The organism is Kitasatospora sp. NPDC114501 (genome assembly GCF_055633695.1).
In genome coordinates this window covers 1-54681 of sequence record NZ_JBVKDS010000027.1, presented here as the reverse complement: position 1 = coordinate 54681, position 54681 = coordinate 1, and the positions used below count along the sequence as shown (strand labels likewise).

54 protein-coding genes, 1 tRNA gene and 1 rRNA gene (1 of these 56 only partly in view) are annotated in these 54681 nt (G+C 73.1%); 32 read left to right on the top strand and 24 right to left on the bottom strand.

Annotation, left to right across the window (positions count from 1 at the left end):
• The 6 genes from ACZ7RU_RS35475 to ACZ7RU_RS35450 form a co-directional block, all read right to left on the bottom strand.
• Window positions 1–216: the start of a GNAT family N-acetyltransferase gene (locus ACZ7RU_RS35475; RefSeq protein ID WP_470345142.1), read on the bottom strand. The gene continues 411 nt to the left of window position 1, outside the view; 216 of the gene's 627 nt are visible here — the first part of the coding sequence; it begins with the start codon at window positions 214–216; the stop codon falls past the left edge of the window.
• A complete protein-coding gene (locus ACZ7RU_RS35470; protein ID WP_470345123.1) occupies window positions 213–746 on the bottom strand; it encodes a MogA/MoaB family molybdenum cofactor biosynthesis protein in 534 nt (177 codons plus the stop codon). Before ACZ7RU_RS35470 ends, ACZ7RU_RS35475 begins: the two co-directional genes overlap by 4 nt.
• Window positions 743–1183 (bottom strand): cyclic pyranopterin monophosphate synthase MoaC, encoded by a 441-nt coding sequence (moaC, locus tag ACZ7RU_RS35465; RefSeq protein WP_387750568.1) that lies wholly within the window; start codon window positions 1181–1183, stop codon window positions 743–745. Before moaC ends, ACZ7RU_RS35470 begins: the two co-directional genes overlap by 4 nt.
• A gap of 127 nt (window positions 1184–1310) precedes the next feature.
• Window positions 1311–2657 carry a molybdotransferase-like divisome protein Glp gene (glp, locus tag ACZ7RU_RS35460; RefSeq protein WP_470345122.1) on the bottom strand — a complete coding sequence of 449 codons (1347 nt, stop codon included), beginning with the start codon at window positions 2655–2657 and terminating at the stop codon, window positions 1311–1313.
• A gap of 35 nt (window positions 2658–2692) precedes the next feature.
• Window positions 2693–3613 (bottom strand): UTP--glucose-1-phosphate uridylyltransferase GalU, encoded by a 921-nt coding sequence (galU, locus tag ACZ7RU_RS35455; protein WP_470345121.1) that lies wholly within the window; start codon window positions 3611–3613, stop codon window positions 2693–2695.
• 51 nt (window positions 3614–3664) lie between these two features.
• Window positions 3665–4585 (bottom strand): GGDEF domain-containing protein, encoded by a 921-nt coding sequence (locus ACZ7RU_RS35450; protein ID WP_470345120.1) that lies wholly within the window; start codon window positions 4583–4585, stop codon window positions 3665–3667.
• Window positions 4586–4648: 63 nt separating this feature from the next.
• Between ACZ7RU_RS35450 and ACZ7RU_RS35445 the strand changes: the two genes are divergently transcribed.
• The gene (locus ACZ7RU_RS35445) at window positions 4649–5239 is read left to right on the top strand and encodes a 5-formyltetrahydrofolate cyclo-ligase (RefSeq protein WP_470345119.1); all 591 of its coding nucleotides are present in this window, start codon (window positions 4649–4651) and stop codon (window positions 5237–5239) included.
• 77 nt (window positions 5240–5316) lie between these two features.
• Here ACZ7RU_RS35445 and ACZ7RU_RS35440 read toward each other — a convergent pair whose 3' ends face one another.
• A complete protein-coding gene (locus ACZ7RU_RS35440) occupies window positions 5317–8034 on the bottom strand; it encodes a penicillin acylase family protein (protein WP_470345118.1) in 2718 nt (905 codons plus the stop codon).
• Window positions 8035–8273: 239 nt separating this feature from the next.
• On the opposite strand from ACZ7RU_RS35440, the gene ACZ7RU_RS35435 reads away from it, so the two are divergent.
• The 5 genes from ACZ7RU_RS35435 (at window position 8274) to mscL (ending at window position 12925) form a co-directional block, all read left to right on the top strand.
• Window positions 8274–9758, top strand: a complete 1485-nt coding sequence (locus tag ACZ7RU_RS35435; protein WP_470345117.1) for a potassium/proton antiporter — start codon at window positions 8274–8276, stop codon at window positions 9756–9758.
• A gap of 339 nt (window positions 9759–10097) precedes the next feature.
• The gene (locus ACZ7RU_RS35430; protein ID WP_470345116.1) at window positions 10098–11444 is read left to right on the top strand and encodes an MFS transporter; all 1347 of its coding nucleotides are present in this window, start codon (window positions 10098–10100) and stop codon (window positions 11442–11444) included.
• 126 nt (window positions 11445–11570) lie between these two features.
• Window positions 11571–11885: an FmdB family zinc ribbon protein gene (locus tag ACZ7RU_RS35425; protein WP_470345115.1), complete on the top strand. Its 315-nt coding sequence runs from the start codon at window positions 11571–11573 to the stop codon at window positions 11883–11885.
• A gap of 299 nt (window positions 11886–12184) precedes the next feature.
• Entirely contained in the window at window positions 12185–12475 is a 291-nt protein-coding gene (locus tag ACZ7RU_RS35420; RefSeq protein WP_470345114.1) for a hypothetical protein, read from the top strand.
• A gap of 30 nt (window positions 12476–12505) precedes the next feature.
• Complete coding sequence (mscL, locus tag ACZ7RU_RS35415; protein ID WP_470345113.1) at window positions 12506–12925, top strand: large conductance mechanosensitive channel protein MscL; 420 nt, start codon at window positions 12506–12508, stop codon at window positions 12923–12925.
• Between the two features lie 39 nt (window positions 12926–12964).
• On the opposite strand, the gene ACZ7RU_RS35410 is transcribed toward mscL, so the two are convergent.
• Entirely contained in the window at window positions 12965–13207 is a 243-nt protein-coding gene (locus ACZ7RU_RS35410; RefSeq protein ID WP_470345112.1) for a hypothetical protein, read from the bottom strand.
• Window positions 13208–13332: 125 nt separating this feature from the next.
• Window positions 13333–14304, bottom strand: a complete 972-nt coding sequence (locus ACZ7RU_RS35405; protein WP_392874095.1) for a sigma-70 family RNA polymerase sigma factor — start codon at window positions 14302–14304, stop codon at window positions 13333–13335.
• Between the two features lie 421 nt (window positions 14305–14725).
• Between ACZ7RU_RS35405 and ACZ7RU_RS35400 the strand changes: the two genes are divergently transcribed.
• Entirely contained in the window at window positions 14726–15589 is an 864-nt protein-coding gene (locus ACZ7RU_RS35400; RefSeq protein WP_470345111.1) for a phosphatase PAP2 family protein, read from the top strand.
• 432 nt (window positions 15590–16021) lie between these two features.
• Here the strand turns inward: ACZ7RU_RS35400 and ACZ7RU_RS35395 are convergent, their stop codons facing one another.
• Window positions 16022–16831, bottom strand: a complete 810-nt coding sequence (locus ACZ7RU_RS35395) for a protein phosphatase 2C domain-containing protein (protein WP_470345110.1) — start codon at window positions 16829–16831, stop codon at window positions 16022–16024.
• A 3-nt stretch (window positions 16832–16834) separates the two neighbouring features.
• On the bottom strand, window positions 16835–17680 hold the full coding sequence (locus ACZ7RU_RS35390) for an RNA polymerase sigma factor sigma-70 region 4 domain-containing protein (protein WP_470345109.1): 846 nt from the start codon (window positions 17678–17680) through the stop codon (window positions 16835–16837).
• A gap of 460 nt (window positions 17681–18140) precedes the next feature.
• Between ACZ7RU_RS35390 and ACZ7RU_RS35385 the strand changes: the two genes are divergently transcribed.
• The 14 genes from ACZ7RU_RS35385 to ACZ7RU_RS35320 all read left to right on the top strand — a co-directional run bounded on the left by ACZ7RU_RS35385 (window position 18141) and on the right by ACZ7RU_RS35320 (window position 28663).
• Complete coding sequence (locus tag ACZ7RU_RS35385; protein WP_470345108.1) at window positions 18141–18419, top strand: hypothetical protein; 279 nt, start codon at window positions 18141–18143, stop codon at window positions 18417–18419.
• Window positions 18416–19459, top strand: coding sequence for a hypothetical protein (locus ACZ7RU_RS35380; protein ID WP_470345107.1), 1044 nt, complete (start codon window positions 18416–18418; stop codon window positions 19457–19459). The genes ACZ7RU_RS35385 and ACZ7RU_RS35380 overlap by 4 nt, the downstream gene beginning before the upstream one ends.
• Before the next feature lie 49 nt (window positions 19460–19508).
• Window positions 19509–19895 (top strand): RapZ C-terminal domain-containing protein, encoded by a 387-nt coding sequence (locus ACZ7RU_RS35375; protein ID WP_470345106.1) that lies wholly within the window; start codon window positions 19509–19511, stop codon window positions 19893–19895.
• Window positions 19896–19907: 12 nt separating this feature from the next.
• Window positions 19908–20336, top strand: coding sequence for a hypothetical protein (locus ACZ7RU_RS35370; RefSeq protein WP_470345105.1), 429 nt, complete (start codon window positions 19908–19910; stop codon window positions 20334–20336).
• Window positions 20337–20429: 93 nt separating this feature from the next.
• The gene (gene traA, locus ACZ7RU_RS35365; RefSeq protein WP_470345104.1) at window positions 20430–20975 is read left to right on the top strand and encodes a plasmid transfer protein TraA; all 546 of its coding nucleotides are present in this window, start codon (window positions 20430–20432) and stop codon (window positions 20973–20975) included.
• A gap of 13 nt (window positions 20976–20988) precedes the next feature.
• Window positions 20989–23043, top strand: coding sequence for a plasmid transfer protein TraB (gene traB / locus ACZ7RU_RS35360; protein ID WP_470345103.1), 2055 nt, complete (start codon window positions 20989–20991; stop codon window positions 23041–23043).
• 149 nt (window positions 23044–23192) lie between these two features.
• Entirely contained in the window at window positions 23193–23399 is a 207-nt protein-coding gene (locus ACZ7RU_RS35355; RefSeq protein WP_470345102.1) for a hypothetical protein, read from the top strand.
• Window positions 23396–23683 (top strand): hypothetical protein, encoded by a 288-nt coding sequence (locus ACZ7RU_RS35350; protein ID WP_470345101.1) that lies wholly within the window; start codon window positions 23396–23398, stop codon window positions 23681–23683. Before ACZ7RU_RS35355 ends, ACZ7RU_RS35350 begins: the two co-directional genes overlap by 4 nt.
• Before the next feature lie 16 nt (window positions 23684–23699).
• Complete coding sequence (locus ACZ7RU_RS35345; RefSeq protein WP_470345100.1) at window positions 23700–23882, top strand: hypothetical protein; 183 nt, start codon at window positions 23700–23702, stop codon at window positions 23880–23882.
• Window positions 23883–23906: 24 nt separating this feature from the next.
• Window positions 23907–24347 (top strand): NUDIX domain-containing protein, encoded by a 441-nt coding sequence (locus tag ACZ7RU_RS35340; RefSeq protein ID WP_470345099.1) that lies wholly within the window; start codon window positions 23907–23909, stop codon window positions 24345–24347.
• A gap of 85 nt (window positions 24348–24432) precedes the next feature.
• Complete coding sequence (locus tag ACZ7RU_RS35335) at window positions 24433–25290, top strand: bifunctional DNA primase/polymerase (RefSeq protein WP_470345098.1); 858 nt, start codon at window positions 24433–24435, stop codon at window positions 25288–25290.
• Between the two features lie 2 nt (window positions 25291–25292).
• Window positions 25293–26768: an ATP-binding protein gene (locus ACZ7RU_RS35330; protein WP_470345097.1), complete on the top strand. Its 1476-nt coding sequence runs from the start codon at window positions 25293–25295 to the stop codon at window positions 26766–26768.
• 501 nt (window positions 26769–27269) lie between these two features.
• The gene (locus tag ACZ7RU_RS35325) at window positions 27270–27497 is read left to right on the top strand and encodes an excisionase family DNA-binding protein (RefSeq protein WP_470345141.1); all 228 of its coding nucleotides are present in this window, start codon (window positions 27270–27272) and stop codon (window positions 27495–27497) included.
• A complete protein-coding gene (locus tag ACZ7RU_RS35320; RefSeq protein ID WP_470345096.1) occupies window positions 27497–28663 on the top strand; it encodes a tyrosine-type recombinase/integrase in 1167 nt (388 codons plus the stop codon). The genes ACZ7RU_RS35325 and ACZ7RU_RS35320 overlap by 1 nt, the downstream gene beginning before the upstream one ends.
• Window positions 28664–28736: 73 nt before the next feature.
• On the opposite strand, the gene ACZ7RU_RS35315 is transcribed toward ACZ7RU_RS35320, so the two are convergent.
• A tRNA-Arg gene (locus ACZ7RU_RS35315) sits at window positions 28737–28809 on the bottom strand.
• Between the two features lie 165 nt (window positions 28810–28974).
• Here ACZ7RU_RS35315 and ACZ7RU_RS35310 point away from each other — a divergent pair.
• The gene (locus ACZ7RU_RS35310; RefSeq protein WP_470345095.1) at window positions 28975–30513 is read left to right on the top strand and encodes a glycosyltransferase family 39 protein; all 1539 of its coding nucleotides are present in this window, start codon (window positions 28975–28977) and stop codon (window positions 30511–30513) included.
• Window positions 30514–30637: 124 nt separating this feature from the next.
• On the opposite strand, the gene ACZ7RU_RS35305 is transcribed toward ACZ7RU_RS35310, so the two are convergent.
• Window positions 30638–33112, bottom strand: coding sequence for a D-alanyl-D-alanine carboxypeptidase family protein (locus tag ACZ7RU_RS35305; RefSeq protein ID WP_470345094.1), 2475 nt, complete (start codon window positions 33110–33112; stop codon window positions 30638–30640).
• A 297-nt stretch (window positions 33113–33409) separates the two neighbouring features.
• On the opposite strand from ACZ7RU_RS35305, the gene ACZ7RU_RS35300 reads away from it, so the two are divergent.
• From ACZ7RU_RS35300 to ACZ7RU_RS35290, 3 genes are all read left to right on the top strand, one after another.
• A complete protein-coding gene (locus ACZ7RU_RS35300; protein WP_470345093.1) occupies window positions 33410–34150 on the top strand; it encodes a GOLPH3/VPS74 family protein in 741 nt (246 codons plus the stop codon).
• A gap of 636 nt (window positions 34151–34786) precedes the next feature.
• On the top strand, window positions 34787–35650 hold the full coding sequence (locus tag ACZ7RU_RS35295) for a helix-turn-helix domain-containing protein (protein WP_387749374.1): 864 nt from the start codon (window positions 34787–34789) through the stop codon (window positions 35648–35650).
• Window positions 35647–35862: a DUF397 domain-containing protein gene (locus tag ACZ7RU_RS35290; protein WP_470345092.1), complete on the top strand. Its 216-nt coding sequence runs from the start codon at window positions 35647–35649 to the stop codon at window positions 35860–35862. The genes ACZ7RU_RS35295 and ACZ7RU_RS35290 overlap by 4 nt, the downstream gene beginning before the upstream one ends.
• A gap of 206 nt (window positions 35863–36068) precedes the next feature.
• Here ACZ7RU_RS35290 and ACZ7RU_RS35285 read toward each other — a convergent pair whose 3' ends face one another.
• Complete coding sequence (locus ACZ7RU_RS35285) at window positions 36069–37184, bottom strand: ADP-ribosylglycohydrolase family protein (protein ID WP_470345091.1); 1116 nt, start codon at window positions 37182–37184, stop codon at window positions 36069–36071.
• 163 nt (window positions 37185–37347) lie between these two features.
• Window positions 37348–39936: a bifunctional FO biosynthesis protein CofGH gene (locus ACZ7RU_RS35280; protein WP_470345090.1), complete on the bottom strand. Its 2589-nt coding sequence runs from the start codon at window positions 39934–39936 to the stop codon at window positions 37348–37350.
• A 181-nt stretch (window positions 39937–40117) separates the two neighbouring features.
• Between ACZ7RU_RS35280 and ACZ7RU_RS35275 the strand changes: the two genes are divergently transcribed.
• Genes ACZ7RU_RS35275 through ACZ7RU_RS35265 form a run of 3 tightly spaced genes read left to right on the top strand, consistent with a single transcriptional unit; the run spans window position 40118 to window position 43385 of the window.
• Window positions 40118–41353 (top strand): LolA family protein, encoded by a 1236-nt coding sequence (locus ACZ7RU_RS35275; RefSeq protein WP_470345089.1) that lies wholly within the window; start codon window positions 40118–40120, stop codon window positions 41351–41353.
• Between the two features lie 3 nt (window positions 41354–41356).
• On the top strand, window positions 41357–42475 hold the full coding sequence (locus ACZ7RU_RS35270) for an ABC transporter ATP-binding protein (RefSeq protein WP_470345088.1): 1119 nt from the start codon (window positions 41357–41359) through the stop codon (window positions 42473–42475).
• A complete protein-coding gene (locus ACZ7RU_RS35265; protein WP_470345087.1) occupies window positions 42462–43385 on the top strand; it encodes an ABC transporter permease in 924 nt (307 codons plus the stop codon). The genes ACZ7RU_RS35270 and ACZ7RU_RS35265 overlap by 14 nt, the downstream gene beginning before the upstream one ends.
• Here ACZ7RU_RS35265 and rarD read toward each other — a convergent pair.
• Both rarD and ACZ7RU_RS35255 read right to left on the bottom strand, forming a co-directional pair.
• Complete coding sequence (gene rarD / locus ACZ7RU_RS35260) at window positions 43375–44343, bottom strand: EamA family transporter RarD (protein WP_470345086.1); 969 nt, start codon at window positions 44341–44343, stop codon at window positions 43375–43377. The genes ACZ7RU_RS35265 and rarD overlap by 11 nt on opposite strands.
• Before the next feature lie 170 nt (window positions 44344–44513).
• Entirely contained in the window at window positions 44514–45362 is an 849-nt protein-coding gene (locus ACZ7RU_RS35255; RefSeq protein ID WP_470345085.1) for an SDR family oxidoreductase, read from the bottom strand.
• 101 nt (window positions 45363–45463) lie between these two features.
• On the opposite strand from ACZ7RU_RS35255, the gene ACZ7RU_RS35250 reads away from it, so the two are divergent.
• On the top strand, window positions 45464–45865 hold the full coding sequence (locus tag ACZ7RU_RS35250) for a winged helix-turn-helix transcriptional regulator (RefSeq protein WP_470345084.1): 402 nt from the start codon (window positions 45464–45466) through the stop codon (window positions 45863–45865).
• Here the strand turns inward: ACZ7RU_RS35250 and ACZ7RU_RS35245 are convergent.
• Complete coding sequence (locus ACZ7RU_RS35245) at window positions 45849–46616, bottom strand: TetR/AcrR family transcriptional regulator (RefSeq protein ID WP_470345083.1); 768 nt, start codon at window positions 46614–46616, stop codon at window positions 45849–45851. The genes ACZ7RU_RS35250 and ACZ7RU_RS35245 overlap by 17 nt on opposite strands.
• Window positions 46617–46676: 60 nt before the next feature.
• Here ACZ7RU_RS35245 and ACZ7RU_RS35240 point away from each other — a divergent pair, with 60 nt between their 5' ends.
• Window positions 46677–46916, top strand: a complete 240-nt coding sequence (locus ACZ7RU_RS35240; RefSeq protein ID WP_470345082.1) for a DUF6011 domain-containing protein — start codon at window positions 46677–46679, stop codon at window positions 46914–46916.
• A 12-nt stretch (window positions 46917–46928) separates the two neighbouring features.
• Here the strand turns inward: ACZ7RU_RS35240 and ACZ7RU_RS35235 are convergent, their stop codons facing one another.
• Complete coding sequence (locus tag ACZ7RU_RS35235; protein WP_470345081.1) at window positions 46929–48875, bottom strand: hypothetical protein; 1947 nt, start codon at window positions 48873–48875, stop codon at window positions 46929–46931.
• A 250-nt stretch (window positions 48876–49125) separates the two neighbouring features.
• Between ACZ7RU_RS35235 and ACZ7RU_RS35230 the strand changes: the two genes are divergently transcribed.
• On the top strand, window positions 49126–49842 hold the full coding sequence (locus ACZ7RU_RS35230; protein ID WP_470345080.1) for a chitinase: 717 nt from the start codon (window positions 49126–49128) through the stop codon (window positions 49840–49842).
• Between the two features lie 106 nt (window positions 49843–49948).
• Here the strand turns inward: ACZ7RU_RS35230 and ACZ7RU_RS35225 are convergent, their stop codons facing one another.
• Window positions 49949–51319 (bottom strand): hypothetical protein, encoded by a 1371-nt coding sequence (locus tag ACZ7RU_RS35225; RefSeq protein WP_470345079.1) that lies wholly within the window; start codon window positions 51317–51319, stop codon window positions 49949–49951.
• A gap of 268 nt (window positions 51320–51587) precedes the next feature.
• On the opposite strand from ACZ7RU_RS35225, the gene ACZ7RU_RS35220 reads away from it, so the two are divergent.
• The gene (locus ACZ7RU_RS35220) at window positions 51588–52259 is read left to right on the top strand and encodes a DsbA family oxidoreductase (RefSeq protein ID WP_470345078.1); all 672 of its coding nucleotides are present in this window, start codon (window positions 51588–51590) and stop codon (window positions 52257–52259) included.
• Window positions 52260–52337: 78 nt separating this feature from the next.
• On the opposite strand, the gene ACZ7RU_RS35215 is transcribed toward ACZ7RU_RS35220, so the two are convergent.
• The 4 genes from ACZ7RU_RS35215 to rrf all read right to left on the bottom strand — a co-directional run.
• Window positions 52338–52724, bottom strand: coding sequence for a VOC family protein (locus ACZ7RU_RS35215; protein ID WP_470345077.1), 387 nt, complete (start codon window positions 52722–52724; stop codon window positions 52338–52340).
• Window positions 52725–52971: 247 nt separating this feature from the next.
• Window positions 52972–53325 carry an antibiotic biosynthesis monooxygenase family protein gene (locus ACZ7RU_RS35210; RefSeq protein ID WP_470345076.1) on the bottom strand — a complete coding sequence of 118 codons (354 nt, stop codon included), beginning with the start codon at window positions 53323–53325 and terminating at the stop codon, window positions 52972–52974.
• Window positions 53326–53520: 195 nt separating this feature from the next.
• Window positions 53521–54450 carry a GNAT family N-acetyltransferase gene (locus ACZ7RU_RS35205; protein WP_470345075.1) on the bottom strand — a complete coding sequence of 310 codons (930 nt, stop codon included), beginning with the start codon at window positions 54448–54450 and terminating at the stop codon, window positions 53521–53523.
• A 155-nt stretch (window positions 54451–54605) separates the two neighbouring features.
• Window positions 54606–54681 (bottom strand): 5S ribosomal RNA (gene rrf / locus ACZ7RU_RS35200); the annotation flags it as partial.

Sequence of the window (54681 nt, the reverse complement as noted above, 5' to 3'; positions counted from 1 at the left end):
CGAGGCCTCGCCGCGCAGGAAGCGGACCATCTGCCGGTACGTCGGCCGGGGCCCGGCCGCCTGGCCCGCCGCGCCGGGCGGCACGGTGGCCTCCCAGCGGCGCAGCCAGTCCCGGTTGCGGCGGCTCACCTCCTGCCACTCGCGCTGGTCGCGCGCCCGGATCGGGCGCAGCACGACGTCCCCCTCGTGGAGCTCTACCGGCCAGCCGGCGTTCAGTGCCCTCTCCTGGATTCTGGAGCCCCGGGTGCCGGGGCGTCGGTCCGGGGGTGGTCCCCGCCGCGAAGCTGGTCGACGGCGTGGGCGAGCAGCGGCTCCAGGACGGCCAGGCCGTCCTTGACGCCGCCGGTCGAGCCCGGCAGGTTGACGATCAGGGTACGTCCGGCGAGCCCGGCGAGCCCGCGGGAGAGCGCCGAGGTGGGCACCTTCTCCCGGCCGTACGCGCGGACGGCCTCGGCGATGCCGGGGATCTGGCGGTCGATCACCCGGGCGGTCATCTCGGGGGTGAGGTCCATCGGCGAGATGCCGGTGCCGCCGGTGGTCAGCACCACGTCGTAGCCGGCCGCGACGGCCTCGCGCAGCACGGCCTCCACCGGCTCGCCGTCCGGGACGACCCGGGGGCCGTCGGCGGTGAAGCCCATCGCGGTCAGGCCGGCCACCAGCAGCGGGCCGCCCCGGTCCTCGTAGACCCCGGCCGAGGCCCGGTTGGACACGGTGACGGCCAGTGCCCTCCCCGCCGCGCCCGTCACGCGTCCACCTCCGGGGCGAACCAGTCGCCGCTCTTGCCGCCGGTCTTGCTCAGCACCCGGACCGACTCGATCGTGGCACCCTTGTCCACCGCCTTGACCATGTCGACGACGGTCAGCCCGGCCACCGCGACGGCGGTCAGCGCCTCCATCTCGACGCCGGTGCGGTCGGCGGTCTTCACGGTGGCGGTGATCTCCACCGCGTCGTCCGCGACGGCGAGGTCGACCTTGACGCCGGAGACCGCGATCGGGTGGCAGAGCGGGATCAGGTCCGGGGTCTTCTTGGCGCCCATGATCCCGGCGATCCGGGCCACCGCGAGGGCGTCGCCCTTGGGCACGCCCTCGCCGCGCAGCAGCTCGACCACCTGCGGGGAGACCCGCACCCGGCCGGCCGCGACGGCGGTGCGCGCGGTGGTGGCCTTCTCGGAGACGTCGACCATCCGGGCCGCGCCCTGGTCGTCGACGTGGGTGAGGCGGTCGCCGGGGGGAGGTGTCGTCACGGGTAACTCCAGGGGCGCGCAGGTGGAATACCGCGCTACCGTACCGTTCCCGGGCCGCCGGGGCCGATCAGGAGTCCAGCAACACCACGTCCACCTCGCTGCCGGCGGGCAGTTCGGTGGTGTCCTCGGGGACGGTGATCAGACAGTTCGCCCGGGCCAGCGCGCCGACCAGGTGCGACCCGGCGCCGCCCACCGGCTCGACCGTGCCGTCCGCCGCCGAGTAGCGGCCGCGCAGGAACTGCCGGCGGCCGGCCGGGGAGCGCAGCGCCGCCGGGCAGAGCGCGCGGACGACCGGGCGGTGCACGTCGGAGGCCCCGAGCATGGTGCGGATGACCGGGCGGACGAAGAGCTCGAAGGAGATGTAGGCGCTCACCGGGTTGCCGGGCAGGGCGAGCAGCGGCACCCCGGGCGCACCGCCGATCCGGCCGAAGCCCTGCGGCTTGCCGGGCTGCATCCGCAGCCTGCGGAAGTCGACGTCGGCGGCTCCGCCGTAGGTCTCGAAGACCTCCTTGACCACGTCGTACGCGCCGACGCTGACCCCGCCGCTGGTGACGATCAGGTCGGCACGGCCGAGCTGCTCGTCCAGGACGGCGCGCAGCCGGTCCGCGTCGTCCGGGACGGCGCCGACCCGGTAGGCGATGGCGCCGGCCTCCTGGGCGGCCGCGGTGAGGGTGAAGCTGTTGGAGTCGGCGATCTGCCCGGGGCCGACCGGCTCGCCGGGCTGGACCAGCTCGCTGCCGGTGGACAGCACCACGACCCGGGGGCGCGGGCGGACCTTCACGGTCGGGCGGCCGATCGCGGCGAGCAGGCCGAGCTGGGCGGGGCCGAGCCGGGTGCCGGCCTCCAGCACCCGGGTGCCGGCCGCGACGTCGCTGCCGCGGCGGCGGACGTGCGCACCCTCGGCGACCGGGCGCAGGACCCGGACCTCCTCGTCCGGGACCGGCGCGGTCATCGCGGCGGCGGCCACCCCGGTGCCGGTGCCGCCGTCGGTCCACTCGACCGGGGCGACGGCCCGGGCGCCGGGCGGCAGCGGGGCGCCGGTCATGATCCGGGCGGCCTGGCCGGGGCCGACCCTGGGCAGCTCGTCGGCGCCGGCGGCGATGTCGCCGACCACCGAGAGCACCGACGGGTAGGTGTCGGTGGCCCCCTCGGTGTCGGCGGTGCGGACCGCGTAGCCGTCCATCGAGCTGTTGTCGAAGGGCGGCAGGTCGCCGTCGGCGATCACGTCCTCGTCGAGCCGGCACCCCTGGGCTTCGAGCAGTCGGAGCTCGATCGCGGGCAGCGGGCCGACCGCGGCCAGCACGTCGGCGAGGTGCTCGTCCACGGTCCAGAGGCGGGGGGCCGCCGGGGCCGGGTCCGCTCCGGCGTCGCAGCAGGCGCTGGGCGTGGTGCTGTGCTCGGTGGACCCGGTCATCGGCGACTCGCTCTCTGTCGGTGGTCGGCCCTGCGTCAGGCCTGCATCTCGGAGCCGACGAACTCCCGCAGCCAGGAGCGGAACTCCGGGCCCAGGTCCTCGCGTTCGGCGGCCAGACGGACGATAGCGCGCAGGTAGTCGGCGCGGTCGCCGGTGTCGTAGCGGCGGCCCTTGAAGAGCACGCCGTGCACCTGGCCGCCGTCCGCGGCCTCACGGTCGGTCAGCGCGCGCAGGGCGTCGGTGAGCTGGATCTCGCCGCCGCGGCCGGGCGGGGTCTCCCGCAGCACGTCGAAGACCAGCGGGTCGAGGACGTAACGGCCGATCACCGCGTAGTTGGACGGGGCCTCTCCGGGCTCGGGCTTCTCGACCAGGTCGGTCACCTGGAAGACGTCCTCGCCGAAGCCGTTGGCCTTGACGGCGGCGCAGCCGTAGAGGTGGATCTGGGAGGGCTCGACCTCCATCAGGGCGACGACCGAGCCGCCGAGCTGCTGCTGCACCTCGATCATCCGGGAGAGCAGCGGGTCGCGCGGGTCGATCAGGTCGTCGCCGAGCAGGACGGCGAAGGGCTGGCCGGCGACGTGCTGCTCGGCGACCGAGACGGCGTGGCCGAGGCCCTTCGGGTCGCCCTGGCGGACGTAGTGCATGTTGGCCAGCTCGACGGACTCGCGGACCCGGGCGAGGCGCTGCTCGTCGCCCTTGCGGACCAGCAGCTCCTCCAGCTCGTAGGCGCGGTCGAAGTGGTCCTCCAGGGCCCGCTTGTTGCGGCCGGTGACCATCAGTATGTCGGACAGGCCCGCGGCGGAGGCCTCCTCGACGACGTACTGGATCGCCGGCTTGTCGACGACCGGGAGCATCTCCTTCGGGGTGGCCTTGGTCGCCGGGAGGAAGCGGGTGCCCAGTCCGGCCGCGGGTACCACGGCCTTGGTTACCGGAACTCGGGAGTTGGTCGTCGTCATGCGTTTACCTTACTCAGGCACGTTTTCGCCCGACCGAGCGCAGGCGGACGGCTAGGACAGCACGTCGCGGTGCCCGGCCGCGGTGGCTGGCGTATGGGTCGCGACCGGCTGGGCGAGGGGGTCCCTGCCGACACAGGCCGACAGACTACCGGTCTTTCCCGAAGGGTCACGATCGGCATCCGCTCCGTGATCGGCCGGGCGGGCGCCCCGTCCGGGGCGGTCGGGGCGGGGCCGATCGGCCTCCCCGGCGGGCTGGGCGGAGAGCCGCCAGCAGTCGCCGCCGGCCGCCCGGGCCTCGGCGAGCGCCGCGTCGGCGGCGCGCAGCAGGACGGCCGCGTGGGTGCCGTCCTCGGGCAGCACGGCGATGCCGGCAGCGGCGGTCAGGCCGTTGCCGGCGGCGGGGCGGGACTCGCGCTGACCGGAGGACCAGTCCAGCAGCAGGTGCCGGCGGACCGACCAGACCAGCCGCTCGGCGACCTGCGCGGCACCCTCGGCGCCGGTGTCCGGCAGCACCACCAGGAACTCCTCGCCGCCGTAGCGGCCGAGGGTGTCGGCCCGGCGGATCTCCATTGCGAGCCGCTGGGCGAGGTCGCGCAGCACCGCTCCGGCCCGGCCCCGGCCGTGCTCGGCGACGACCGCGTCGAAGCCGGTGATGGCCAGCATCAGCACGGCGAGCGGGCGCGGTCCGTCGGCCTGCTCGGTGTGCTCGGCCCGGCGGGCCCGTTCGATCTCCCGGTCCAGGGTGAGCTGGAGGTGGCGGTAGTTCCACACGCCGGTGAGCGGGTCGCAGGAGGCGGTGCGCTCCAGTTCGGCGCAGCGCTCCTCCAGTTCGGCGATCCGCCCGCGCAGCCGCTGCGCCCCGGCGGCGGCCCCGGCCCGCGCCCGCCGTCCGCGCAGTCCGAGGACGGTGGCGCCGGCCAGCGCGGGGAGGCTCAGTGCGGCCAGGGCCTGGACCAGCAGCGGGGTGGTCAATGGGGGGTGCCCCTTCGCGTGTCAGGCTCTGCGCGTCGACGGTGCGCAGGCCAGGAGGATCGGATGAACGAGGATCGGTTGCCCAACGAGAAGAGCGGCCTGAGGACACGGCTGCTGGCGCGACGGCGCGACCTGGCCGCCGAGGAGCGCGCGGCGGCGGCCGACGCGTTGGCCGGCCACGCCGGGGAGCTGGCCGCCGCGGGCGCCACGGTGGCCGCGTACGTCTCGATGGGCGCCGAGCCCGGGACGCGGCCGCTGCTGGACGCGCTGCTGGCACGCGGGGTGCGGGTGCTGCTGCCGGTGCTGCTGCCGGACAACGACCTGGACTGGACCGAGTACGCGGGGCCCGACGCGCTGACCCCGGCCGGGCGCGGGCTGCTGGAGCCGGTCGGCCCGCGGCTCGGGCCGCGGGCGGTGACGGAGGCCTCCGTGGTGCTGCTGCCGGGCCTGGCGGTGGACCGCTCCGGGCTGCGGCTGGGCCGGGGCGGCGGCAGCTACGACCGGGTGCTGGCCCGGCTGGCGCGGGCGGGCGTGCGGCCGGTGCTGGCGGTGCTGCTGTACGAGCACGAGCTGCTGGAACGGGTGCCCGCCGAGCCGCACGACCGGCCGGTGGACCTGGCGGTGCTGCCCTCCGGGGTGCGCAGGCTCGGCTGAGGTGAGGATGGGGGCCAGGACGGCGGCGGCCCCGCTCCCTCGGGGGGAACGGGGCCGCCGGTCGGACCGTACGGGCGTCAGCCGGTGGTGAGCACCAGCCGGTGCTTGGTGGCCTTCTCGACCGCGTCCGGCGAGTAGGCCCAGGTCAGCAGCTTGCCCTTGAGCCAGAGGTCGGTCTGGTCGTTGTAGTTGTCGTGGAAGGCGTGGCCGGAGGCGCCGCCGACGTTGACCCAGCGCGAGGAGTCGAGGTCGTTCAGGTCGACCACCATGCGCATCGACGGGATCCAGTCCACCTGGTAGCCGGCCGCCGCGTTCCAGCCGGCCGCGTCGACCGCCGCCGAGCCGCCGGAGAGCCGGTACGGGCCGCGGTTGAGCAGCCGGTGCACCACGCCGGAGGCGATCGAGGAGTTGTCGGTGCCGAGGGTCTGCTCGCGCAGCTCCAGCTTGTGCAGGCGGCCCCAGCTCCAGGTGGAGACGTCCTTGCTGAGCAGCGAGGTCAGCTCCTGGCGGGCGTTCTTCATCGCCTCCTGGAGCAGGTTGTCCAGGCCCTTCTGCTCCTTGTGCTGGTCGTCGATGTACGTCCACCACGAGCTGTCGGGCTTCTCCAGCTGCTGGCGCACCACCTCGGTCCAGCGGTCGCCGCCGTCCGGCTGGGCCTTGCCCGGCTCGCGGGTGCCGCACTCGGTGACGATCTTGGTGGCGCTGTCCGGCTTGGTGGGGTCGTCCTGCTGGCGGACCAGCAGGCAGTTGTCCTTGGCCCGCAGGTCGGCCGGGAACTTCTGGCCGAACGCCAGGATCAGCAGCTGGCGCCAGACGCCGTTGTAGTAGGCGGCGGCGGCCGAGTCGGCGTCCTGGTGGAAGTTCCAGTCCTTCAGCAGGTCCTGGGCCTCGCGCACGTACGGGTCGCTGATCGGCTGCTTGAGCAGCAGCGGGACCAGCGTCTTGGCCATCACGCTGGTGTTGTCCAGCTGGAGGGTCTGCATGTCGTCCGGCGAGATCTTGCCGTTGTTCCTGAGCAGGCCCTCGATCTGGTCGGTGATCTCCTTGGCGCGGGTGCCGTACTCCCAGTCCTTGGTCAGGCTGTACTTGTAGCCCGGGTCCACCACGGCCTGGTTGGCGGTGACGATGTAGCCGGCCGAGGGGTTGAGGCTCCAGGGCAGCGCGGTGAAGGGGATCGGGTCCTTCCACTGGTACGCGGAGTCCCAGCCCGGCGCGGGGAGGGTGCCGTCGCCCTTGCCGCGGACCGGGATGGTGCCCGGGGCCTGGTAGCCGATGTTCTTGGCGTCGGCGTAGATCAGGTTCTGCGCGGGGACGGTGAAGTCCTTGGCGGCGGCGCGGAACTCGTCCCAGTTCTTCGCCCTGTCCAGCTCGAAGACGGCGTCCATGGTCTTGCCGGGGCTGAGCGCCGTCCACTGCAGGGCGACGCCGTAACCGCTGGTGCCCCGGTCGGGGGCGGACTGGCCGTTGGGGGCGTACTTGCCGACGTTCTGCTGCTCGCTGCTCTGGTCGGAGATCAGCGGGGCGCCGGTCTGGGTGGTGCGGACGGTGATGGTGCGGTCCTCCCCGCCGGCGACCTTGATGGTCTCCTTGCGGAGGTCGAACTTCACGTCCTTGCCGTCGACCTGGTACGTCTCCGGGCCGGTGACCTTCTCCAGGAAGAGGTCGGTGACGTCGGCGCCGAGGTTGGTGAAGCCCCAGGCGATGTCCTTGTTGTGGCCGATCACCACGCCGGGCATGCCCGCGAAGGTGAACCCGGAGACGTCGAACTGGCAGGCCGGGGAGCTGGTCCGGCAGTGCAGGCCCATCTGGTACCAGACCGAGGGCAGGCCGGGGCCGAGGTGCGGGTCGTTGGCCAGCAGCGGCTTGCCGGTGGTGGTGTGCGAGCCCGCGACCACCCAGGAGTTGGAACCGATGCCCTGGCCGGGGCGGCCCAGCAGCTGCGGCATCGAGTCGACCCGGTCGGTCAGGCCCTGAAGCATCGCCTTGGTGGTGGCCGCGCCCTGGGCGGTGGCGGTGCCGGCGGGCGCGCCGGACTGCGGGGAGCCGTCGGCGGGGCGGTAGTTGTCGCCGGTCACGGTGCCGGTCTTCACGATGGTGCCGTTGCGGGCGAACGGGTAGTCCGGGTACAGCTCGGCGATCTTGTCCGGGCCGAAGTCCTGGGCCAGCAGCGAGCGGTCGATCTCCTCCTGGAGGTTCCCGGAGAGGTTCCAGGCCATCGCCTTGAGCCAGGCCACCGAGTCGACCGGGGACCACTGCTCGGGCTGGTAGCCGCTGTTGACGACGCCGAGCAGGCTGTACTCCAGCGAGGCCTTCGCGCCGCCGGGGTGCTCGGCGAGCCAGGCGTTCACGCCGTCCGAGTAGGCCTGGAGGTACTTCTTGGTCTCCGGCGACAGCTTGGTGTCGAACTCCTTCTGCGCCACCTGCCGCCAGCCCATGGTGCGGATGAAGGCGTCGGTGTCGACCTGGCCGTCGCCGAACATCTCGGAGAGCCGGCCCGCGGTGATGTGCCGGCGGACGTCCATCTCCCAGAAACGGTCCTGCGCCTGGACGTAGCCCTGGGCTCGGTACAGGTCCTCGCTGGTGTCGGCGTACAGCTGCGGGATGCCGTTGGCGTCCCGCTTGACGTCGACGGGGGCGCTCAGGCCCGCCACCTTGACACTGCCGTCGACCTCCGGGAAGGAGGCGCGGACCGCGGAGACCCCGCGGTAGCCGCCGTAGCCGGCACCGGCCACCAGCAGCACGACCAGCACGATCACGATCAGACGGGCGCGCCGGAACTTCTTCGAGCGGGGCATCTGGGTCCTTGCGGTCCTGACTTCGGGGCGGGCGGGCGTGTCCAGGGCCTGCGGCCGTGACAGGGCACCACATTAGGCCGAGTCGGCCGGGCACCGTGAACGGGGGACCAAGCTAAAGATATGGCAAAATGTTAGACTGCGTAACGATCCGCAAGGGGAGCATTGACGACTTCTTAACGGGTCACCCCACAGCACCACCAGACACCCCGTCCGCCCCTGCCTGCCCGAGGTGCCCCTGCGTGAACGTCTCCCATCTGAACCAGCTCCTGCTTGAGTCCTCCGTGATCCTGCTGTTCGCGGTGGGCGCCGTCCGCCTCTCCACCCGATCAGGGCTGCCCAGCCTGCTGATCTACCTGGGGATCGGCGTGGCGTTGGGCCAGAACGGGATCGGCATCACCTTCAACAACGCCGAGCTCACCCAGGTGCTCGGCTACGCGGCACTCGTGGTGATCCTCGCCGAGGGCGGCCTCAAGACCAGCTGGCGGGAGATCAAGCCGGTGATGCCGGCCGCGACGGTGCTCGCCACCGTCGGCGTCGGCGTCAGCGTGTTCGCCACCGCGGCCGGCGCCCACTGGCTGGTCGGCCTGGACTGGCGGACCTCACTGCTGCTCGGCGCCATCGTCTCCTCGACCGACGCGGCCGCCGTCTTCTCGGTGCTGCGGATGGTCCCGCTGCCGCACCGGCTCACCGGCCTGCTGGAGGCCGAGTCCGGCTTCAACGACGCGCCCGTGGTCATCCTGGTCGTCGCCTTCGCCACCACCGGGGAACTGGACTCCTGGTACGTCCTGATCGCCACGATCATCGCCGAGCTGGCGATCGGCGCCGCGGTCGGCCTGGCCGTCGGCCGGATCGGCGCGTACGGGCTCAAGCACGTCGCGCTGCCCTCCTCGGGCCTCTACCCGATCGCCGTGATGGCGCTCACCGTGCTCGCGTACGCCGGCGGCGCGCTGCTGCACGGCTCCGGCTTCCTCGCCGTCTACATCAGCGCGGTGATCCTCGGGAACTCCAAGCTGCCGCACGGCCCGGCCGTCCGGGGCTTCGCCGACGGGCTGGCCTGGATCGGGCAGATCGGCATGTTCGTCCTGCTCGGGCTGCTCGTCACGCCCGAGACCATGGGCGACGCGGTGGTGCCCGCGCTGGTGGTGGGCGGGGTGCTGGTGTTCGTGGCCCGACCGCTCTCGGTGATGGCCTCGCTGACCCCGTTCAAGGTGGCGGCCCGCGAGCAGGCGCTGCTGAGCTGGGCCGGGCTGCGCGGGGCGGTGCCCATCGTGCTGGCCACCATCCCGGTGGTGTCGAACACGCACCGGGCCGAGGACGTCTTCAACATCGTCTTCATCCTGGTCGTGGTCTTCACCCTGCTCCAGGGGCCGACCCTGCCGTGGGTGGCCAAGCGGCTGCGGATCGACGAGGGCGACATGGGCCAGGACCTGGGCATCGAGTCCGCCCCGCTGGAGAAGCTGCACGGGCACCTGCTGTCCGTCGCCCTCTCCCCCACCTCGAAGATGTCGGGCGTGGAGATCAGCGAGCTGCGGCTGCCCAAGGGGGCGGCGGTCACCCTGGTCGTGCGCGAGGGGAACTCCTTCGTGCCGGACAAGGCGACGGTGCTGCGCGGCGGGGACGAGCTGCTGGTGGTCACCACCGACGAGGTCGGCGAGGCGGCGGAGCGGCGGCTGCGGGCCGTGGACAGGGGCGGCAAGCTCGCGGGGTGGCTGAACGGGCGGTGACGGGAGCGGTGACGGCGGGCCCTCCGCGGGCGGTGTGCCGGGGAGGGCCGGCGGGCCGGGACGGCCGGCCGGGAGGGCCGGCGGGTCGGGAGGGCTGGCGCCGTCTACGCGCGTAACTGTATGCTGGTTCGACCACGTCGTATAGACACCGCTAGACCACCCCCAGCATCTGCCTGACGCAGAGTTGGCGCGACCGCTCGGCGGCCGCGGTCCGGCCCCCGGCCAGCACGCCGGACCGACCCGGTATCTACCCCGGTCGACGCGCGAGAGGACGACTCTCGGCGCCGTCGGGGCTCCACCATGCCCTGCCGCGCTACCAGGCAGCAGGAAGGACCGACCGTGACGGCGCGCCGAACGGTCGACACCGCCGCGGACCACGCGGCCACCCCCGCAGCTCCGGCCCCCGCCCGCGTCGGGTACGGCGAGCTGCTGCGCACGCCCGGGGCCTGGACGTTCCTGTCCCCCGCCCTCGTCGCGCGACTGCCGTACGCGATGCTCAGCATGGGCATCCTGCTGCTCGTCACGCAGACCCACGGCTCGTACGGCACCGCCGGTACGGTCACCGCGGTCGCCGCCGTCGCCCAGGCCCTGATCGGGCCGCAGACCGGGCGGCTCGCCGACCGTTACGGCCAGGCCGCGGTGCTCGTCCCGACCGTCCTGGTGCACGCGGCCTCGGTCGGCGCGCTGATCGCGCTCGCGCTCGGCCACGCGCCCGCCTGGAGCCTGTTCCTGGCCGCCGTCCCGGCCGGGGCGAGCGTGCCGCAGGTCGGCGCGATGGTCCGGGCCCGCTGGGTGGCCAGGTTCACCGCGGACGGTGCCTCCGAGTCCTCCGCGGCCCGGGTGAGCACCGCCTTCGCCTTCGAGTCCGTGACGGACGAGTTCACCTTCGTGATCGGCCCGATCCTGGCCTCCGGCATCGCCGCCCTCGCCAACCCGGCGACCGCCCTGGTCGCCGAGGCCGCGCTGACCCTCGTCGGCGGCCTGGCCTTCGCCGCCCAGCGGGGCACCGCCCCCGCCCGGATCGTGCCGCAGCCCGGCACCAAGCGGGCCTCGGCGCTCGCCTCCCCGGGCGTCCGACTGCTCGCCGGGACCTTCCTCGGGGTCGGCGCGGTCTTCGGCGGCATGCAGGTCTCGGTGAACGCCTTCGCCGACTCGGTCGGACAGCACGACGCCGGCGGCACCGTGTACGGGATCTTCGCCGGCGGCTCGATGCTGGCCGGCGTGCTGTACGGCGTGATCGCCTGGCGTCGGCCGGTGCAGCAGCGGATGCTGATCAGCTACGCGCTGCTGGTGCTGGGCTGCTCGGTGCTGTGGGCGATGCCGAACCTGGTCGCGCTGACCGTCGCCGGGCTGGTCTGCGGGCTGGCCATCGCGCCGACCCTGATCAGCGGCTACACCCTGGTCGAGACGCTGGTCGCGGACGGCGCCAAGACGGAGGCCTTCACCTGGCTGACCGGCGCCATCGGGCTGGGCCTGGCCGTCGGCTCGATGGCGGCGGGCCAGCTGATCGACGGGCACGGGCCCTCGACCGGGTTCCTGGTTCCGGTGGCCGGAGCCGGGCTGGGGCTGGTCGCGCTGTTCTCGCTGCGGCACCTGCTGGTGGCGCCCGAGGAGGGGGCCGGCGTCGGTGCGCGGACCGCGGAGAGCGGGCGCACGATGCAGCTGGCGGGCGTCACCGAGGGCTGAGCGGACGGTGACCGGCGGGCGTTCCGGGGCCGATCTCACACCGGGGTCGCTGGACTGTTCCAGCGGAATGCCGCATCATTGACCATCGTTAGCACTCATCAGGCGAGAGTGCCAGGAGGAAGACAAGTGCCCACGTACCAGTACCAGTGCACCGAGTGCGGCAACGGCCTGGAGGCGGTGCAGAAGTTCACCGACGAGGCGCTGACCACGTGCCCCGACTGCCAGGGACGGCTCCGCAAGGTCTTCTCGGCCGTGGGTGTCGTGTTCAAGGGCTCCGGCTTCTACCGGACCGACAGCCGCTCCTCCTCCAGCAGCTCGGTGAGCTCCGGATCGTCGTCGACCACCTCGACGTCGTCCGCCGCGTCCACGCCCTCCTCGACGTCGTCGAGCTCGGGCTCCTCGGCCCCGGCCTCGTCCAGCCCGGCTCCGGCCGCGAGCTGACCTCGGCGCCGGGCACCGGCCCGGACGGACCGCAGACCTCGGAAAGGCCCGTCGGCCCCGCTTCCACGCGGGGACGGCGGGCCTTTCCGCGCTCCCGTCCCGGGCGCGGGCTGCCACGTCTTGACTCCTCCTGTCTTCTCAGATGGGTCGGAATCACCCGGACGAGGGAGTGGAGTCATCCCCAGGGCGGGGTTTTCCACAGGCCTGGGGAAAGCGCTTTCCGACGAAGCCGGAAACGCTCATCGTGTGGGCATCCGGTCCGCGAGGGGCCGGTCCGCCGACCGTCCGGAGGTGCGTCGATGACGACCGCGAGCTTCTCCTTCCCCCTGCCACTGCCACTGCCGTTGCCCGCGCCCGCCGTGCCGCCCCGGCAGGAGCTGCCGAGCTTCCCGCCGATCCGGCGCGGGTGCGGCGGCTGGCACCGCTGGCGCAGCGCGGTGCGGCGGCGGGCCGGGGTGCCGGTCCTGGTGCTGCTCGCGGTGGCGGCGGCACTGGCGCTGGGGCCCGCACGGGCCGGGCTGCCGCCGCCCCAGGGCGGCGCACTGGGCCGGACGGGTTGTCAATCCGGGGCTGCGGAAGATCACCCGTAACCGGAGGGCGACTTCGTCGTTCGAGGCGGCATGAAGGGCTTCAAGGAATTCCTGCTGCGTGGAAATGTCGTCGAACTCGCCGTGGCCGTGGTCATCGGCGCGGCTTTCACCAACATCGTCAACGCCTTCGTCAAAGGCGTGATCAATCCGATCGTCGGCGTGTTCGGGACGAAGGACCTCGCGTCCTACAGTTCCTGCCTCAAGGGGCCCTGCGAGGTGAGCCCGACCGGTGAGGTCACGTCCGGAATCCTCATTCTCTGGGGATCGGTGCTCAGCGCCGCACTCCAGTTCCTGATCACCGCGGCGGTCGTCTACTTCGTTCTGATCGTGCCCATGAACAAGCTGGCGGCCCGCCGCAAGTCCGACGTCGAGAAGGCGGCGGAACTCGAGGCCAAGGAGGTCAAGCTGCTGACCGAGATCCGCGACGCGCTGGTCGCGCCGCTGCGCTGACCGGCGGGCGCCACGCCCCCGGTCCCCGCTCCCCGCTCCTCAGTCCCCGTGGTGCGGCGGGCGCTGGCTCAGGTACCAGTCCAGCCCCCGTCCACCGCTCTCCCCCGCTCCGGGGCGTCCCCCGCCCCAGCCCGCGTCGGTGTCGTCCCCGGACTGCTGGTCCAACGGGTCCCGGAAGACCAGTCGGGCCTTGGCGGCCGCGGCCTTCCCGGGCTCCTGCGCCCGGCCCCGGTCCCGCACCTGGCGACGGTCCTCTTCCTGTCCCTGTCCCTGCTCGCTCACGCTGTCCACTCCGTCCGTTCGTCCGTCCCCTCCAGCCTAAGAGCCCTTGGCACGCCTCGGGCCCCGGTGCGGAGCGCTCCGCGCCAGGGCCCGGATGAGGGCTCGGCCAGGGGCCGGCTGGTCCGTCAGGCGGCTTCGAAGCCCGCGTGGTCCGCGATCTTCTTCAGCTCGGCCAGCGCGTGCTTCTCGATCTGCCGGATCCGCTCACGGGTGAGACCGTGCTGCTTGCCCACCTCGGTGAGGGTGCGCTCGCGGCCGTCCTCCATCCCGTAGCGGGAGCGGATGATCGAGGCGGTGCGGTCGTCCAACCGCCCGATCAGGTCGTCCAGTTCCTCACGGCGGAGCATGACCATCACGGCGTCCTCGGGGGACGTGGCCCCGGTGTCCTCGACGAGGTCACCGAACTGGGTCTCGCCCTCGTCGTCGACCGACATGTTGAGGCTGACCGGGTCCCTCGCCCAGTCCAGCACGTCCTTGATCCGGGCCTCGGTGGTGTCCAGCTCAGCCGCGATCTCGGCCGGCTCCGCCTCGCGGCCCAGCTCCTTGGACTTCTCCCGCTGCACCCGCCGGATCCGCCCCAGCTCCTCCACGAGGTGCACGGGCAGCCGGATGGTGCGGGACTGGTCGGCGATGGACCGGGTGATCGCCTGCCGGATCCACCACGTCGCGTACGTGGAGAACTTGAAGCCCTTGGCGTAGTCGAACTTCTCGACCGCGCGCACCAGGCCGGCGTTGCCCTCCTGGATGAGGTCCAGCAGCGGCAGGCCGCTGCGCGGGTAGCGACGGGCGACGGCGACCACGAGCCGGAGGTTGGAGCGGATGAAGACGTCCTTGGCGCGCTCGGCGTCGGCGGCTATCGCCTCCAGCTCCTCGCGCGTGACGCCGTCGGGGAGTCCGCCCTCCTCCAGCAGGTGCTGGGCGTACACGCCGGCCTCGATCCGCAGCGAGAGCTCGACCTCCTCGGCGGCATCGAGCAGGGGCGTCCTGGCGATCTCGTCGAGGTACATGCCGACCAGGTCGCGGTCGGCCTCGAGGTTGGTCGGGCGGGCCGCGCGACTCCGGTCGGCCCTGTCGCGAACGACGGCACGGGTGGCCATGCTTGCTCCCTTTGCTGGTGTTGCCGAGGTCTGCCTGCCTGCCTCGTGAGGGCAAGAAGTGCGGGCCCTGGGGCCTCACACGTAACGATCCAACGAACATAATCCGGACAACATTCCCAAGTCACTCAGATTCTTCCCGGTGATGCAGTATGCTGCCGGTTTTCACCCCGGTTCTGGACACTGGGTGACCGGCCGGACACGTCCCGTGCCATCGGGCGACCGATTCGGGAGCGATTTCTTCACCCGGCCCACACCCGGCCACCGCCTATCCGTTGAACCCGCGAACGGCCGCCGACGTTCCCCGGGCGCGCCGATTCCCCTCGCACCCCGCTCCGGTGCGCGCAGGTCCTCCGCATAAAAGATGCCGAATCGCTATCACTCCGGCTCTTGCTCGGCGCGGGACACTGGGAAGGTGTCAGCCATGCACCTGACCAACAGCACGAAGCTCCTCACTGCGCGTAACCGCAGTCTCCTTCGGGACGCCGCAGTCGCGCTGTGCTGTGCCGCGCTGTTCGGCCTCCTGGCGGCCCTGGTCACCGGCCGCTGGCGCCCACTGGCCGACTTCGACCAGGAGTGGGTCGGCGACCTGCACACCTATGCCCGGGGACACCCGATCTGGACGGCCGCGGTGCAGACGCTCTCGGACATCGGCGGCACCGTCACGATGCGTGCGCTGCTCGGGATCGCGGCCGGGTGGCTCTGGTTGATCGGCGCACGGGTACTGGCCGGCTGGGTGGCCGCCCAGGCCCTGGTCGGCTGGGGCGCCCAGTGGGCGCTGAAACTGGCCTTCGAGCGCCGCCGCCCCTCCTTCACCGACCCGGTCTCGCACGCCGGCGGCCCGGCCTTCCCCTCCGGACACGCCATGGCCTCGGCGATCGCCTGTGCGGTCCTGGTCGGCCTGCTCTGGTACCGGGTCCGCCGACGCGGCCGGACCGCCGCCTGCGTGGTGGCGGCGGCCACGGTGCTGACCATCGGCTGGACCAGGGTCGCGCTCGGAGTGCACTGGCCGAGCGACGTGCTGGGCGGCTGGCTGGCCGCCGGGATCGTGCTGGGCACCGTGACCGCGGTGATCCAGGCCTGGCGCCCCGGCGCGCTGGCCCGGGACGTGCGGCGGGTCAACTGGCGCACCAGGCCCCGGGTGCAGCGGGTCGTCGTGTCGGCCGGGCAGGCCCCGCACACCGCCGCCCCGCTGGACGAGGACGGGCCGCGCGGCCCGCGGGAGGAGCCCCTGGGCGACCGGACGGACCGGCCGCGCCGCCCGGGGCACCCCAGGGCCGCCCGCTGAGGATCCGTCACCCCGTCGCCGCGGTTCCCCGGCTGTCCGACGCGTCCGCCCCGACCTGGAACGGTGCTCCGGCACGGTCCCGTCGAGCCCGGGAGCGCCGTGGCCACGGCCCTTCAGCACGAGGTCCGTTTCATGATCACTCCGCCGTCTCCCCCTCGGGAGGCGCGCCACCCCCGGCGCCGGTCGCACCGGAAATGCCGCAGGCCCCCCTGCCTCGTGCGGGCGGAGGGCCTGTGACCTGCGTGTTCGTTGTGCCCCAGGCAGGATTCGAACCTGCGACACCGGCTTTAGGAGCACAGGTGTCGCTTACATGCCCTGACCTGCAGCGAAGCGGGGCCAGTCCCGCACTCCGGATCCTTACCGTCGCCACCCGCAATTCCCCGTGGTTCCCCGCCCGTCCTGGCACGACTGTGGCACAGGAGGTGCTCCCTGCTATGGCAGCTGACAGAACGCCACCGTTGCGTCGTCACCGGACTTGAAGCGTGGCCACCGGAGCCCCTCCGGGTCCGTGGCCTCGACCTTCCGAACCGCCGAGATGAGCCCGTCAGCCCCAGCCTCCCGGAGCGTCGCGAAGGCGTCGGCCCACGATGCGGCACCGTACTCGGTGACGAGTCGCGAGGTCCCATCGGACAGGACGGCCACCGCCCGAATGTCGGCCAGCGGGACGGCGCCCGTCAGTGCGTGGCGTGCCGCTTCGCCGCTGGAGGCAGCGACCCAGTAGCCGTCCACGGTGTTCCGGGTGAGCCGCTGGGCCTCGACCATCCGACGGACGGCCGCCGTGTGCTCCGGAGTACCAGTCGCGAACTTCTCCGTCTCGGCGCGAAGTTTGGTCACCACGGTGTCCACCCGCAGGTCGGTAACCACCTGGTAGTCGTCGGCCCGCTCGAAGACGATCGGCGAGTCAGCGAGAACGAGGTAGTCGAAGTGGTCGGCGCCGGCCCGCAGGATCGAGACCGTCGCCGACGGCGTACCGGGGTTGCCGAGATCGCATCCGGGGTGGAGCGCGGCGACCTGGTCGAGCGCCTGCGCCAGCCCGTCAGTCAGTGGCCGGCTGGGCTCGGCCAGCGCGGCCATCAGTTGGCCGCCCAACTGCGCGACGTACCACGGAACACCGTGCTGGCATCCGGTGTCGAGGCCGACCGTGCTCAGGCCGTCCAGGACCACGGCGAGCGTGGGCGTGGCCGCCACCCAGTCTTCGTTGGCATTCGTGCCACCGGGCGCGGTGGCGATCGAAACACGCATCTGTCAGCCCTCGTGTCGGTAGATCGGAGTGATCCTGCTGCTCTCCAGAACTTCCAGGGTCTTGGGGTCGTAACGGCAGGAGATGAGCGTGGAGAAGCGCTTCGTCCTCACCTCGCGGTACAGCTCGCCGAGGTGGTTCTCCAGGAAGTGCACAACGCCGTTCGCGCCGATCGCGTGGATGCCCGCGACGTAGAGGAAGGTCCCCTTGCCGTCGAGGCGAGGAAGCCGAGCGAGATAGCCGACGTCCCCGGCCGTGCCGTCCACGTCGAGCGGGGATCGGTACTCGGTCTCGGTGTGCAGGTCCACTAGGTGCCAAGCCGTGTCCTTGCGGAACCGCAGATTGTCGTCTCCTTCGAGCACCTGGGCCACGATCGGGGACAGTCGCGGCCCGCAGATGACGACCAGGTGCTCGCGGTTGAGGTTCACGATGCCGGACGGCGGAATGACCTCGTACTGGGAGTCGAGCTTCAGACCCGTGAACAGCTTCCGCAGGTGCTCGTAGTTGTTCAGGTCTTCCCTGGTCACGACCTCGCTTGGGTTCTCGTCCAGAGACTTCCCCGCCTCGTACTTCCCGCCGAGCGCCACGGTCATCGGGCCGAGCCCGAAGAAGGCCCGCTCCGGCGCGGGGCCGGCCGACGCGAGCTGACCGACGCGCCCACGGCTTACGCCAAGCAGGGCAGCGATCTCGGTCTGCGACATGCCCGACGCCGACGCCTCTTCGATGGCCTCCCGACGAACGCGGGACAGCTCGACTACCCGGCTCTGATAGTCCGCCATCAGCGCAATCGCCGCCTTGGCCCGGTCGATCGGGACGGCCACGTTGGCCACCCGCTCAAGCTCCTCGTGCATCGTGATCCCTTCACTGCCTAGGGGGGCAAAGCAAGAGTACCGCGAGGGGGACTTGACGCGCAGGCAGGCGCTGCCTACCTTGGGTATCAGGAAAGCGCGAAACCCCCCCTAAGCAATCCTGGGAGCGGGCTTCTCGCCTTGCTGACCTGCACAAACAAGCCCGGAGGGGTGGGGTGACATCCCCCTGAAGGCAGCGCTCGTTCCTTGACAACTCCATAGGTCCCGCCAAGAACCCCGCGAAGGGAGGTGTCTGGGGAGAGGCGGTGGCAGACCAGGCGGACGGCCCGTAGCGGGCCCCTGCGGGGGTGAGGGTGCGACTCCCTCCCCGTCCACGTGCAGCACGCCGCGCATCCCGCGCCGGCGGTTGCTTCCTAGGCCCGTAGGTGGGCTGGCGCGCCTTCCTTGGCCGGAGCGCGCCAGCCCCTCACGGGCCTACTCACCTACTGGAAGAGGTAGACCCGTGAAGTCGATTGTTGCAGGCCAGCACGCCGTGGACTCGGAGGAGTTCGCGGAGCTGGCGCTGGGCGTGGACGAGGAACTGTTCACCGGGGTGCTCGGTGAGTCGGCGCTGGAGTACCAGGCCCGCACCGACGTGGCGCTGGCGGTGCTGGCGGACCTGCGCCGGGAGGACCCGGAGCTGGCCACCTACGCCGAGCGGCTGCTGAGCATGGCGCCGGTGCCGCTGCGGCGCCCGGCCGTCATCCGCCGCACCGCCGGCGTCGGGCGGGTGGCGGCGTGAGTGTTCACCGTTCCGGCGGGCGTGTTCACCCGGTTCTCACCGAGGTGCCCACCGAGGCCCAGATCCGCCGTACGTCGCTCGTGATCAGCACCGGAACGTGGGTGCTGACGGGGGCGGTGGTCGCGGTGAGCATGTCCACCGCCGCCCCGTTCATCGATGCCCATTCACCCGGCTACGGCACCGGCCCCGTAATGGCGGTCGCCGGAGACGGGTGCTTCATCCTGAGCCTCCAGGCGGACAGCGTCCTCTCCCGCTTCGGCGTGAAGCCCGGACGCTGGCCGGCCCTCTTTAGGTGGGTCACCGGACTGGCGACCGTGTGGCTCAACATCGGAGCCGCCGCGCTGGAAAATGACCTGGTCGGCGTGGTGATCCACCTGATCCCGCCGCTTCTGCTGCTGCTCGTCGCCGAGGCCGGACCGGCCTACCGCCGGGCCCTTGCCCGACTCGCGCGTCGGCCGCAACCGCCGCTCCGCACCCGCCCCGCGACCATCCCGAAGGCCGCCCAACAGGTGGTGAACACCTCGCTGTTCACCCTCCCGCAGGCACCGTTCACCCCCGGCCCGCAGCCCGCCCCGATTCCGCCGGCCGCCCCCGGAATCGAGGCCCGGGGTTCGCTCCCGGCAGGTCCGGTGGAGATGGTGAACATCGAGCCCCTTCACCCGGTGCTCACCCCCGTTCACCCCGCCCCGGCCGACACCGCCGAGGCCTTCACCGCTCCGGCCCCGGACACCTCCGACAGCGTGATCGACGGCCCGGCGTACCCGGTCGATTCGGTCCCGGTGAACACCCCGGAGCCCGAGGCGTTCACCGCCGAGGACGAGGTAAACACCCCTGCCGATGAGGTGAACACCGGCACGCAGGAGCCCGCCCGGCTGGACGGGGCCGAGGCCGCCCGCGTGATCGAGCAGTGCTGGCGCGACGGTGTCACCCAGCGCGAGGCCGCCCGCCGCTCCACCCGCTCCCCGGCCTACGTCAGCGTCGTATACAAGCGGCTCGGCGAGCAGGACGGCGGCGCGGGCAGTACGGCCTTCGCGGCCTGAGCCCATCCCCTGACCTGCTCCGCTGATCCTCAACAAGGAGACCACTGTCATGTCCGTGACGGAAATCCGGGTGGTCAGCTTCGGCTACCTGCACGGCGCCCCGCCCGAGGCCCACCTGATCCTCGACCTGCGCCGCCACTTCCGCGACCCGCACGTCAACCCGGCCCTGCGTCACCAGACCGCGCACGACCTGCCGGTGCGCCGGGCGGTGCTCGCCACCCCGGGCATCCGGGAGCTGATCGCCGGTGCCGCGCTGCTGGCCGACTCGTTCGACGCCGGGCCGTCCGAGGCGCCGCTGACCATCGCGGTCGGCTGCGCGGGCGGTCGGCACCGGGCCGCCACCGTCGCCATGACCCTCGCCACGCGGCTGTCCAAGACCGGCACCCGCGTCCGCCTCACCCACCGCGACCTGGCCAAGCCGGTCGTCGACCGCTGAAACGGAGCCCCCATGACCAGCATCCGAGCCGCCAGGTTCGCCGCCGCCTACGCCCTGCTGCGGTCGGCGGCGGACGTCGCCGACCACTGGGTCCAGAGCGACCACCAGGCAACCACCAAGGGCGGGCCCGGGGCGCAGGGCCATCGGGCATGCGCCGCCCACGTCGCCACCTACACCGCCGTCCAGGCCGCCGCCCTGCTGACCGGCACCCGACTGCTCGGCGTCCGCCTGCGGCCCGGTCCCGTCGCCGCCGCCCTCGCGCTCAGCGCGGTCACCCACTACGTCGCCGACCGGCGCGAGCCCCTGCGCCGCCTGGCAGACGCCACCGGCAAGGGCGCGTTCGTCCGGCTGACCGACCACGGCATCAACGGCGGCTACCTGCTCGACCAGTCGTGGCACCACGCCGCCGAGACCGTGGCCGCCCTGGTCGCCTCCGCCTGACCGGTGCTGACGGTTGCCTGTCCCCTCCCGGCCCTTCGTGGGTCGGGAGGGGGCGGGGAGTCGGGACAGCCCCGGCCCACAGGGAGGCCTGCGATGACCATGAACACCACGACGCCGAACAGCGGTGGGAACAACGCCGGCGGCACCAACAGCGGCATCCGCAACGGGTTCGGCTCCGGGGCGACGTTCGCCCCCGGGCTCAACATCAACATCAACAAGACCTCCGGCGGCTCCGGCGGGGCCGGTGCTCCGCAGATGGGCGCCGCCGCGAACCCCGGCACCGGCGTGGGCCGTACCTCGCCCCTGGCCCTGCCGGAGCCCGCGTTCTACTCCACCACCGACGTCCGCTCCTACTGCGAGGGCCTGCGCGCGTTCGGCGCCTACTCCGCGATCGAGGTGGAGGTGGCCGCCGAGATCCTCAAGGCCGCGCTGGAGCAGGCCCCGGGCGCGCCGGGCGACCACCTCTTCCAGCGCAAGCGCCGGGCCCGCGCCGTGGCCCAGAAGCTCTCCAAGGCCGCCGACGCCCTGACCGACGCGGCCAAGCTGGCCGCCGCTGCCTACGCCGCGTTCGAGCGCGAGTACGCCGAGGTCATGGCCCCCCGCCCGTCCCAGCAGCAGCACCGTCCGTTCCAGTTCTGAGAGGAGCACCACCGTGCCGAAGAAGGACACCGACCCGGAGGTGCAGCACCGGGAGAACTTGGAAGGCGCCAGCACCGGCAAGGGCGTCGCCGCGTGGCTGGCCCACCGTGCCAAGCCCTACACCCCGCCGTGGATCCTGGCCGGCGCGACCGGTGTGGCCGGGAGCATGGCGTGGGTGCCCGCCCACGACTCCGCCGGGTACGCGGTCGGCCTGACCCTCGGCTCGGTCGGCCTCACCGCGGCGACCGCGTGGGCGGGCAAGACCACCTCCCCGCAGCGGCGCCTGCACTCGGCCGTGACCGTCGCCGCCGCGTCCGGCTGGTTCACCGCGACCGCGCTCGGCGGTTGGACCGACTTCACCTTCGGCGCGTTCTGGCTCGGCGGCAGCATCCTCGCCCTGTCCTGGAACGTGCGGCAGGTGCTGCGCCGGAATCCCGACGCGGTCGCGGCGGCGAACGACGCGGACGGCTCGCTGCTGGAGAAGGTGAAGCTCGCCGGAGCGAAGATCAGGAAGAGCGAGGTGGAGCCGAACCGCGTCACCTCCGAACTGGTCCTTCCCGCAGGCGAGATGACCAACGACGACGTCACCCGGGCGCTGCCGAACATCGCCTCCGCCCTCGACGTCGCCCCCACCGCCGTGCGCTACCTGCCCGACCCCGACTCCGCCCGGCGCGGCAACCTGGTCGTGGTGCCCCGGGACATGCTCGCCGAGGTGGTCGAGTGGGAGATGCCGACCAACGTCGGCGGCTCGATCGCCGAGCCGCTGGTCATCGGCCGCTACGACGACGGCTCCCCGCTCCTGCTCTGGCTGCCCGGCGACCCGGAGACCGGTCGCAACGGCACCCACCTGGGGATCTTCGGCATGACCGGCTCCGGCAAGGGCGACGGCGCGCTCAACGTCCTCACCGAGATCATGGGGCGGCGCGACGTCATCGTCTGGCTGTCCGACCCCAAGAGCTTCCAGGACTTCGGCCCGCTGCGGCCCGGCCTGGACTGGGCCGTGGAGGGCGGAGCCGACACCGAGACCATGGTCAGCGCCTTCCAGGCCGTCATCCCCGCCCGGACCCGCTGGCTCGGCGCCCACGGCTACCGCCAGTGGGTGCCCGCCGCCGCCGAGCAGCAGAGCGACCCCGGGCACTCGTGCCAGAAGGGCCGCGCCTGCGGCTGCGAGGGCATGCCGTTCCTGGTCGGCTGGTTCGAGGAAGCCGCCGCCACCATCCGGTTCATGGGCGACGAGGGCTTCACCGAGATCGCCCAGCTCGCCCGCGCCGCCGGTGCCGCCCTGGTCATCAGCCTCCAGCGGCCCAGCCACGACCAGATCAGCACCAGCACCCGCGCCAGCCTGCCCAGCGCGCTCGTGTTCGGCCTGGACGCCCGGGACGAGGGCATGGCCCTGCCCGCCCCGGTCCTGGACGCCGGCGCCCACCCGGGCGCGTGGGCCAACCGCCGTCCCGGCTACTGCTACCTCGTCACCCCCGGCGTCGAAGAGCAGCGCTACAGCTCGCCCGGCCGGACCTTCCGCTTCACCGGCCGGGCCGCCCGCGTCATGGAACAGCTCGCGGCGTGGGCGGTGCGCAACGGCGCCAAGGTCGACCCCGTCACCGCGAAGGCCGCCGCCAGCGTCGCCGGCAAGGCCTACACCGAGCGCCACCACCAGGACACCACCGACCAGGACGGGGACAGCGTGTACGCGGACGGCGACGGCGGCGAGCAGGACGACACCGGCGCCGAGCGGCGGGTGGACCCCGAGGACGAGGGCATCGACCCGCAGGCCGAACTGCCCCCGGTCCCCGAGACGCTGGTTGGCTTCACCTTCGGCGCCGAGTCGAGCGCACCGACCTTCACCCCGGAGGAGGCCCGGGCCGCGATGGACGCCATCGTCGCCGAGTTCGAGCAGAACGGCACGATGGTGATCGGCCCGAAGGACGTCATGGAGCACGCCGCCCGGTTCGGCCGCACCCGCCCGTGGGTGAGCGGGGAGTTCCGCCGCCTGATCGAGGACGGCCGACTGGTGCCCTCCGCGCAGAAGGGCCGCTACCGGATCGTGCCCTCCCCGGCGCTGGTCTGACACCCCTGACACCTGACATCCCCTGACACCCATTCCCCTAGGCAGACGCGGGTGTCAGGGCCGCCTGACAGCGGCCCTGAAACCCGCTGACACCCGCCCCTGACACCCCACGCACCGCCCCAGCACCCGCCCGGAAGGGAGGCACTGCCATGCCCCCGAACACCATCCGCCCGCTCGCCGCGACCCACCTGCGCGAGGCCCTCAAGGCCGCCGCCGACCGCGAGCCCGCCACCGCCCTCGCCGCCCTCATGCACATCGACCCGGACTCCTGGACCGCGATCCAGCAGCGGCTCGCCGTGCTCGGCACCAACCTGCTCGACGTCCTCGCCCACACCACCTCGGGAGGCCCCCGATGAGCACCACCAGCGACCTGATCACCACCGCCGTCCTCATCGGCCCCGGCGCACTCCTCAGCCTCCCGATCGTTGCCTCCCAGCGAGGCGCCACCGCCGACTCCACGGTCGTCCGCCGCGCCCTCGCCCTCTCGGCCGCCGAGCGCGCCGCCCGCACCACCGCCACCGGCGACGCGGCCCCGCCCGACGGCGGCGAGGGCGCCCCCGCCCCGGCCGTCGCCGCCCCGGCGCCCCGCCTCTCCAACGTCCACCAGCTCCCCAGCACGCGCATCTTCCGCGCCGCCTGACCAGAAAGGCCTGCCCGTGTACGACGACGACCCGGACGAGTTCGCCAACGAGGGCATCAAGGACTGGGCCCCGGGCGAATGCGACAACTGCCCCGGCGGCGAGCCGACCCGCGTGCCGTTCGGGCTCATCTACTGCGCCTGCCAGATCGGGCAGGGCGCCGACCCCGAGAACTGCGCCTGCGGCCCCGACCACGACTGACCTAGCCCGGAGACAGAGGACTGCATGACCGAGATCTTCGAGACCCTGCGATACACCGCCGACGTTGTGTGCGTCTGGAACGGCCACGTGCTCCTGATCGAACGGGGCTGGCCGCCGCACAAGGGCCAGCTCGCCCTTCCCGGCGGGCACGTCGACCCCGGCGAGACGTCCCGCAACGCCGCCGCGCGCGAACTGCTGGAGGAGACCGGCATCCGCGTGGCCGCCGAGGAGCTGACGCTGATCGGCATCTACGACGCCCCCGAGCGGGACCCGCGCGGCAGGTACATCAGCGTCGCCTACCGGATCGAGGTGTCCGACGACCCCCGCGCCCGAGCCGGGGACGACGCCACCGCCGTGGCATGGGTGCCGCTGACGGACCTGCCCGACCTCGCCTTCGACCACACCGTGATCGTGACCGACGCCCAGCACCGGCGGCCCCCCAGTCCCCGCCGCACCACGCTCTGATGCCGCCCGGAGCGGCCGGCACTCCCGGCCAGGACCCCGGCCGCTCCGGTTCCCCCGCCCCATCGAGACGAGGAGAACCCCCAGCATGACCCAACCGACCACCATCCGGGGAGAGCACCCGCTGTCCATCGCCCTCTTCCTGGCGACCTTCGGCGTCCCGGTGATGCCGCTGCGAGCCGGGAAGGTGCCGTTCGGCAACTGCCCGCGCTGCACCGGCAACGCGTGCGGCGGCCGGCCGAACATGAAGACCCCCGGCCCCTGCAACTGCCCGCTGCCGTGCCACGGCTGGGCCGCCGCCACCACCGACCCCGCCGTCATCAACTCGCCGGAGTGGGCGCGGGCGTGGCGGGAGGCTGCGGCGGTGGCCTACCACCCCGGCGGCGCCGACGTGACCGTCGTCGACCTCGACGACGCCGACGCCGTCGCGTGGGCGCACGAGACCCTGCCCGCCACCCGGACCGTGCCCACCACCCGGGGCGAGCACTGGCTCTACCGGGGCGCCATGCCCTCCGCCAACGCGGTCCGGCCCGGCGTGGACATCAAGTCCGCCATGGCCTACGCCCGGTGGCTCGGGCCTGGTACCGGCACCATGACGGCCTTGCCGGACACGGTCCGCGCCCTGCTCGTGAAGGAGGCCGTCCCGGTCCGGCCGGCCTCCGTCGCGGTGCCCGCACCGGCCGGTGGGGGGACGTGCCCCCACCGCACCCCGACCTTCTTGGCCCGTGGGATCTTGATGGCCGAGCAGCGCATCACCGAGGCGTGCAGCGCGGTGCACGCCACGGTGTTCGCGACGTTCCTCGCGGTGCTCTCGACGCACGGCCGGTGTGGGTGCCTGACCGAGGCGCACACCGCGCGGCTGTTCGCCGCCGCGCAGGCCAAGGGCGAATCGCCCCGGCACTGCGCCGACGCGTGGGCCAACGCCCTCGTCCGGCTGGGGTTGTGACCGTGGCCGAGGACGAGAAGACCCCGGCGCGGGAGATCATCGCCGACTACGCGCAGGCCCATTTCCGGTACTTCCGCACCGCCGACGGGGCCGTGTATGCGCAGCGCACGGGCCACCCGGTGGCCCGACCGATCCGCTCGCAGGGCACGACCGGCAGCCACCGCCAGGAACTCATGGTCGGCCTGTACCGGGACGGCGTGGGCGTGTTCAACGGAACCGCGATCAAGGAGGCGTTGGACCTGATCGAAGCGCTCGCCCTGTCCGAGGACGTGCAGCCCGTGCACATCCGCGTCGCCCCCGGGTTCGGCGGGGCCACCTGGCTCGACCTGGGCCGCGCGGACGGCCTGTCCGTGCGCATCCACCCCACCGGCTGGGACATCACCGTGCCCGACCCACGTGAGGTGTGCTGGCGGCGCACCCAGCTCACCGGCGAACTCCCGCTCCCGGTGAAGGACACCGACGGCAAGGGCATCGACCTGCTGCTGCGGCTGTGCAACTTCGCCGACGCCAAGGCCGAGTGCCTGGCCATCGCCTGGCTGATCGGCTGCCTCGGCCCCTCCGTGCCCGTGCCCGCGCCGTTCCTCACCGGGCCGCAGGGCGCCGGCAAGTCCACCGGTGGCCGGATGCTCGTGCGGATCATCGAGGGCATGAGCGGTGACCTGCGCCGGGCCCCGAAGGGCGAGGAAGACCTGATCTCGGCGGTCGCGGCCGGCTGGGTCACCGCCCTGGACAACCTGAGCCACATGGGCCCGGATCTCTCCGACGCCATGTGCTGCATCGTCACCGGCGCCGAGTCGGTCAAGAGGGCGCTGTTCACCGACGGGGACGTGCACCGCTCCTCCTACCGGCGGCCGCTGCTGCTGACCGGCATCGACGTTGGCGTCATCCGCCCCGACCTCGCCGAACGCCTCCTCCCACTCCACCTGGAGCGGCCCCGCGTGAGGCGTACCGAGGCGGAGCTGTGGGCCGAGTACGCGGAAGTGCTGCCCATCGTCCTCGGGTCCCTGCTCGACCTCACGGTCAAGGTCCGCGCGGCCGAGGCGGAGACGCCCACCGACCTGCGCATGGCCGACTTCGCCCACCTGTGCGCGCAGCTCGACGCCGCGACCGGCTTCGGGGCGCTGGCCGCCTACCGGGCCAGCCTGGACGACCTGAACGACGACGTCATCGAGGGCGACCTGTTGGCGCAGACCGTCCTCCAGCACGCCGAGACGATCGAGCCCGGCGGCGCCCAGCGCATGACCTCCACCGAGTGGCTGGCGTGCCTGGGCCGCCTCTACAGCGGCGACGAACTGCGGCCCCTGCCCAAGGGCTGGCCGACCACCGGAAAGGTGCTGTCCGACCGTCTCAAGCGCCTCCAGCCCACCCTCGCGGCCCGGGGGGTCCTCATCGACACCGGCCGCACCTTCGAGGGCCGCTACCTCGAAATGGCCCGCCCGGCCCCCGTCCCCCCGCACGAACAGCTCCGGGTCACCTGACCGCGCGGACAAGCAAGAAGAGCACCCGGCTCCGCTCCGCCCGAGCGGGTGCTCTTCTTGCTGTTCGGCGAAGCCGCCCGAAGGACGCGCCGCGAAGCGGCTCCTCATTTCGCTTTGCGGCGAGCGCCAACTACTCCAGACACCCCTCCCTTTTTTCCTAGGTAGGAAGACCCTGCGTCATGTGCGTCATGAGAGCCGAAAGACGGCCCCTGACCTGCACGAAAGACCATGACGCAGAGGACGGCCGCTGCGTCATCCCTGCGTCATGTGCGACATGGCCAGCGTCATTCGTGACGCAGCCCATGACGCACCCATGACGCAGCCCCCAATCCCTGCGTCATGCAAAACCCCAGGTCAAAGCCACCGCATGACGCTGCTGACGCAATGACGCAGAAATCCCCACCTCGGACAACCACACGCCGCAGGACCCCGCATCACCCCACCCCCCGGAAGGCCCGATCCGCACAGGAGGACATCTTGGCCAACCACCGGGCCCCGGCCCTGCCGGAGCAGTTGCTGAGCGTCCGCGAAGTCGCGGAGGTTCTCGGCACCTGGAAGACCAGCGGCGAGCGCTTCCCCCGCCGGCTGATCGAGGAGCGCCGGATCACTTTCGTCAAGATCGGGCGCCACGTCCGCATCCCGGCCTCCGCCGTCGCCGAGTTCATCGCCTCCAACACCGTGCAGCCGATCACCGCCCGCCGCTCCACCACGAACAGGAACGCCGCCTGATGGCCAACAAGAAGAACAGCCGCCGCCGTTTCGGCGCCGTCCGACAGCTCCCCTCCGGCCGCTGGCAGGTCCGCTACCGCGACCCGCTCACGGGCGCGCTGCGGCCCGACGAGAAGACCTACGCCACCAAGACCGACGCCGAGGTCAGGCTGAGCCAGCTCGAAGCCGACATCTCCCGCGAAAAGTGGGTCGACCCGGACGCCGGCAAGGTGAACTTCGGCGAGTACGCCCTCCGCTGGCTCAAGGAACGCAAGCTGGAGGAGACGACCCGGGAGAGGTACGAGACGGCGCTTCGGCTGCACATCCTGCCCACCCTGGGCCCGAAGTTCATCGTGCAGATCACCCCGCAACGGGTGCGAACCTGGCGGACCCATCTGCTGGAGTCCGGCGTCGGTGAGCCGACCGTGGTCAAGGCCTACCAGATGCTCCGGGCCATCATGAACACGGCCCTCGACGATGAGCTGATCAAGCGCAACCCGTGCCGGATCAAGGGCGCAGACACGTACGACGTGCCCGAGCGGCCGGTCCTTTCGGTGGCCGAAGTGTTCGCTGCGGCCGACGCCATCGCGCCCCGGTGGCGTGCGCTGGTCCTGGTCACTGCGTTCACCACGCTGCGGTTCGGTGAGCTGGCCGCCCTCCGTCGACGGGACGTCGACCTGGACGCCCGGCTGCTCCGGGTGCGTCGGAACCAGGCGGAGCTGTACAGCGGGAAGCTGTACGACAAGGCGCCGAAGAGCCGCGCCGGTTTCCGTCCGGTGGCTTTCCCGGCCTCGATCGTGGACGCCCTCCGGCATCACCTGGAGCACTACGCCGGGCAGGGGCCGAACGGCCACATGTTCATCGGACCGCGTGGAGGGCGCCTTCGTCGGAGCAACTTCCGGGACGACTGGAGTGCCGCGAAGGCGAAGGCGAAGATCTCGGCTGATGTGCACTTTCACGATCTGCGTCACACCGGGAACACGCTGGCCTCGCAGAGCGGCGCGAGCACCCGGGAGCTCATGACCCGCATGGGGCACAGCACGGCGCGGGCCGCGTTGATCTACCAGCACATGACCAGCGACCGCGACCGGGCCATCGCCGACCGGATGGGCGAGATGGTCGAAAAGGAGCTGGAGAAGGAGGCCCCGCCGGACGGATCTGGCACGGACGTGGCACAGGACGACTAGCGGCCCGAAACGACGAAGGCCCGGGCCGGAGGGATTGCCCCTCTGGCCTGGGCCTTTTTCGTCTTCTGTGGTGTGCCCCAGGCAGGATTCGAACCTGCGACACCGGCTTTAGGAGAGCCGTGCTCTATCCCCTGAGCTACTGAGGCGCGGCCCGGGTGCTCCCAGGCCGCTCACAGCGTACCGGATCGGGCGTGGGGCACGGGGTGACGGAGGGGGTACGGGCGGCCGACGGGGTGTCAGGGCCGGTCAAGTAGCCTGCCGGGCAGGGTGGGATCCGCCCCGGCACACCGCGCTAAGGAGACGAAGGCCCGATGAGACCTGCTGTGCACCCGGTGGGCCGGTTGTTGGGGCAGGTCTGGGTGTGGCCGGCAGTGGTCATGCTGGCCGTGGGCGGGTACCGGCTGGGGACGCCGGACCTGTGGCGGGACGAGATCGCGACCTGGACGGTGGCCACCCGCTCGCTGGGCGACCTGCTGCGCCTGCTCCAGCACGTCGACGCCAGCAACGGCGCGTACTACCTGCTGATGCACGGCTGGACGGCGGTGTTCGGCGACTCGACGGTCTCGCTGCGAATACCCTCCGTGCTGGCGATGGCCGGGGCAGCGGCGCTGGTGGCGCTCACCGCCCAGCGGCTGTTCGGCGGCCGGGTGGCGGCGGTCAGCGCCGGACTGCTGCTCGCGGTGCCCCCGGAGATCTCCCGCTACGCCCAGGAGGCGCGCTCCTACGCGCTGGTGACCTGTGCGATCGCGGCGGCCTCGTACTTCCTGCTGCGCGCGCTGGAGCAGCCGACCTGGCGGCGCTGGGCGCCGTACTGCGCGGCCATGGCGCTGGCCGGTGCCGGGCACCTGGTCTCCTTCAGCACGGTCGCCGGGCAGGTGGCGCTCCTGGCGCTGCACCTGTGGCGCACCCGTCCGGCGGCGGACCGGCGGCTGCTGTGGCAGTACCCGCTGGCGGTCGCGGTGGCGGTGCTGCCCGGGCTGCCGGTGGTGCTGCTGGGCAGCCGGCAGTCGGACCGGCAGCTGGGCTGGATACCGACCCCCTCCATGCGCGGCCTCGCCTACTTCGGCGAGCGGCTGTTCGGCTCGGAACTCGTCTTCTACGCCTTCGTCCCGCTGGCGCTGCTGGCGCTGGCGCTGCCCGGTCGGCGGATCCAGGCCTGGCAGGCGCTGCTGCTCGCGGAGCTGCCGGTGGTGGGCGTCTGGCTGGTGTCCCGGCTGGGCGACACCTCGTACTTCCTCGGCCGGTACCTGCTGTTCACGGTGCCCGCCTGGGCGGTGCTGGCCGGCGGCGGCGCCGGGGCGGTGTACGGCGCGGTGACGGCCCTGGCCCGGCGACGCGGCCGCCCGGCCCGGGGAGCCGTCGCGACGGCCGGGCTGCTGACCGTCGGGCTGCTCGCGGTACCGGCCGTGGCGGCGCTGCCGGAGCAGCCCGCGGTGCGGTACGTGGGCTCGCACAACGGCTCGGAGGAGCCGTTCAAGGCGGCGGCCCGGGAGATCTCGGCCGGCTACCGCGCCGGGGACGGACTGGCGGCCCCGCTGGGCGACCAGTCCTGGGCGATGGCCTGGCCCGGCGTCAGCTACTACCTGCCCTCGGACGTACGCCCCCATCCGGTCTTCGTCGCGCAGAGCGCCGACGACGCCGAGGAGCTCTCCCCGACCCCCTGCCCGCGGCCGGAGGACTGCCTGGGCGGGGCGTCCCGGGTCTGGCTGGTGGTCCTCGGCGACACCGCGGACCCGCTGGGCACGATGCCGACGGACCAGGCGCAGGTGCTCCGCACCCGGTACGGCGCCCCGGACCGGGTGACGCCGCTCGGCGGGCTCACCCTCGCGCTGCTCGACCGGGACGCCTAGACCTGGCGGAAAAGGAGGAAGGGGAGCCGGTGCGGACCGGCTCCCCTTCCTCCTGTGTTCGACGGCTCGACGCCTCAGTGCCCCAGTGCCTCAGCGCGTGCCTCAGGCTCGGTGCCTCGGCGGCTCACAGGGTGCGCAGCAGTCGGGACTGGATGGACGGCGGGTTCAGGTCCGACTGGAGGGCCACCGGGACCTCCAGCCTGTCCGCGCCCGCGCCCACCCGCAGCACGCCGACCTCCTTGCCGGCCGGCTCGGTGTGGCCGATCTTCGAGGTGTCCAGGGTGATCGTGCCGGCGATGCCGGGGAAGCCCGCCACCACCAGGTCCCTGGTCGCGACGAGCGGGACCTTGCCGCCGAGCCCGTCCTCCACCGAGCCGACGACGTCGCCCTTCTTCACCACGGTCTGACCGGTCACGCCGTTCTGCGCGGCCTGGATCTGCTTGCCGCTGACCTTCAGCACGGTCGGCAGGATGCCGTCGCCCGGGTTGGGCGAGGTGGCCGGCTGGCCCAGGGTGACGCCGAGGATCAGCCGCTTCACGCCGCCGATCTCCTTGTACGCGGCCCACATCAGGCAACCGCCGGCCGGGGTGCTGGAACCGGTCTTGACGCCGATGACGCCGGTCTTCGGGTTGATCAGGTTGTTGGTGTTGGGGATCTTCACGTTGTTGAAGTTGGTCTCCGAGGTGGAGACGATCTGCCGGAAGATCTCGTCCTGCATGACCTGCTCGGCCAGCTTCAGCTGGTCCTTGGCGGTGGACTTGGTCTCCTGGTTGAAGCCCGCCGGGTCGGCGTAGATGGTGTTGGCCATGCCGAACTTGGACGCGGTGTCGTTCATCGCCTTGACGAACGCGTCCTCGGAGCCGGAGTGGTAGCGGGCGAGCAGCCGGGCCACGTTGTTGGCCGAGGGCAGCATCAGCAGCTCCAGGGCCTGGTACTCGGTGAGCACCTGGCCCTCGGTGAGCGTCACCCGGGACTCGTCGGCGTTGCCGGACTCCTGCGCGGCCTGCTTGTCGACGATGATCTTCGGGCCGCTCTCCCCCTTCTTCAGGGGGAACTTCTGGAGGATCAGGTAGGCGTTCATCACCTTCGTGACGCTGGCGATCGAGGCCGGCGTCTCCGGGCCCGAGCTGCCGAGGCTGCCGACGCCGACCACCTCGGCCGCGGACTGGCCCTTGGCCGGCCAGGCGAGGTCGAGCGGGTCGCCGGAGAAGCTGTAGCTGCCGGCGGCGGTCATCTTCGACTTGGGGTCCGGCAGCGGGCGCAGCAGCTGGGCCACCGCGAGCGCGCCGAGCACCACGGCGAAGAAGACCGTCCAGATGGTCACCCGCTTGAACGCGCGTTGCAGCGGCGAGACCGGGCGGGCGTTGAGGGAGGCCAGGACCTCCATCGCCTCGGCGGTGGTCTCCGGCGAGGGCAGCGGCTGGGGGGCGGGCAGCGGCTCGGGCTTGGGCAGCGGCGGGACCGGCGGCACCGGCCGCGGGTCGGGCTCCGGCAACGGCTTCGGGCCCGGTACGGGGGCGGGCGCGGGGGTCGGCTTCGGCAGCGGGGCCGGACCGGGGGCCGGCTCGGGCTCAGGCTCGGGGACGGGCCCGGGCGCCGGGCGCGGCTCGGGCTTCGGCTCCGGCACGGTGCCGGCCGGGAGGGCACGGCCGGCGGAGGCCGCGGAGGAGCCGGAGGCGCGCGGCGGCGCGGGCTTCTCCAACTTGTCGGCCTGACCCGACGGCTGACCGGACTGCCCGTTCCTGGTCAGTGCGAGGGTCACGGCGCCCTTGGCGGGAGCGTCCTCGGCGCCGGTGTCGTCGGCGCGCTCGGCGTCCTCGGTGTCCTCCGGGTGGTCGTCGGCCCCGGCGTCCTCGGCGTCCTCGGCCTCATCGGTCGGGTCGGCCTCATCGGTCGGGTCGGCCTTTCCGGCCGGCTCGGACTCCGAGGTCTTCTCGGACTTCCCGGCCTGCCCCGTCCTGTCGGCCTCGTCGGCCTTGTCGGACGCTTCGTCGGCCGCCTTCACGGCAGGTGCGGCCGCGTCCTCGGAGCCGGTCTCCCCGGACGGCTCCGCCGCCTTCTCCCCGGCCTTCTCCCCCGCCTTCTCCGCCACCGCGACATCCGTCCGGATGGCGAGACGCGGGTCCGCGGCGACCGGACGCCCGGCCGGCCCGGTCACCTGCGCCGCCGCCGGCGAGGACTCCTTCTCCCTATCCCCACCATCGGAACTCCCGTTGCCGGCGGCCTTCACCAGCTCCTCGGGCAGCCGCAGCGCGGTGGTCTTGCTGTCCACCGGCAGCCGCAGCATCGTCGTCCGGCTGTCCACATCCCGGACACGGAGCTGCACGGTCGAGCCGCCCTTGGGCGCGGCTCCCGGAGCGTCGGCGGACGCCGCCGCATCCGTCTCGTCGGAGGTCTCCGCGGGGCTGTCCGAGGAGGTGTCGGAGGTGGTCCCGCCGGTCGCCCCGGCAGCGGCCGCGGCTGACGGACCGTCGGCCGCCGGGCCGGAGCCGCCCTCGGCCGGCTCGGCGGCGTCGGCCGCCGCACCGGTCCGTTCGCGCTCGCGGTCCCGCTGCCGCTCGCCGCCGTCCCTCAGCACCCTGTCGGGGGACTCGCCCACGTATCCCAGCCTCCTCAACGCCCCGCGGGGCACCGGCGAACCCGATTTCGGGAAGCCGACGCCCCGCCCGTGTACCTGTACAGTCTCCGCCACCGGCGGCCGTTCCGGCCGCGCACACCCCGCCCGACCGGCGCTTATTGTCGTCCCCCGGTCGCGCTGCGGTCTGTTCACCAGTCAGACGCAAGGCCCGCCGCCGCCGGTTCCGCGCCTTCACCGCAAGGTCACGATTCGGAGGCGTACTCGACAAGCCCGTGTGAGAGGCGTCACCCTGTCTCTCATCCACGCGGGGAGGCTTGGATGGGCAAGAGCCGCAGAACTGTTCCCGAGGAACTCTTGCTGCTCGCTTTGGACCCGACCACGGGTACCACGGCGCAGCCGCAGACCCTCGACCTCGGACTCGCCGGGGCGCAGCTCGTCGAGCTGTCCCTGGCCGGACGGATCGTACCGGAGGGAGACCGGATCGCCGTCGTGCTCGCACGACCGACCGGCGACCCGACCCTTGACCACGCACTGGAACTGCTGCGCCGACGCGGCAGTCCGGTCCGCGCGGCGCACTGGATCGGCGGGCCCCGGCTGGGGCTGCGGCAGACCTACCTGGCTCACCTGGAACGCTGCGGCATGGTCACGGCCGTGCCGGGCCAGGTGTGCGGGGTGCTGCCGACGACCCGGTACCAGGCGTCCGACGACTGCACCAACGCCGCGATCAAGCAGCGGCTGGACACCGCGATCCGCACCGGTGTTCCGCCGGACCCGCGGACGGCCGCGCTCGCAGCACTCGCCCACTCGGTCGGGCTGGGCAAGCACCTGTACCCGGGCAACGAGGGCCGTTCCTCGCGGTCGAGGCTGCGCGACCTGATCCGGTACGACCCGCTGGGCGGGATGGTCGCGCACGCCGTGATGGACGTGCAGAACGGCCTGCCGGCACAGCAGAACCGTTCTTCCCAGGGCCCCGGGGCCGCTGCCGGACGCCCCGGCGCCCGTACGGCGGGCCGGGGTTCGGGCGGCCGGGTCCCCGTCTCCAGGGTCGGCGTCCGCTGACCGGGGAGACCGGGAGGGCCGCGGAGCGCCGCGGGACCGCGGAGGCAGGGAGGACCGCCCCGGCCGGGGCGGTCGGGACGGCCCGGCGGGCAGCCACCACGGCGCCCGACACCACCGGCCGCGCACCCGGCAGCGCACGCCGCCCCGCTCGCACCGCCCGAGGGCGCTGAGCGACCCGACGCACAACCGGTGGCACCGGTGCCGGGCACACCACCGGCACCACCGCTCCGGACGCACCACCAGCACCACCGGCAGCACCGGCACCACCAGCAGCACCACCAGCACCGAGGGGCGGTCGCCCCGCGACGCGAGTCGCCCGGCGACCGCCCCTTCGCCGTCCCCGGACGCCCGGCAACCGCCCGCCCCCCGCACGTACCGGGGGCAGGTGCGGGCCGGTCCGGGGACGGTTTCCGCAGTACCTGTCCGAGTCGCCGAGCCGCATTACCACCTGGGATCTTTCGCTGTCTCGCGGAAGCACTTTTCCGATGATCTGTTCTACCGCGCTGCTGTGATTCCCCGGCGCCGACCTGGCCCAAGGTGACATGCTGCTCCAAGTCAGGGGGGTTGGTCCCAATGTCCGAAGTGTTCCGAGGACTGCAGTTCCAACGAGCACCAGAGGTCCGGCCGGAGGTCGAAGTGTCCGCCAACGTCAATCCCACCGTGCGCCGCCGACGCCTGGGTTCGGAGCTGCGCAAGCTCCGCGAGGGCCTGGGTATGACGGCGGAGGAGGTCGCCGGTCGGCTGATGGTCTCCCAGTCGAAGATCAGCCGGCTGGAGAACGGCCGCCGCAGCATCAGCCAGCGCGACGTGCGCGACCTCTGCGACGTCTACAAGGTGCCCGACGACCAGCTGCGCGCCAGCCTGATGGAGATGGCCAAGGAGTCCCGCCAGCGCGGCTGGTGGCACGACTTCAACGACATGCCGACCCCGTACAGCGTCTACATCGGGCTGGAGGCCGAGGCCTCCTCGATCCGCGCGTACGAGTCCTCCTTCGTCCCCGGCCTGTTGCAGACCGAGCACTACGCCCAGGCCGTGGTCGAGGGCACCCAGCCGGACACCGACGCGGTCGCCGTGCAGCGCCGGGTGCAGGTCCGGATGAAGCGTCAGGAACGCATCCACGGCGAGAACCAGCTGGGCAGCCTGTGGACCGTCATAGACGAGGCGGTGCTGCGCCGCGAGGTCGGCAGCAAGGCCGTGATGGCCCAGCAGCTGCGGCAGATGCTGGAGCTGAGCCAGCGCCCGAACATCACCATCCAGGTGATCCCGTTCTCGCACGGTGCCCATCCCGGCATGACCGGGACATTCTCACTGCTGGAGTTCCCGGAGTCAGCCGATTCCACGGTTGTCTACTTCGAAGGTGTGACGAGCGATCTCTACCTGGAGAAGGAGGCGGACGTGCGCCGCTATACCGGTCTGTACGACTACCTGAGGGCGGCCGCGCTCGGTGTCGCGGAGAGCCGGTCGCTGATAGCAGACATCGAGAAGGAATTCCACGAATGATCACCCCGTCCGAGTACGGAACCCGTTGGCGCAAGAGCAGTCACAGCGGCGGCCAAGGCGCCTGTGTGGAGATAGCCGCCCCAGGCGCGGGGGAGGTCGCCGTCCGGGACTCCAAGGACCCCCGCGGACCCCAGCTGCGCTTCTCGACCGAGGCCTGGAACGCCTTCGCCTCGGCTGCGGCGGGCGGCGCCTTCGGCGAGCTCCCCAGCTGACTCACCCACCCGGTTTCCGTACCCGGACCAGTTGCCCGTAGCGGTGTCCGTCGCCCCCCTCGCCGGCGGCCGGCGCTACGGGCAACTCCCTTTCGAGGGGCACCGGTCCGGCTCCGAGGGCCCCGTTTCCTCTCAGGGGCACCGGTCCGGCTCCGAGGGCCCCGTTTCCTCTCAGGGGCTCCGGTCCGGCTCCGCGAGGCCCCGGTTCAGCCCGTCACCGGGTAGCGGGCGGTCCAGTTGACGCCCTCCGCGGTCCGCCGGTCGTGCAGTTCGGCGCCGTGCACCAGCTCCAGCACGAAGTCGTCGGCGAGTTCGAGGATCACCCCGCGCCCTTCGAGCCCGGCCAGCAGGCCCGGCGGCAGCGCGGTGTCGCCGTGCAGCGCCCCGAGCAGGTTGCCGCAGATCGCGCCGGTGGAGTCGCTGTCCCCGGAGTGGTTGACGGCGAGCAGCAGGCCCGAGCGCACGTCGTGCGCGACCAGGGCGCAGTAGACCCCGATCGCCAGCGCCTCCTCGGCCACCCAGCCCTCCCCCAGCGCCTCGACCCGGTCCGCGGACGGCTCGCCGGCCCGCACCGCGTCCAGGGCGGCCCGCAGCGCCGCGGTGGTCTCCTCGTGCGCCGGCCGCTCGGAGAGCAGGGCGAGCGCGAGGTGGACGCCCTCCTCCAGGGTGCCGCCGCGGGCGACGGACTGGACGATCACCGCGAACGCGCCCGCCGCGAGGTAGCCGGTGGGGTGGCCGTGGGTGAGCACCGAGCACTCCACCGCGAGCTGGAACACCAGGCCCGGCTCCCAGGTGGTGAGCAGCCCGAAGGGCGCCGCCCGCACCACCGTGCCGCAGGCCTTGGAGTGCGGGTTCTTGGGGGCCTCCAGGGTGCCGAGCCGCTCGGCGTCGGCGCCGCTGAGGCCGGACAGGCAGCCCTGTCCGGGGGCGCGCTGGGCGTACAGCCACTCCTCGCGGCCGAGCCAGCCGAGGTCGGGGCGGCGCTCGTCCGGGCCCCAGTCGCGCTGGGTGGCGGCCCAGCGCAGGTAGGCCAGGTGCAGGTCGGTGGGCGGGTGCCAGCTACCGGTGTCCCGGCGGATGTGGGCGCGGATCAGCCCGTCGACGGTGAACAGGCTGAGCTGGGTGTCGTCGGTGACGGCGCCGGTGCGCCCGTACGCGGGGACGTAGCCGGTGACGCCCTGGGGGCCGTGCTGGGCCCTGATCTTCTCCAGCGACTCGAACTCGACGCCGGCACCGAGCGCGTCGCCGATGGCACCGCCGAGCAGACAGCCCCGCACCCGGCTGCGGTAGTCCTGCTGCTGGGCGCGTGACCACAGTGGCATCACGACGGGGCGCCTTTCCTCGGGTGTGGGGGGCCGCGCGACGCTCGGCCGGGCGCGCGCCCTCGCACTGTATTCGAAGAGCCGATCGAATCGGCCCCGTCCCCCGGAGTTGGGTGCCCCCGGTCCCGGCCGCCGTACGGGCGGCGGCCGGGACGCCGCGGTCTCAGTCCAGCACCGGCAGCAGCTCCGGCAGGTGTCCGTCCGAGGCCAGCGCCGCGGCCCGCCGCTCGGCCGGCACCTCGCCGTAGGTGGTGGTGCGCTGGCGGTGCGGGCGGCCCGCCGCCTCGGCGATCGCCTGGAGGTCGCGCACCGACTTGTAGCTCCCGTACGCCGAGCCGGCCATCCGCGAGATGGTCTCCTCCATCAGCGTGCCGCCGAGGTCGTTGGCGCCCGAGCGGAGCATCTCGGCCGCGCCCTCGGCGCCCAGCTTGACCCAGCTGGTCTGGATGTTGGGGATGTGCGGGTGCAGCAGCAGCCGGGCCATCGCGACCACCGCGCGGTTGTCCCGGGCGGTCGGGCCGGGCCGGGCGATGCCGGCCAGGTAGACCGGGGCGTTGGTGTGGATGAACGGCAGGGTGACGAACTCGGTGAAGCCGCCCGTCCGTTGCTGGATCCCGGCGAGCAGCCGCAGGTGGCCCAGCCAGTGCTTCGGGGTGTCCACGTGCCCGTACATCATCGTGGACGAGGAGCGGATGCCCAGCTCGTGCGCGGTGGTGACCACCTCGACCCAGGTGGCGGCCGGCAGCTTGCCCTTGGTGAGCACCCAGCGGACCTCGTCGTCCAGGATCTCGGCGGCGGTGCCCGGGATGGTGTCCAGGCCCGACTCCTTGGCCCGCTGGAGCCAGTCCCGGATCGACAGCCCGGTGCGGGTCGCCCCGTTGACCACCTCCATCGGCGAGAAGGCGTGCACGTGGATGCCGGGCACCCGCTCCTTCACCGCGCGGGCGATCTCGAAGTAGGCGGTGCCGGGCAGGTCCGGGTGGATGCCGCCCTGCATGCAGACCTCGGTGGCGCCCACCTCCCAGGCCTGCGCGGCCCGGTCGGCGACCTGCTCCAGCGACAGGGTGTAGGCGTCCGCGTCGGTGCGGCGCTGGGCGAAGGCGCAGAAGCGGCAGCCGGTGTAGCAGACGTTGGTGAAGTTGATGTTCCGGGTGACGCAGTAGGTGACGTCGTCCCCGACCGCGTCCCGGCGGACGTCGTCGGCGATCCGGCACAGCGCGTCGAGGGCCGGGCCGTCCGCGTGGAAGAGGGCCAGCGCCTGGTCGTCGGTCAGGCCCGTCGGGTCGTCGGCGGCCACCGCCAGGGCCTCCCGGAGGTCCCCGGCCAGCCGCTCGGGGGCGCCCTTCGCGAGCACCTGCTCGCGCAGCACCTCCCAGTCGCCGTACACGTCCTCGAAGTCGGCCCGGCGGTCGCCGGTGCGGCCCTCGGTGTCGATGGCGGTGTGCAGGTCGGTGCGCCCGTACGACTCCGGCAGGTCCTCGGGCTCCTGCCAGGGCAGGCCGCGGACCACCGCGTCCGGGTTCGCCAGGCCGGTGGCCGGGTCGGCCAGGGCGCGGACGTGCGGCAGCACCCGCGGGTCCAGCCAGGGCTCGCCGCGGCGCACGTACTCGGGGTAGACGGCGAGGCGCTCGCGCAGTTCGAAGCCGGCCGCGGCGGAGCGCTCGGCCAGCCGCTCGATCTGCGGCCAGGGGCGCTCGGGGTTGACGTGGTCCGGGGTGAGCGGGGAGACCCCGCCCCAGTCGTCGATGCCGGCCGCGATCAGCCGCTCGTACTCGCCGTCCACCAGGTTCGGCGGGGCCTGGAGGCAGGCGGCCGGGCCCATCAGGTGCCGGGCCACCGCCACCGTGGCCACCAGCTCGTCCAGTTCGGTGTCCGGCATGCCGCGCATGGCGGTGTCCGGCTTGGCCCGGAAGTTCTGCAGGATCAGCTCCTGGACGCCGTGGTAGGCGCGGGAGACCCTGCGCAGCGCGAACAGCGACTCGGCGCGCTCCTGGTAGGTCTCGCCGATGCCGATCAGCAGGCCGCTGGTGAACGGGACGGAGCTGCGCCCGGCGTCCTCCAGCACCCGCAGCCGGACGGCCGGCTCCTTGTCCGGGGAGCCGAAGTGCGGGCCGCCGGGCTCGCTCCACAGCCGGGTGGCGGTGGTCTCCAGCATCATGCCCATCGAGGCGGAGACCGGCTTGAGCCGCTGGAAGTCCGTCCAGCCCAGCACCCCGGGGTTGAGGTGCGGCAGCAGGCCGGTCTCCTCCAGGATGCGGATCGACATGGCGCGCACGTACGCGATGGTGTCGTCGTAGCCGTGCGCGTCCAGCCACTCGCGGGCCTCGGGCCAGCGGTCCTCGGGCTTGTCGCCGAGCGTGATCAGGGCTTCCTTGCAGCCGAGTTCGGCGCCCCGGCGGGCCACCTCCAGCACCTCGTCCGGGGACATGTACATCCCATGGCCCTCCCGGCGCAGCTTGCCGGGGACGGTGACGAAGGTGCAGTAGTGGCACTTGTCGCGGCAGAGCCGGGTGAGCGGGATGAAGACGCTCTTGGAGTAGGTGATGACGCCGGGCCGGCCGGCCGCTTCGAGGCCCGCGTCCCGGACCCGGGCGGCACCGGCACAGAGGTCCACCAGGTCGTCGCCTCTGGCCTGGAGCAGCACGGCGGCCTCGGTCACGTCGAGGGCGACGCCGTCCCGGGCGCGGCGCAGGGCGCGGCGCATCGCGTTGGCGGTCGGCGGGGTGCTGGCGTCCGTGGCGGTTCCGTCCATGGCGTGACCCTACGCCAGCGGGGGGACGCGGGGAGGAGCCAACCCTGAGACCGTCTCAGGGTCGCGTACCCGAGAAGGTCGGCCCGATCTGCCCCCACAGGGCGATGACGGCGGCGGCGCGGCGGCCTCTAATGGAGGGGCAAGGCCAATCGGACGTGTTCGCGGAGGAGTTGAGGACGCCATGACCAATGAGAAGACGGCGGGGGACGATCTGGACGGCGGTGTGCCGTACCGCTCCCGGCGGCGCGTCCTGATGCGCGCCGGGGTGCCGGTGGCGGTGGTCGCGGTGATCGCCGCGGGGGTGGGGCTGGTCCCGGCGCTGGCCGCCGACGGCGCGCCCGACCTCCCGGCGCTGTCCGCGGAGCAGCTGGTCGCCAAGGTGCTCGGCTCCGAGGCGCAGACGCTGTCCGGGACGGTCTCGATCAGCACCGACCTCGGGGTGCCGGGACAGCTGCTGGGCGCGGCCGGCGGCCTCGGCGCGGCGGCCGGCGGCCACGGCGGCGGGGACTCCGCCGCGGACCCGCAGTCCAAGCTGCTCGGCCTGCTCGGCGGGGACCAGAAGCTGCGGATCGCGGTGGACGGCCCGGACCGCCAGCGGGTGGACGTGCTGGAGAACATGGCCGGCTACACCCTGGTCCGCAACGGCGACCAGGCCTGGGCCTGGGACAGCTCGTCCAACAGCGCGGTGCACATGACCGGGCGGGCCGCCGGCGAGCGGCAGCACGCCGGGGCGCCGCTGTCCGAGCTGCCGACCAGCCCGCAGGAGGCCGCCAGGCAGCTCCTGGCCGGGAGCGCCGGCACCACCTCGGTGACCGTCGCCGGGACGGCCAAGGTGGCCGGGCAGAACGCCTACCAGCTGAGCGTGAAGCCCACCCAGTCCGGTTCGACCCTCGCCGAGGTCCGGATCGCGGTGGCCGCCGAGAACGGGGTGCCGCTGTCGGTGGCGGTGAAGTCCGTCGACGGCAGCACCGTGCTGAACGTCCGCTTCACCCAGGTGTCCTTCGCCAAGCCGGCCGACCGGACCTTCGACTTCACCGCGCCCAAGGGCGCCAAGGTGACGGAGCAGAAGGCGCGGGACGCGGCCGAGGGCGCGCCGGGCGAGGCCCGGGAGCACCGGGGCGCCGAGGCGGCCGAGGGCGTCGACGTGATCGGCGAGGGCTGGACGACGGTCGTCGCCACCAAGCTGCCCGGCGCGGTGGACGGGGCGCCGAAGGGCGACGCCAAGGGCGGTGGGCACGGGGACGGGGCGGCGCGGTCGCTGAACCCGCAGGCGATGGTGAAGTCGCTCGGCAAGCCGGTCGCCGGCGGCACCCTGGTCGGCACCAAGGTGCTCAACGTCCTGCTCACCGACGACGGCCGGGTCCTGGCCGGCGCGGTGACCCTGCCGGTCCTCCAGCACGCCGCCGGGGTGAACTGACGGATGACCAAGGCTCCCGTAACGGGGGACGTTACGGAGTCGGCCGGGGGTACGGGCGCCGCGTCGCGCCCGGCCCCCGCGCCCGTTCCATCCGCCTCCTCCGCCGCCCCCGCCTCGCCCTCCCCCCAGGATGCCGCCTCGCCCGCGTCCCGGGGCGCCGCCGGTCCGCCCGGTTCCGGCACCGACGACGTCATCCGGACCCGCGGCCTGACCAAGCGCTTCCGCGGCGGCCAGCTCGCCGTGGACGGCCTGGACCTGGCCGTGCCGCGCGGCTCCGTCTTCGGCTTCCTGGGCCCCAACGGCTCCGGCAAGACCACCACCATCCGGATGCTGATGGGCCTGATCGCCCCCACCTCCGGCGCGGCCACCGTCCTCGGCGAGTCGATGCCGCAGTCCGTCGCCACGGTGCTGCCCCGGGTCGGCGCGCTGATCGAGGGCCCGGCCCTGTACGGCTTCCTCTCCGCGCGGGACAACCTGGTGCGCTTCGACGCCGCCGACCCGACCGCCGACCCGCGCACCCGTCGGCAGCGGGTCGACGCGGCGCTGGAGCGGGTCGGCCTGAGCGCCGCGGCGGGCAAGAAGGCCCGCGCGTACTCGCTGGGCATGAAGCAGCGGCTGGGCCTGGCCTCCGCACTGCTCCAGCCGCGCGAGCTGCTGGTGCTGGACGAGCCGACCAACGGGCTGGACCCGCAGGGCATGCGGGAGATCCGGACGCTGGTCCGGGAGGTCGCGGCGGAGGGCACCACGGTGTTCCTCTCCTCGCACCTGCTGGACGAGATCGAGCAGGTCTGCACCCACGCCGCGGTGATGTCCCGGGGCCGGCTGGTGGTGCAGGGCACCGTCGCCGAGCTGGCCGCCCGGGCGCAGGGCCGGCTGGTGGTCCGCACCCCGGACGTGGCGCGGGCCGCGGAGGTGCTGGCGGCCCACCGGGTCACCGCGCTGGTGCCCGGCGAGGGCCGGGTGGACGGCGAGCCGGGCGCGCTGGCCGAGGAGGCGCTGCCCAGGCTGTGCGCGGCGCTGGTCGAGGCCGGGGTGCGGGTGCACGGGTTCGGGCTGGAGCGGGGCACGTTGGAGGACGCCTTCGTGGCGCTGACCGGGGAGGGCTTCGATGTCGCGGGCTGAGGCGCGGACCGAGCCGCGTACTGGGGCGCCGGCCGGGACGCGGGCCGGGACGCCGCCGGTCGGCACCGGTCGGCGGCCGCGGACGGCGGCCGGGTTCCTGGCGCTGTTCCGCAGCGAGCTGCACCTGACGTTCCGCCGGATGCGCACCAAGGTGCTGCTGGGCATCCTGGCGGTGCTGCCGATCCTGATCGGGGTGGTGGTCAAGCTCAACACGGACGGTCCGCACGAGGGCGGCGGCGGTCCGAGCTTCATCGCGCAGACCACCCAGAACGGGCTCTTCCTGGTCTTCACCGCGCTCGCGGTGGCGCTGCCGGTCTTCCTGCCGATGACGGTCGGCGTGGTCGCCGGGGACTCGGTGGCGGGCGAGGCGGCCGCCGGGACGCTGCGCTACCTGCTGGTCGCCCCGGCCGGACGGACCAGGCTGCTGGCCGCCAAGTTCACCGCCGGCCTGGTGTTCTGCCTGGCCGCGACGGCGGCGGTCGCGGTGACGGCACTGGCCGCGGGCGCCGCGCTCTTCCCGCTCGGCCGGGTCACGCTGATCTCCGGGGACACCATCGGGCTCGGCGACGCGCTGCTGCGCGCACTTCTGGTGGCCCTGGTGGTCGCGGCCTCACTGGCCGGGCTGGTGGCGATCGGGCTGTTCGTCTCCACCCTCACCGGCAGCGGCATCGCGGCGATGGCCGCCACCGTCGGGCTGGTGGTCACCGTCCAGATCCTGGACGCCTTCCCGCAGCTGGACGCCGTCAGCCCGTTCCTGTTCTCCCACTACTGGCTGAGCTTCGCGGACCTGCTGCGGGCACCGATGTACTGGGACGGCGTGCTGAAGGACCTCGGCCTCCAGGCCGCCTACGTCGCGGTGTTCGGCTCGGCGGCGTGGTCCCGCTTCACCAGCCGGGACATCAGCGCGTGACGGCCGGCTCCGCCGGTGCGGGCTGCGGCGCCACCGCCGCCCGCACCGCGCGGTCGGCCCGCACCTGGCGCAGCGCGTCCCAGGTGAGCAGCGCGAGCGCGGCCCAGACCAGGGCGAAGCCGGCCCAGCGGGCGGGCGGCATGGACTCGTGGAACACCGCGACGCCGATCAGGAACTGGAACACCGGCGCCAGGTACTGCAGCAGCCCGAGCACGGTCAGCGGCACCCGGACGGCGGCCGCGCCGAAGAACAGCAGCGGGATCGCGGTGATCACCCCGCTGAGCATCAGCAGCCCGGAGTGCCCCCAGCCGTACGAGCCGGCCACCGTGTGCCCGAAGGTGCCGCGCCCGGAGACCTCCAGGTAGACCAGGTAGCCGAGGGCGAACGGGAACATGAAGGCGCTCTCGGCCGCCAGGCTCTCCAGCCCGCTCAGCCCGACCTGCTTCTTCAGCAGGCCGTAGGTGGCGAAGGAGAGCGCCAGGGTCAGCGCGATCCAGGGCAGCTGCCCGTACGCGACGGTCAGCACCACGACGGCGGCGGCGCCGATGCCGACCGCCGTCCACTGCACGCCGCGCAGCCGCTCCTTGAGCACCAGGACGCCGAAGCCGATGGTGACCAGCGGGTTGATGAAGTAGCCGAGGCTGGTCTCGACGACGTGGCCGGCGTTGACGGCCCAGATGTAGACGCCCCAGTTGACCGAGATCACGGTGGCCGCGCCGGCCAGCATCGCGAGCCGGCGGGGCTGGCGCAGCAGCGGGCGTATCCAGCCCCAGTGCCGCTGGGCGATCAGCAGCAGGACGACCGCGACCAGGGACCAGACCATCCGGTTGGCCAGGATGTCGTCGGCGGCACCCGGTTCCAGCAGCGGCCAGAACAGCGGGAAGAGGCCCCAGATGCCGTACGCGGCGACCCCGTACCAGAGGCCCCTGCCGTTGTCCTGCTGGTCTGTCTCCGCCATGGCCGAGTGCCCTCCCGCGCGCGTGTGTCGAGGCGACGGTAACCGGCGGGAGGGGCGGCTGTCATCTCCGTTTCCGCATTTTGGTCATGACACCGTTTGAATGCTGGACTTTCCGCGGCGCCCGGGGGCCCGGAGCTGCGGCGATTCGGGCATCTGCCGGCTGCGACGGCTCAGGCGTTCAGGGCCTCGCGGACGGACTCGGCCAGCGGGACGGTCGGACGGCCGATCAGCCGGGCCAGGTCGCCGGGGGTACCGGCCAGCTCGCCGCGCGCGATGCCCGCGTCCACGTCCACCAGGACCTCGGCGAAGCCCTGCGGCAGACCCGCGCCGACCAGCGCGTCCAGGTGCTCGGCCGGGGTGACGTTCCGGTGCTCGACCGGCTTGCCGGAGGCCTTCGCCAGCTCGGCGGCCAGCTCGGGCAGGCTCCAGGCGGCGTCGCCGCTCAGCTCGTACACGTTGCCCTCGTGCCCCTCGCCGAGCAGGACGGCGACCGCCGCGGCCGCGTAGTCCCGGCGCGGAGCGGTGGCGATCCGGCCCTCGCCGGCGCTGCCGAGCACCGTGCCGCGCGCCACCGTGCCGGCCGCGTCTCCCAGGTAGTTCTCGGTGTACCAGCCGTTGCGCAGGAACGCGTACGGCAGGCCGGAGGCGAGGATCAGCTCCTCGGTCGCCTTGTGCTCGTCGGCCAGCCGGAAGGTGGCCGCGCCGGGTGCGCTGGTGTAGGCGAGCAGCGCGACCCCGGCGGCCTCGGCGGCCTCCACCACGGCCCGGTGCTGCGGGATCCGGCGGCCGACCTCGCTGCCCGAGACCAGCAGCACCCGGTCGCCCTCGGCGAAGGCGCCGGCCAGGGTTTCCGGCTGGTCGTAGTCGACCACCCGGACGGCCACGCCGCGCGCGGCCAGGTCGGCGGCCTTCTCGGCGGAGCGGACGGCGACGGCCACCTCGCTCGCGGGAACCTGGGCCAGCAGGCCCTCGACGACGAGACGGCCGAGCTGGCCGGTGGCACCGGTGACGACGTACATGGTGTGCTCCTCAGGGATTGCTACGGGGTTCTGACCTCGGAACTCACCCTACGGATGGCACTAACCTTTCGAAAGTACGCACTTCAAAGTAGGGTACTGACATGGAGGTAAGCGAGCTGAAGGCGGGCGGGCCGCCGCCCGCCGACGTCTTCGACCGGATGTGTCCGTCCCGGGGCGTGCTGGAGCACGTCACCAGCCGCTGGGGCGTGCTGGTGCTGGGCGCGCTGAACGAGCGCGGCTACCGGTTCAGCGAACTGCGCCGCAGGGTCACCGGGGTCAGCGAGAAGATGCTCGCCCAGACCCTCCAGACGCTGGAGCGGGACGGCTTCGTACTGCGCGAGGCGCACCCGGTGATCCCGCCGCGGGTCGACTACAGCCTCACCCCGCTGGGGCGGGAGGCGGCGGAGCTGGTCGCCGCGCTGGCGCACTGGTCGGAGCGGCGGGTGCCCGAGGTCGAGACGGCACGCCAGGAGTACGACGGGCGCGCTACCGCTCCGCGATGAGGGCTTCGAGCCCGTCCAGGACCCGGGCCAGGCCGAAGGCGTAGGCGTGGTCCGGGTCGTACGCGCCGCCGTGCGCCTCGCCGGCCGCGGCACCGACCCGGGCGGCGACCGGGTAGCGCTCGGGGTCGAAGACCCGGGCGAGCAGCTCGGCGTTGGCGGCCCACCACTGCTCGTCGGTCATCGCGCTGTCCTGCCGGGCGGCGCGCTCGTCGGCGGCCATCCGGGCGCAGGTCTGGACGAAGCCGAGCAGGTGGGTCAGCCCGGCGTCCAGGTCGACGTCGGACAGCCCGGTGCCCTCGAAGGCGCGCAGCTCGTACTCGTACTTGGCCATCAGCCCGGGCCCGAGTGGCGGGCGGCTAGTGGAGACGGCGGCCACCCACGGGTGGGCGCGGTGCAGCGCGCGGTTGTCGTCGGCGACGGCGGTGACCCGGGCGCGCCAGCCCTCGTCGGCGGGGGTGCTGCGGGGCATCGTGGCGTAGACGGTGTCCAGCATCAGGTCGAGCAGCTCGGCCTTGCCGGGCACGTAGGTGTACAGCGCCATCGGGGAGAGCCCCAGCTCCTGCGCGACCCGGCGCATGGTGACCGCGTCCACGCCCTCGGCGTCGGCGAGGGCGATCGCGGCGGCGGCGATCTCACCGGTCGAGCGCGCCTGCCGGGGGCCGCGCCGACCGGGCTTCTCCTCGGCGGTGAGCCCCCAGAGCAGGGCGAGGGTGCGTGCCGGATCTCCGGCGCTGCTGCGGTCGGTGGCCATGGGGCCATCGTGTCACGCACCGGCGGGGGCCTCGACGGTGCGGGCGGCTACCGTCTCACCATGACCAGCCCGACCGATCCGCCCAGCCCGACCGGCCTGCCCAACCCGACCGGCCCCGAACCGCTTCCCGGCACGGCCACCGCGCAGACCCTCCGGCCGCGAGTGACCTGCCGCCGGTGCCACCGGCCGCTGCACGACCCGGAGTCGCGGATGCTGCGGCTGGGGCCGGAGTGCCGGGACCCGGCGGAGCGGGTCGCGCGGTTCGACGTCGAGCAGGATCCGCTGCCGGGGGTGGGTTAGGGGCGGCCGGCCTCAGCCTCTTCCGAAGAGGCGGCGCAGTCGGCCGGGGCGGGGCACCTCCCCCGGCACTGCCGCCTCGGGTCGCTCTGCCGTCGCCGGTTCCGCCCCCGCCGCCTCCGGTTCCGCCCCCGCCGCCTCCGTCCCCGCGTCGGCGACGTCCTCGCGGGCCGTCAGGTGCCGGGCCAGCGCGCGGTCCTCGTCGGTCATCCAGGGCGCGGCGAGCACCAGCGCGGACAGCGAGCGCAGGATCGTCACCACCCGGGTGCGGCGGGCCCGGGCGTCGTGGTGCAGCCGCTGCTGGAGCAGGGCGGCGACGTCGGCCCGGGCCTGCGGCTCGGTCCAGCCGATCGCGACCAGCGCGAAGCCGGCCGCCTCGACCACCCAGTCCTCCGGCCCGAGCAGCAGGTCGCGCAGCACCCGGCGGCGCTCGGAGCCCTCCCACGGCTGGTCGGTGCGGTGGTGGGCGATGCCGAGGCAGGCGAAGACCTGGACAGCCCGCACCCAGAGTTCGGGCTGGTGGGCGAGCAGGGCGCGGCCGAGTTCGTCCTCGCGCGGCATCGGCGGGTGGACCAGGACGCCGAGCAGGTCGTCCAGCGGCAGCCCGGCCAGCCGCACGGCGTGGTCGTAGGCGGCGGGGACGGTCGGCCAGCAGATCTCGGCGGTGGCGCGGACGAGTTCGGCGCTCCGCGGGGCGGGCGGGGCGACGGCCGGGCGCGGGTCGGTGCCGTCCCAGGCCCAGATCCGGGTGGTGGGATCGGTCAGCGGCAGCCGGGGGTCGGGCTCGCCGACGGCCTGGTAGCCGACGGTGGCGCGCGGCAGCGCGAGCCGGACGGCCAGCACCAAGCTGGGCGGCTCCAGGGTGGAGGCGGTGCAGTCGATCTCGGTGTCGCGGGTGGCGCCGGGGGCGGCGAGCACCTGGTGCAGCACGTTGACGGTGGCCTCGGTGGCGCCGGAGACCAGGCCGAGCCAGGGCTCCCGGCGGCTCAGCCGCTCCAGCAGTTCCTGGGCGTACCCGTGCTCGGGGTGGGCGCGGTGGTGGTCGGCCAGACCGAGCAGGTGGGCCGGGTCGCCGTCGAGGGCATGCCGCAGCCCGTACCGGGCCGGGCCGGCCTTGGGGTGGTCGGGCTCGGCGGCGAGCACCCGGTCCAGCCAGGGCAGGCCTTCGGCGGGGCGGCCGAGCGCGCCGTACAGCTCGGCGACGTCGACGGCGAGGTAGCTGCTGGAGTCGTCGCGGTCCGGTGCGGCCCGCTCCAGCTCGGCCTCCCAGACGGCGAGCGCCCGCTCCGGCCGGCCGGCCGCGCGCAGGGCGTTGCCGAGCATCACGGCGGGCAGGTAGCCGGGGGCCAACCGGTGGGCCCGCTCGGCGAGTTCGAGGGCGCGGGCGGTGTCGCCGAGCCGGCGGGTCAGGCCCGAGGCCATCGCCAGCAGCAGCACGTGGTCGGCGTGGCGGGCCAGCACCGCCTGCGCGAAGTCGTGGAACGGCCGTACGGCTTCGGCGAGTTCGGCCGGGAGCGGGTCGGACAGCGCACCGGTCGCGCGGGCCACCGCCCGGGCGACGGCGTCCGGGTCGACCAGCCCGGGCAGGTCCTCGCGAGCGAGCCAGGCGGCGTGCGCCCAGGGGCGGGCCGGCTCGCACTGGACGGCGGAGGCGAGCAGGCCGACGGCGGCGTCCCAGTCCCCGGCGGCGGCCTCCACGTGGGCCCGGCAGACCACCGCGCCGAGGTACACCTGGCCGTCCAGCGGGAACAGCTCGCGGGCCGCCGCCGGGCCGCCCGCTGCGGCGCACAACTCGGCCAGCGCCTCGTGCAGTTCGGGCAGCTGGGGATCGGCGAGGACCGCGTCGCCGAGGTGGTCGGCGGCGTGCGCCAGGTCCCCCGCGTCGAGGGCCAGCCGGGCAACCGCGACCTCGCCCTCCGCGGCCAGGCGCCCGTCGCCCCCGTCGTCGGTGTGACCGCTCATGCGCCCTGCTCCCCCGGTGGTCCCGCGCGGTCCCGTCCCCGCTGCGCACGAGGCTATCCGGTGCCACCGACAGCCGGATGATCACCAGGACGCGGCCGTCCACCCCTTGGATCGGATACGACCCGTGCGGGTGGTTTAGACCTCCGAGGGGTGCGGTCGACGGCCGGCGGCCAGCACGATGGCCGAGGTCCTTCGCGAGCGAAGCGCCCAGAGTGAACTGCCCGTCCAGTCAACGGAATCGAGGACATCGATGAAGCTCTCGCGCACCCTGTCACTGGCGGCCTCCGCCGCCGTCCTGAGCACCCTCGCCGTCGCCGGCCAGACCGCCCCGGCCTCCGCGGCCGGCTCCTTCGTGGTCAGCGAGTCCCAGTTCAACCAGATGTTCCCGAGCCGGAACGGCTTCTACACCTACAAGGGCCTGCTCGACGCCCTGAGCGCCTATCCGAAGTTCGCCACCACCGGAGACGACGCCACCCGCAGGCGCGAGGCGGCGGCCTTCCTGGCCAACGTCAGCCACGAGACCGGCGGCCTGCGCTTCGTGGTCGAGCAGAACACCGCCAACTACCCGCACTACTGCGACGCTTCGCAGCCGTACGGCTGTCCGGCGGGGCAGGCCGCGTACTACGGGCGCGGGCCGCTCCAGCTGAGCTGGAACTTCAACTACAAGGCCGCCGGCGACGCCCTGCACATCGACCTGCTGCACGACCCGTCCAAGGTCGAGAAGGACCCGGCCGTCTCCTGGAAGACCGCCCTCTGGTTCTGGAACAGCCAGACCGGCGCCGGACGGATGACCTCGCACGACGCCATCGTCAACGGCAAGGGCTTCGGCGAGACCATCCGCAGCATCAACGGCGCGCTGGAGTGCGACGGGAAGAACCCTGGTCAGCGGGACGACCGGATCAACCTGTTCAAGAAGTTCGTCGGCGTCCTGAACACCAGCGTCGGCGGCGGCAGCATCTCCTGCTGAATCCCGGCCGACGGGCGGTCCGCTCCGCTGTCGGTGCCCGCTGCTTCACTGGTTCCCGACGTCGGAGACGAACGAGTGGGGTGGCCGCGATGGGTGTGCTGACCGACTACTTCCGGGCGCCCGATGCGGCGACGGTCGTCCGGGCCCTGGAGCGCGGGGAGGGCTTGCTGCCTCCGTTCGACGGCTCCTCCGAGGATGCCTTCGACGAGGTGCGGGCCAAGGGCGTCGATCCGGACGTCATGCTCGGCCAGCTGGTGGCGGCCGTCCTCGGGGCGCCCTGGCGGGCCGGCCTGGTGCCGGAGACGGCGGTCTGGCCGACCACGCCACAGCCCGGCCCGTCCGGGCCCTGGGACGAGGACGACCCGTGGACGACCGGCCCGTGGGTCACCGAGCTGGGCGCCACCGCCCGGGACACGCTCGCCGGGGTGCCCGACGAGCGGGTGCCGGACGCCGTCGCCCGGTGGGCCGAGGCCGAGGAGTGGTACCGCGCCGATCCGTCCGATCTGCTGCCGCTGGCCGAGGAGTTGATCGCCCTGGCCCGGCGGGCGCGGGCCGCCGGCGACCAGCTGTACTGCTGGATGTGCCTGTAGCGGCCCGGGCCCGGCGCCTCGTCCTCTTCCTCTTCCTCGTCCTCGTCCTCGCAGGGCGGGATCGTCCAGCGCAGGACCGTTCCGCCCGTCCCGTCGGCTTCGAGGGTGACCGGAAAGGCCCGGCCCCAGTCCCGCCCGCCGTGGTGCCGGAGCGCGTAGTCGCCCTGGCACCAGTCGATCCCCAGCACCTGGCAGCCGCCGACCTCGATCGCGCCCACCCGCAGCGGGTGGTGCAGGCCGGCCCGCCGGAAGCGGAAGTAGTCGACGTGCTTCTCCACCGAGGTGGCCACGCCGGTGCCGGGCAGGCCGCCCCGCCAGGTGCTGATCTCGGCCTCCCGCGCGACCGCCTCCGCCACCGGGAGGTCGAGCCACCCGTACGGCCCCTCGGCGCCGCCGGGCTGGGGGATCCGCTCGCCGCCGAACCGCGCCTGCGCCTCGTCGGCGTACCGGCCCCAGAAGCTGAGGTCGGCGAGTCCGTCGGCCGGCTCGTCCTCCAGCCCCGTCCACGCGTCCAGCCCGACGGCGTCGCCGACCGCCATGCCGCCCCGGTCGACCGGCAGGTCCCCCAGCGGCACCGGGCCGTCCACCCCCTCAGGCCAGGGCAGGCCGAGTTCGACCTCCAGCGTCGCGATGGTCGGCTCCTCGTCGAACACCGACGGCTCGGTGGTGGCCCGCACCGCCAGCGGCCGGTCGGCGGCGGCCGGGACGGCGACGGCCTCGCACTCCCACTCCCGCAGGTGCCCGCCACCCGCCTTCGCCGCCGCCCCGGCCCGCACCGACAGCGGCTCGCCGAGCTTCCGCCACTCGTCGATCCACGTGGCCATGCCGAGCACCAGCACCCCGGACGGCGCGGTGACGAATCCCAGGTCGACGAAGGTTACGGACATCCGCCAATGATGTCAGGGCAGGCCGACAGTCCCATCCGGGGCTGGATCCGGTGCCCCTCCGCAGCCCCCCGGCGATCCTCGACGACCTCTCGTGGCAGCTCCAGCACTGCGCCGGCAGCCCTCCCCACGGGCCGAGAACGCCCGGGGCGCGGAGTTCCTCCCGCCGTCCCGACCTGAATATTTCTCGTACTGAAATATTCAGGTCCCCGAAGGCGTTCTCATGGGGCGTTGGCGCGGGTGGTCCGCGCAAGGCTGGAAGGAGTGCGCCGTGCGCGTGGAGATCTGGAGCGACATCAACTGCCCGTGGTGCTACATCGGCAAGGCCCGGTTCGAGCAGGCGCTGGCGGCTTTCCCGCACAGCGAGGACGTGGAGGTCGTCCACCGCTCCTTCGAACTGGACCCGCGGGCACCGCACGAGGCCCGTCCGGTGGTGCCGCTGCTGGCCGCCAAGTACGGGATGAGCCTGGAACAGGCCGAGGCCGCGGAGGCCCGGATCGCCGACAACGCGCACGCCGAGGGCCTGCCCTACCTGCGTCAGGGCCGCGACGCGGCGAACTCGTTCGACATGCACCGCCTGCTGCACTTCGCCAAGGAGCACGGCCGGCAGGCCCAGCTGCTGGACGGGCTGTACCGGGCCAACTTCGCCGAGGAGCGGTCGGCCTTCGAGGCGGGCCGGCTGGTCGAGCTGGCCGTCGAGGCCGGGCTGGACGGCGGAGCGGCCGCGGCCGTCCTGGCCGACCCGGACGCGTACGCGCAGGCGGTGCGCGAGGACGAGACCACGGCGAGCGCCATGGGGGCGACGGGCGTGCCGTTCTTCGTCCTGGACCGACGGCTGGGCGTCTCGGGCGCCCAGCCCGCGGAAACCTTCACCCGGGCGCTGGAGCAGGCCTGGGAGAGCCGGGTCACGACGCCGCTGACGCCGCTCACGCCGAAGGACTGAACGGCGGCGGAGCAGGAAGTCAGCCGGGCCGACTTCCTGCTCCGCATGATGGGAGGTCCGGTGGACTCGGTGCCCGGCTCAGGGGCCGACGTACTCGTACACGCCCCCGTGCGGGTGTCGCAGCACCGCTCGCCGACCGTTCGGGGTGGGCTGCGCCGGCATCACCACGATGGCGCCGGCCGCGACCCCCTCCGCAACGGCGACGTCCAGTTCTCCGACCGCCAGCGTGGCACTCACTCCGGCGACCCTCTGCACCGCCTCGTCCGGACCGCAGTACAGAAGGAACGGCCCGACACTCGCCAGCTGAACACCCGCGAAGGCGAAGCGGCCGGCCGTCACGCCCGTCAGCCGCTCGTAGAACGGGACGGCCGCTTCCAGGTCATCGACGCGCTGTCGTGCGATCACCGATTCGATCTTCATGGGGAGCTCCTCGTCCGGGTCGGGTTCGGCGTTCGGCATCGTCATGCTGCTCGGTTTCATCTCCCGACGGCCCCCGGCAGCGGATTGTGACAGGTGGCCGGAGAAGGTCCGCCGACTTGCGGCTTCGCGGCGGGCCCGGCGAGAGGAGGCCCAGCCAGGTGGGTCATCCGGTACTCGTCCGGGCCGAGGCGGACCCGGTGGATCTTCGTTCGCAGTCTCACCGGATCGTCCTCGCCGAGGCCGGCGCGGGTTGTCCCGCGGTCTTCCCGCTGCCGGCCCGGCGCCGCAGGCGCTACTCCCGCACGAACCCGTGGCTCCGCTCCACCTTCGCCACGTGCAGCGTGTAGCTCTCGTACCACTGCGCCCGCCCGCGCTTCTGCGCCGCGCGGTGCTCGGCGTTGGCCCGCCACTCCGTGAGGGCGTCGGCGTCCCGGAAGTACCCGACGGTGATGGACAGCCCGCCGGGGGTCTGCGCGTGGTCCATCCCCAGATACCCCGGGATGTCCTTCACCAGGTCTTCCATGCGTGCGCTGGTCTCGCCGTAGCCGCTCTGTTCCGGGGTGCGCACAGAGGTGAAGACAGCAGCGTAGTAGGGGGGTTCAAAGGCCTGGACGGGCGCGACAGGTGCTCCGGACTGGTTGCTCATGGTGCCACCGTAGGGCGGGTGAGTCCGAGGATCCATCGGCTTTGCCGAACGGGATCCACAAGGGATCCAGCTCTTTGCCGAACCGTCCGCACTCCCCCACGAGGAGCGCCCCGTGTGCACGTCGCCGTGGCCGCCCACGCCGACACCCTCGCCCAACCGGACCGTCGGGAACTGGACTCGGCACCGGACGGGTTCCTAGTCGTAGAAGAACTGACGGAGGTCCTCGACCGACCCGGGGCCGAAAAGGAAGGCCTCGGCACCGTTGACGGCACGAAGCGGTGGCGGTCCGTCAGCGCCGAGCCGCCGCAGCCAGGCCTCACCCTGCTCCCCCACCGCGTGGACGGCGGAGAGGAGTTCGGCCATGCCGGCGGGGCAGGGCGGGGTCACTCCGGTGACCGGGGTGAGCTGCCAGCCGCCGGCCCGGGCCGCGAGCCTGAGGACGCCCGCCCAGGTCGCGATGCGGCAGAGCCGGTTGCGCAGGGGCAGTTCGACGGACGGGTCGAGGTAACCGAGGCCGACGGTCGCGGCGGCGAGGTCGTCCATCACCTGGCGCTCGACGGGTGTGCGGACCCAGCGGCCGTCCTGGGCGTCCTCGATGGCGGCGTGCCACCACTCCCGGGCGCTGTCGAGGCGGGCCTCCGAATCGGTCGGCGGGGGAGGTCCCGGCGTGCCGGTCTGCGGCCGGTGGAGGTGGAACAGTTCCGGGTCACCGTCATCGAGGCCCTGGACAAGGCCCGCCGGCTGCCACCCGGCCCCTTGCAGCAGTCGCCGCATCGGATGGTTGGAGACGTTCGTCGAGGTGAAGAGCTTCGGGGTTTCGCAGGAGGCCGCCGCCGCGTCCAGCAGGCCACGGCCGACACCCCTACCGCGAGCGGACGGCGAGACCATCAGCATCGTCACGAAGCCCTGTCCGAAGAAGGTGTACTCGACGACGCAGTAGCCGAGCGGCCCGGACGCGCCTTCCGCCACGAGGACCGGGCCCAGGTCCTGTCGGCACCACCTCCGGATGCTCGCCGCCCGCTCACCGTCGCCGCCGGCCGCGACCGTGTCGATGCCGACCAGTGCGTCCGCGTCGGACTCGCCGCCGCGTCGCACGACGAACTCGCCCAGGTCCCATGCGTCCATGGGGACATGCTGCCAGCTCATGCCGATGCCATCGGCAACGTCGGTCCGCGGCCCCCACCCGCCTCAGAGGCTACGGCGAGCGGGTGAGAGGGATACCCCCGGAAACGCGAAGAACCCCCACCCGGAAACCGGATGAGGGTTCTTCAGCAAAGATTGTTCGGCGGCGTCCTACTCTCCCACAGGGTCCCCCCTGCAGTACCATCGGCGCTGTAAGGCTTAGCTTCCGGGTTC

What these genes read in the sequence shown, in the direction of transcription:
- ACZ7RU_RS35340 (WP_470345099.1), top strand. Translation starts at nt 23,907, where the DNA reads ATGACCGAGATCTTCGAGACCCTGCGATACACCGCCGACGTTGTGTGC.
- traA (WP_470345104.1), top strand. Translation starts at nt 20,430, where the DNA reads ATGACCATGAACACCACGACGCCGAACAGCGGTGGGAACAACGCCGGC.
- galU (WP_470345121.1), bottom strand. Translation starts at nt 3,613, where the DNA reads ATGACGACGACCAACTCCCGAGTTCCGGTAACCAAGGCCGTGGTACCC.
- ACZ7RU_RS35440 (WP_470345118.1), bottom strand. Translation starts at nt 8,034, where the DNA reads ATGCCCCGCTCGAAGAAGTTCCGGCGCGCCCGTCTGATCGTGATCGTG.
- ACZ7RU_RS35235 (WP_470345081.1), bottom strand. Translation starts at nt 48,875, where the DNA reads ATGAGCGGTCACACCGACGACGGGGGCGACGGGCGCCTGGCCGCGGAG.
- ACZ7RU_RS35310 (WP_470345095.1), top strand. Translation starts at nt 28,975, where the DNA reads ATGAGACCTGCTGTGCACCCGGTGGGCCGGTTGTTGGGGCAGGTCTGG.
- ACZ7RU_RS35285 (WP_470345091.1), bottom strand. Translation starts at nt 37,184, where the DNA reads ATGCCACTGTGGTCACGCGCCCAGCAGCAGGACTACCGCAGCCGGGTG.
- ACZ7RU_RS35300 (WP_470345093.1), top strand. Translation starts at nt 33,410, where the DNA reads ATGGGCAAGAGCCGCAGAACTGTTCCCGAGGAACTCTTGCTGCTCGCT.
- ACZ7RU_RS35205 (WP_470345075.1), bottom strand. Translation starts at nt 54,450, where the DNA reads ATGGACGCATGGGACCTGGGCGAGTTCGTCGTGCGACGCGGCGGCGAG.
- ACZ7RU_RS35215 (WP_470345077.1), bottom strand. Translation starts at nt 52,724, where the DNA reads ATGACGATGCCGAACGCCGAACCCGACCCGGACGAGGAGCTCCCCATG.
- ACZ7RU_RS35250 (WP_470345084.1), top strand. Translation starts at nt 45,464, where the DNA reads ATGGAGGTAAGCGAGCTGAAGGCGGGCGGGCCGCCGCCCGCCGACGTC.
- ACZ7RU_RS35280 (WP_470345090.1), bottom strand. Translation starts at nt 39,936, where the DNA reads ATGGACGGAACCGCCACGGACGCCAGCACCCCGCCGACCGCCAACGCG.
- moaC (WP_387750568.1), bottom strand. Translation starts at nt 1,183, where the DNA reads ATGGTCGACGTCTCCGAGAAGGCCACCACCGCGCGCACCGCCGTCGCG.
- ACZ7RU_RS35375 (WP_470345106.1), top strand. Translation starts at nt 19,509, where the DNA reads ATGTCCGTGACGGAAATCCGGGTGGTCAGCTTCGGCTACCTGCACGGC.
- ACZ7RU_RS35245 (WP_470345083.1), bottom strand. Translation starts at nt 46,616, where the DNA reads ATGGCCACCGACCGCAGCAGCGCCGGAGATCCGGCACGCACCCTCGCC.
- ACZ7RU_RS35290 (WP_470345092.1), top strand. Translation starts at nt 35,647, where the DNA reads ATGATCACCCCGTCCGAGTACGGAACCCGTTGGCGCAAGAGCAGTCAC.
- ACZ7RU_RS35270 (WP_470345088.1), top strand. Translation starts at nt 41,357, where the DNA reads ATGACCAAGGCTCCCGTAACGGGGGACGTTACGGAGTCGGCCGGGGGT.
- ACZ7RU_RS35210 (WP_470345076.1), bottom strand. Translation starts at nt 53,325, where the DNA reads ATGAGCAACCAGTCCGGAGCACCTGTCGCGCCCGTCCAGGCCTTTGAA.
- ACZ7RU_RS35255 (WP_470345085.1), bottom strand. Translation starts at nt 45,362, where the DNA reads ATGTACGTCGTCACCGGTGCCACCGGCCAGCTCGGCCGTCTCGTCGTC.
- ACZ7RU_RS35395 (WP_470345110.1), bottom strand. Translation starts at nt 16,831, where the DNA reads ATGCGTGTTTCGATCGCCACCGCGCCCGGTGGCACGAATGCCAACGAA.
- ACZ7RU_RS35240 (WP_470345082.1), top strand. Translation starts at nt 46,677, where the DNA reads ATGACCAGCCCGACCGATCCGCCCAGCCCGACCGGCCTGCCCAACCCG.
- ACZ7RU_RS35420 (WP_470345114.1), top strand. Translation starts at nt 12,185, where the DNA reads ATGACGACCGCGAGCTTCTCCTTCCCCCTGCCACTGCCACTGCCGTTG.
- ACZ7RU_RS35225 (WP_470345079.1), bottom strand. Translation starts at nt 51,319, where the DNA reads ATGTCCGTAACCTTCGTCGACCTGGGATTCGTCACCGCGCCGTCCGGG.
- ACZ7RU_RS35265 (WP_470345087.1), top strand. Translation starts at nt 42,462, where the DNA reads ATGTCGCGGGCTGAGGCGCGGACCGAGCCGCGTACTGGGGCGCCGGCC.
- ACZ7RU_RS35390 (WP_470345109.1), bottom strand. Translation starts at nt 17,680, where the DNA reads ATGCACGAGGAGCTTGAGCGGGTGGCCAACGTGGCCGTCCCGATCGAC.
- ACZ7RU_RS35355 (WP_470345102.1), top strand. Translation starts at nt 23,193, where the DNA reads ATGCCCCCGAACACCATCCGCCCGCTCGCCGCGACCCACCTGCGCGAG.
- ACZ7RU_RS35370 (WP_470345105.1), top strand. Translation starts at nt 19,908, where the DNA reads ATGACCAGCATCCGAGCCGCCAGGTTCGCCGCCGCCTACGCCCTGCTG.
- rarD (WP_470345086.1), bottom strand. Translation starts at nt 44,343, where the DNA reads ATGGCGGAGACAGACCAGCAGGACAACGGCAGGGGCCTCTGGTACGGG.
- ACZ7RU_RS35405 (WP_392874095.1), bottom strand. Translation starts at nt 14,304, where the DNA reads ATGGCCACCCGTGCCGTCGTTCGCGACAGGGCCGACCGGAGTCGCGCG.
- ACZ7RU_RS35230 (WP_470345080.1), top strand. Translation starts at nt 49,126, where the DNA reads ATGAAGCTCTCGCGCACCCTGTCACTGGCGGCCTCCGCCGCCGTCCTG.
- glp (WP_470345122.1), bottom strand. Translation starts at nt 2,657, where the DNA reads ATGACCGGGTCCACCGAGCACAGCACCACGCCCAGCGCCTGCTGCGAC.
- ACZ7RU_RS35350 (WP_470345101.1), top strand. Translation starts at nt 23,396, where the DNA reads ATGAGCACCACCAGCGACCTGATCACCACCGCCGTCCTCATCGGCCCC.
- ACZ7RU_RS35275 (WP_470345089.1), top strand. Translation starts at nt 40,118, where the DNA reads ATGACCAATGAGAAGACGGCGGGGGACGATCTGGACGGCGGTGTGCCG.
- ACZ7RU_RS35400 (WP_470345111.1), top strand. Translation starts at nt 14,726, where the DNA reads ATGCACCTGACCAACAGCACGAAGCTCCTCACTGCGCGTAACCGCAGT.
- ACZ7RU_RS35320 (WP_470345096.1), top strand. Translation starts at nt 27,497, where the DNA reads ATGGCCAACAAGAAGAACAGCCGCCGCCGTTTCGGCGCCGTCCGACAG.
- mscL (WP_470345113.1), top strand. Translation starts at nt 12,506, where the DNA reads ATGAAGGGCTTCAAGGAATTCCTGCTGCGTGGAAATGTCGTCGAACTC.
- ACZ7RU_RS35335 (WP_470345098.1), top strand. Translation starts at nt 24,433, where the DNA reads ATGACCCAACCGACCACCATCCGGGGAGAGCACCCGCTGTCCATCGCC.
- ACZ7RU_RS35445 (WP_470345119.1), top strand. Translation starts at nt 4,649, where the DNA reads ATGAACGAGGATCGGTTGCCCAACGAGAAGAGCGGCCTGAGGACACGG.